A 55,738-nucleotide genomic window follows, 5' to 3' on the forward strand; every position below is an offset into this window, starting at 1 on the left:
CAGAGGATTCCGCCCCGGCCGCGCCACCCACCTCCGCCCCCGCCTTCCGTCACCCCCGACTCTTGGCCGGAATGACGTTCGAGCACCTGCCTGAGTAGGAGCACTCAGGTCATCACAGCGCTCGACGTGGCGATCGCCGCCCTTCATCCAGGGCGAAGGTGCACCAGACCTGCTTCTCGTCGAATCCCGTGCGGTGCCAACCCCATCGGTGCGACAGCGCCGCGACCAAGTGCAGCCCCCTGCCGCGCTCACTGAACGGATCGTCATCGCCGGTCAGTTCGGGTACCAGCTCCGGAGCGTGGTCGATGACCATCACGCGCAGCACAGGCGGTGCGTACTCTCGGCACGCCGCCAAGATCAGTTCCAATCCCGTGAGCCCACCCCCGTGTCGTACGGCATTGGTGCACAGCTCCCCGACGGCGAGCTCTACCGAGTCGGCCAACTTCGGGAGTTTCCAGTGCTGTTGGACCCATACGCGGGCGCGGTGCCGGGCTTCCGCAACGGGGCGGTGAGGGTCGAGAGCGGAGCCATCCCAGCCGACACGGGTGGGAGTCGCGTCGAAGGGAGCGGGCAGGGCCAGTGCATCCATCGTTCACCTCGCGAGGGAGTGGAGGGGGTCCGGCATCAGACGCTAACCGCAAAACTAAAACGCGTGCTACTCGCTTCACTCAAACGGGTATTCTCTGCGATCCCGATGGACACCCAACTCCAGAGATCGGCAAACTGTGCGCGCGAACGAGGAGTTGACCCATGGCACCACGGCAGACCCCCACCATCCGTCAGCGTCGATTCGGCGCTGAGCTCCGCAGGCTGCGCGACGCAATCGGCATGTCCGCACCGGTCGCGGCCGAGCGGCTCGGAGCGGACCGCACGATGATCTCCAACATCGAGTCGGGCAGATTCGGCATCAGCGAGGAACGGCTCCGCCGACTGGCGAGCATCTACGAGTGTGACGACTCCGAACTGATCGACGCCCTGGCCGCGATGACCGGCGGTCGGTCGAGGGGCTGGTGGAACGAGTACCGGGGCAAGATCCCGCCGGACTTCCTTGACGTGGCAGAACTGGAGCACCACGCCACAAGCTTGCGCACCCTCCAGACAGCGCACATTCCCGGTCTCTTCCAGACCGAGGACCACGCCCGGGCTCTCTTCGACCTCTTCGTACCGGCCTTGCCCCGCCTGGAAGTTGAGCTGAGGATCGCGCACCGTCTGGCCCGCCACACCGTGGTCGCGAAGGAGCCTGGCCTTCCGTACGTCGGCCTGGTTCACGAAGCGGCCCTTCGCATGCGTATCGGGGGCCGCAAAGTAGCCAAAGCTCAGCTGGACCGTCTTCTGGAGGAGAGCGAGCGCCCCAACGTCCGTCTGCTCGTCATCCCCTTCACCGCGGAAGGGTTCCCCATGGCCGGCGACACGATGATGTACGTCTCCGCCGCCAGCCCTCACCTGGACACGGTCGAGGTGGACTCTCCGCTTGGTGCTGTCTTCTTCGACGCGCCGGCCCAACTGGCCAACTTCCGCAGGCGACTGGACTTGGTCGAACAGGTGGCGTTGAATCCGAACGAGTCGAGGGATCTGATCCTCGGAATCGCCGGAGAACTGTAAGAGGTGCCACCCTTGCCCGAGTTGAAATGGCTCAAGTCCTCGCACTCGGAGGCGTCAGGCAACGCCTGCGTCGAGGTCGCCGAGAACGGCCCCCTCATCGCCGTACGAGACTCCAAGCATCCGGAGTTGCCGTATGCCACGGTGGGGTGTGAGGCGTGGGGTCGGTTCACTGTTGCGCTGGTCGACGGGCAGCTGCGCTGAGCCCTAGCGAGGCGGAAACTCACTGCCGAAACAACGCGCCGGGGTGGGCAGCTCGCGATACGGCACAGGGTGGGCACCTCCCGTGCATGCCCACCCTGTTTCCGCAAACCGTGCGCCCCTACTGGAAGTAGCTCGCGCCCTTCAGGTCGCCGCCCCGGTAGTCACCGCCGGCCGTCTGGACCCGCTGCGAGATGTTGACCAGGGCCTGGTGGATGCCCCGCGCGTGCGTGTCCCACTCCTTGGACTTCTTCTGGAACTCCTGGTACGCCTCGCCGCCCCAGCCCGAGGACACGTTGAGTACGGCCTGCTTCAGGGCCTCGAGGTCTTCCTCGAGCTTCTTGGCCTGGTTGCCCAGTTCGGTGGCAAGCGCGTCCATGGTGCCGTACGTAACGGCAAGTTCGTCGTAGTGGACTCCGGACATGTTTCCCTCGCTTCTGTGAAGATTTCAGCCGGACTGCGCAGCCCGGACAACGGTGCGGCTCAATGCCGCCGATGGCTCCTCAGTAGCTGTTGAGCGCCGAGGTCTTTCCGCCGAGATCGTCTACCGAGATCTTCCGGAGGTCGGCCTCGATCTGGGCTTCGAGGTTGCGCTTGTCGGTCTTGTTCAGGTTGATGCCCTCGAGGAAGTCGTCGAGCATCTTGCCGATCGCGACCATGTGCTGGTTGATTTCCGTCTGCTTCACGTTGAACGCCTGGGCGCCCTGTCCCCTCCAGGCCTTCTCGATCATGTCGATCGTGCCCTGCAGCTTCGCGAGGGATGCCCTGATGTTGTCGTATCGATCGACGACCTCGGTCTGAAGCCTCTGTACGTCGCTGTCATTAAGAACGCGGTCCGCCATTTCGGCACTCCCTTTCCTGAGAGCTGTGGTTCATTTCTGCGCGCGTCACCGAATGGTGGTGCGCTGGTCGTCGCACTTCCGCGCAGTTGTGGTTGGCCTGCGTCGGAACCGTTGTGTGCGACGGGTTCAATCCCGCGTGATTCGTCACGCGCCGCGCCGTGAACGAACCACGGTGAAGGCACCGCCTCCGATCACCACCAGAGCCCCGGCGGCTCCAAGGGCTACCCACAAGACGGTGTTGTCGGACGTCTCTGAGCTTGTTCTTGCAGCAGAAGTCCCGCCGCCTGAGGGGTTCTTCGGTGCTTTTGACGGGGCTGACGTGGAAGGTGATGGAGAGGGCGATTCCGAGGGGGACATTACCTCGAGGCTAATGCTGTTCTCGAAGCTGAGGGGGTCCTTGTTGGCCGGGCCTGGATCGATACTGCTGTTTTCCAGCACCTTGCGGGGACGGGCCAGGCCGTAGCCGAGGTACTTACTCGGTGTGTTCTTTGGCCAGTCACGGCTCGCTGTGTCAAGCAAACTGCGGAGAACCTGGTTGGCTGTCCAGTCGGGGTGAGCGGACCAGATGAGGGCGGCGGAGGCCGAGGCGATGGCGGTGGCCATACTTGTGCCCCCACCGCCGTCACAGTACGAGCGGAACGTCGCGTCGCACCATGTGGGCAGATTTAGGCCGGGAGCCGCTAGATCAACATCGTGGCCGTGCTCCGAGAACTTTCCGACCTTCCCCTTCTCGTCTGCGGCAGCAATCCCGACGACATAAGGATAGGCGGCCGGATAATCTATGAGATTTTTGGATTCAGCATCGTTGCCAGTGCTGGCGAACATCAACTTGCCCTTGGATTGGGCATACTTGATGGCCTCCAGCTCGTCCTGGTCGAAGGCATTTCTACCGATGGACATGCTGATGATCTGAGCATCGCTGTCAGCGGCCGCTTTGACCGCATCCTCAAACGAAGGGGTCTTCTTTCTGTCGGTAGGGTTCTTCACGCCCTTGATGAGTACCCGATAGGGGACGATCTTCGCGCCGGGTGCCAGACCCTGCAAGCCGCCTCCTGCGCCAGTACCGGCAATCAACTCCGCCATAGTGGTGCCGTGGCCGTCGTAGTCCTTAGTGGCGTTATGCGAGACCGCCCGTGGCACCTCCCCCTCCAGTACCTGGCCCTTCAGTGAGGAGGTGTCGGGATTCACGCCGGTGTCCAACACGGCGACCTTGACACCTTTGCCCGTGCTGGTCTTCCACATACCTTCGGCGTCCATCGCGTCCAAATGCCACTGTCGTGACTGGACGTCGGCGGCAACCACGCTCGGAGCCAGCCCGGACGACGCAATGGTGAAAGCGCCGAGTGCGGCGCACACGATGGACACCCGTCTTCCGGCACGTCCTGCGAAAGGCGCAGTCAATCTGCCACGGGGGCTGGTCCCTGTCATGCCTCTGTAGATCCTCGCTCGTGTTCAGTCAGTCGCTGGCGGCACGTTGCGTCGCTGGGTCTCAGGCTGACGTTGGTCCTGGCGGTCCTCGCGGTTGGTATTGCGTCGACTCGCCCTCGAGCCTTGTGGGACTCCAGCACTGACTCCGGCGGACCCGCCGTTCCTGCCTTCCCGCACTCGCCCCTTGGGTGTACCAACGACCCCGTCAGGATTGCTGGCAGCGGGGCGGGCAGGCTGCACCGGACGAGCCCCAGGAGCGGCCTGCGGCGCCCCGATGACCCCTCGCTGCTCGATCTTGCCGGCAGGTGGACGGGAACCGTTACTGCCCTCGGCGCCGACGACCGTCCCTCGAGGAACCCTGGAACTGGTTGATCCCGGAGCAGCACCACTGATCGGCCTTCCCCCGACGACACCATTGCCGCGCGCCGCCCCCGTCGGGCCCATGCCATCAGCACGGCCGCTCGCCGTTCCCCCTACGGGGCGAGGTGTTCCGCCGGAAATGCCTCGGCCCACGGGAGAGTTGCCAGTCGCCGTGCCACCGGCGCGAACCCCCGGCTGTCCTGTAGCCGCGGCACGTCCCATCGGACCCGTAACGCCGCTCCCCCCGGCGGTGCCGCCGGGAGCGCCTGTGCGTCCCTGTGCCGAAACCGGACCCGTGGTGCCGCGCCCGCCAACAGTGCCGCCGGGAGTACCTGCACGTCCCTGTGCCGAAACCGGACCCGTGGTGCCGCGCCCACCGACGGTGCCGCCGGGAGCGCCCGCACGTCCCTGCGCCGAGATCGGGGGCCTGTTTCCGGTCGTTCCGCCGAAGCCCGAGGTGCGGCCGCTCTGCCCGCCGCGGGCAAGAGGAACCGGTCCCGAAGCGAACGGAAGAGGCGCCCCTCCGCTGGAACTGCCTGAACTGGTAACCGACTGCGGCGAATTGGGCGTTGGCCTCGCGGCTTCCTGAGGGGGCTGCAGAGTGCCTACGCTGTCGATCTCCGTACCGACAGCCCCATCCGGGGAAATAGACGAGCCGTCCACATGCTTGAGTGGTGGGGAGGTGTCTCCCGAACGGGATTGGCCTGCCGCCGTGCCCGATGAGTCTTGCCCCGCCACCGCTGACTCGCGAAGAGCCCCAAGCCCCCCGGCGCCTTGCACTTCAGCACCTGGAGTGGGGGGCGTGATCCTTTTGTCCTGGGTCGGCTTAGGCACCCCCACATCCGGCATAGCCTCAAAAACAGGAGGCTCCTGCTGTGCCAGCATCGTCTCCGACACCTCGTAGAAGGACGACAGCCGATTCATCTGGTTGATCGCCTCTTGGCGGTCCTTCTCGGCCTTGACCGCCGCCGCGTACTCCTCGTTGCTTTCAACTCGATTGGGCGTCGGAATGTCCGCGACCGCCTTGGGGTCCTGCCGGGTGTCGCGGGGCGGCATGGCGTTGCGTACGGAGGCGAGGCCCGTGGCTGATGCCGTCATCTGGGTCCCGGCGGCCTCTGCGAAGTCGGCGAGTTTGCGGGCGTGGATGACGAGTTTGGCGCCCCACTTACGGAAGGCCTCGCCGGACTCGCCCTCCCAGTCGACCCGGCTGATGTGGCCCTCGAGCTCGCCAGCGGCGTCCTCGATGGCGGTCTGCGCGTTCAAGAGAGCAGTGGCCGCGGTCTCCAAGTCCTCCGGTTTCGCGGACTCGACCATGTCGATCATGGCGTTCAGGTCGTGGCCCTCGAAGTTCGTTGTGCCAAAGACGCGGGAGAACTTTCCGCCGAAGGGGAGGAACCGGGCCACCCCCGCCACACCGTGCGCTATGTCGATGCCGCTAACCTGCTGAGCGGCTTGCTCTCTCTCCGCCTGGTGCGGGTTCTGGTGCTCCTGCTGGTCGCTCATTAGTACCCGTCCCCTGCCTGGTCGTCATCAGAAAGTTGTGACCCGGCCTGGCCATCCTTCGCAGCCTCCGCCTCAGCTTTCTCCGCGGCCTTCTTCTCCCGCGCCGCTTCCCACTGCTGGCGGCGGATTTCCTCCCCGATCTCGTAGAACCGCCGCCGTTGCTCCTCTTCGAGGTTGCTGAAGTTGCCGTCCGCGCCCATGACGGCGATCTGCATCGCCTCGATCTGAAGCCCCAGGTGCTTGGAGAGTGTGGTGAGGCGTTCGTGGACGCGCTCGTACTGGCTGTGGAGGCCCTTCGCCTCGGCGAAGCCGCCCGCACCGCTGAACGATGCCTCCGAGAGAGCGTGCGCCGCGATCTTCTGAGGGCTGGCAGGCGAGCCCTCGAAGGTGGAAAGCACCGTATCCACACGCTTCTTGAAGGTTCCGAGCGCTTCCAGGCCGATCTTGAGGCCCTCCGCAGGCAGCATGCCTTCCCTCCCCGTTCCCCGTTCGTAAGCCGACGAGCGCCGCGCAGGCCGTGGCCTGATCGACTCACCCGACAACCACTGTAGTCATTGTGTAAATCGAGCCCAACTGAGCTTTGTGTTAGATCAGTTACGAAGTTGTCGAGACAGCGTCAATCAGCCACGCCCTGAACTACCGTGAAACGCCTGAATATTGGGCACAGCGACCTGACTCGGCCCTCTCACGTCCCATGACAGTTTTCCCTCCAAGGAGTTGGCTGCCTGGCGCGCCGCAACCTTTGCGATGCCAACGCGCGCCCGTCGTAGCTCCCCGTGCGGTGCCCGCCGAGTCCCCAACTCGCTGGGTTACTCCCGCACATGGGGCGAGCCTCTGCGTCCCTTACCACGCGGTGCGCACCGTAGGTCGACTCCACGGGACTCTTCGACAAGCTGACCTGAATCCAGCGCCCTGTTGACGGCGCCGTGCCAGGCGCACCCGAAGGGGATTCACCCAGCAGCAAGGTCACTTCGCGTCGCCATGCGTTGAGGATCCGTAGTCCGCCCGCGGCCCGCCGAGTCGATCCGCGACGAGCGCGAGCCAGCCGCTCGGCGCGTACGGCGCCGGCGGGTCGACCTCCATGCCCAACTCGGCGACGGCCAGGGCGTAATCGGACTCGCCCAGTTCGAGGGCGAGCAGCTCGTGCAGTTCGCCGACGAGGCGGGCCACGAGCTGTGGGGCGGTAGAGGCCCGGTAGTCGTCGACGGCCACGTCGTGGTCGTCGAACTCGTCGGGCATGTCCTGGGAGAACCAGCCGCCGAGGAACTGACCGAGTTCGGGGAAGCGGGCGTGCCACTCCCAGTGGGTGTCGTGGGCCTCACGGAGGGCTTCAGCCTATTTCAGGATTCGTCACTTCGGCATGAAGGTGACCACGGCGAAGGGTGGGTCCAGGCTGGCGTCGTATCCCAGGCGGGTCTGCACGCCGCATGCATCGGTCACCGGCGTCGCTTGGCCGTTGACCACCACGGAGGTACGACCAGTCACCTGGGGGCGGGGGCCAGCGGATTGCTCGGGTCCGCACTCACTGAGAGGACCTCGAAGACCGGCGACGGTGGTGCGGGCGGCGGGCCGGTTGCCAGCCAGGCGTCGATCTCGCTGCTCTTCTGCCGGATGTGGTCAACCGGCCACGCCGCGAGGTCAGCAGGCCCCCTCACGGCTCGTCACCGCGAAGTCGTACGACGGGACGGTCACCGTCCCCTGGCCTCCCGCGATACCCGGCGGCTCATAGTCCCCGTCCTTCGACCGGGTACGTGTGACATCCAGGCAAAAGGCCGTGCCCGCGCCGGAAGCCGTGACCCTGTATCGCGCCTCGGAGGCCGTGTTCGAGGCGGCGGGCGTCGCGTACACGTCGTACTGCGGGGCGTCGCCGCCGCCGTGCTCGACGACCTCGTCTTCGATGGTCGTCGCGTATTCGTCGATCCATCTGGTGTCGGTGTCCTCGGCGTAGATGTCGCCGAAGCCGGAACTGCCGTCCAAGGCGTTCGTGGCCCCCTGCACCGCGCTGGTCAGCTCGCTGTCGTCCCACGACGTGTCGTCGGAGACGCCGAAGCCCTGCACACTCAGGTAGATGCCGGTGCCGGCCATGGCTACGAGCGCGACGCGGGCGACGACGAAGAAGGCGTCGGGCAGTTCCTCGGCCGACGGGTTGATGCCGGCGCGCCACGCCCGTATGCGGTCCGCCTTGATGCAGGCCATGGCCAGCAGCACAGCGGACAGGACGAGGGTCAGCACGTTCATTTTGGTCAGCGCGTCCATGATCCCCCCTCCAGTCGTCGCCCCTGCCTGCGCCGCGCATCCCGGATCGCCACCGCCGTGCCGCCGAGACCCGCGACAAGGACCACCGCACCCACAGCCACGTACGTAGCAAGCCGAGCGTTCCGTTCCGCGGCGGTTTCGCCGACCTGGAACTTGGCCGCAGTAGGGGCTTCCGGATTGCCCAGGCCTTGCTGGGGGTTGGGGGACTCCAGCGGCTCGTCGTCCTCCGTCAGGGCCCGGACCGGGTCCACCACTCCCCAGCCGACCAGGCGGTCGTGGCCCGCGATCGTGCGCTCCGCCGTCTGTTCGATCTGGGCGACGATCTGCTGGGCCGTCCACGTCGGGTGCTTCGCCTTGATCAGGGCTGCGACGCCGGCGACGTACGGGGCCGAGAAGCTCGTACCGTTGTCGGAGCAGTGGCCGCCCTCGGGGACCGTGGAGATCATGTCGACGCCGGGGGCCGCCACGCCGACGAACTCGCCGGCCTGGGAGAAGGAGGCGCGCTCGTTGTTGCGGTCCGAGGACGCGACCGCTAGGACGCCCTTGTAGGACGCGGGGTACGTCTCCTTGACGTTGCCGCCGAGGCCGTCGTTGCCCGCCGAGGCCACGACGACGATGTCCTGGGCCAGGGCCTCGTTGATCGCCAGTTCCAGGTCGGACGTCGGCTTCACCGCGTTCGATGTGTCCTGGGAGATGTTGATGACGCCGGCCCCGGCCTGGATGGCGTAGCGGATCGCCTGCGTCAGGGTGTCGGCGGTGCCGTGGCCCTCCGCGTCGTTCTGCTGGATCGGGATGATCTTCGCCTCGGGGGCCAGGCCCACGAAGCCGGTGCCCGCGGCGGGGCGGGCCGCGATGATGCCGGCGACCTTGGTGCCGTGGCCGACGGTGTCCGTGGTGCCGTTCTCCTTGCCCCGCTCGATCTCGTTGCCGTCGTCATCCTTGAGGTTCTTCGGCAGGAGGTTGCGGCCGCTCTTCGCGTCGACCGCGTCGCGCAGCTGGGGATTCGTGATGTCGACGCCGGTGTCGATCACCGCCACCCGTACGCCCTTGCCCTTGGACTGGCTCCACAGCTCGTCGAGGAGGACGCGCTGCAGGGACCAGGGACGGCCCGGGTACTTGCCGTTGGGGAACTGGCACTGGTCCGAGTACGGGAGGTCGGCCGCCGCCGCGGGGGGTGCGAGGACAACGGGAGCGGTCGTGAGCAGGGCCGCGGCCACCGCGGTCGTCATGCGGAGGGGGGAGGGCATGTGTCGCACGTCCGCGCCCCCTCAGGACCCCTGCGGCTGGCGTGCCGCCGTCGTCGACAGGCGTGGGCCCGTGGGCAGGAACTCCGACCAGGCGGCGGGGATCGGCGCGGGGGCCACCTCCTTGTAGCCCAGCCGGGTCTGGGCCTGTTCGGCCTCCTGCTGGGCCTGTTCGCGGTCCTTGGCCGTCGTACCGATGCCCGCGTCGTCCGTGCCGCTGTCGGCGTTGGACTGAAGGACGTAGCGCAGGCCCGTGTCGGTGACGAGGAAGACGGGACCGGCCTTGGTCTCCTCGCCCTGGAACTGGCGGTAGAGCTGGCCGGAACCAGGCGTGACGTACGCGCTGGAGGAGCCTGTGGGCAGCTTGGCCGGGAAGTTCGTGCCCGCCCAGGTGCTCAGGGTCGTGGCGCCCGAGCCGGCCTTCACGTCACGCAGGACGTTACAGACGGTGCTGCGGCTACCGGCTGCTCCGGAGGCCTCGTTGACGGGTTGGGGGTCCTCGGTCGGCCAGGTGTACTCCGTGCCGAACGGTTCGCCCGGGACGATCGCGCCGGGGCCCATCTCCTTGGCCTGACCGGCCTGTCCGAGGGAGGCCAGGTCCTCGCTGAACAGCAGGAGCTGGGCGACGAAGGCCGAGATGGGGGCGACCCGGCCGGGCAGCACCAGGTAGTACTGGTCCGTGTTGTTGTCGGGCGCCTTGAGTACCATGCCGACCCTGTTGGTCGTCTCGTCCAGCTGACCGGGGGCGTCGGCCGCGGCGCCCACCTGGTCGGTGATCTCGGGGAAGGAGATCCGGTCGCCCCGGTGCAGGGTCTCCAGCCACTCCTTGGACACCTTCTGCGGCTGCCGGCCGGAGCCGACGACGGCGCGCAGCAGCAGTTCGTCGCTCTTGCCGATGGGGTACGACCGTCCGCTCGCGTCCACTACATAGCGGTTGCCGTCCGGGCCTGTGACGTAAAGGAGTTGACCTCCCGTCAGCTTCTCTCCCTTGCCCTCGGTCGCCTTCATGTCGCGGGAGGCGAGGACCAGGGCCGCCTTCTGGATCTCGCCGCCCGCGCTGGGGCGTTCGCAGACCGCCCAGCGCTTCTCGCTGCCCGCCTCGGACGCCGGGGGAAGGCGGTCGGGCCCGTAGGGGATGCCGATGGTGACGCCGTGCGGGATCTTGCCGTTGTCGAGGACGGACTCCTCGACGGTCACCACATCGCCCTGGCCCTCGTCGAGGAGCAGCTTGGCGGACGCCATGTTGAGGACCGGGTGCAGTTGGACCTCCCCGTCGGTCTTCAGGACGACGTAGCGCGTGGTCGAGTCGCTGGCGACGATCACCTTGGCGTTGGGGTCGTTCCAGCCCTTGGGCGCGGTGGGCTTGAACATGCCCCACGCCCCGAAGACGGCGATGACGATCACGCCCACGATGAGGCCGGGAACGATCGCGCGCAGCGGGCGGGGCGCCCCCTCCTCCGAGCCGTCGGGCGACGGCTGCAGGAAGGCCGCGAGCATGCGGCGCTTCGCGAAGGTGTAGGCATTGAGCTGGTCGCGCCGAGATGCCATCTGTGCCTGTCTCTCCCCGTGTTCACATGGGCCGCGCTCGCCGGGGTGACCTGGTCCCCCGCCTCCGATGTCAGAGCGGCCCCCTACTATGCCTGGTATCCGCGGGGACTTGTGGAGCGGGTAGGGTACTCGGGCCCTCAAGGGCCTTGTGCAGTGCTGAAATCCAGCGAGTTGTGAGGGAAAACGGGGGGATGGAGTGATGGCATCCGGAACGCGCGTCCGGTCTCGTGACCGATCGCGGACACGGGGCTCCTCGGCGCCCCGGCAGACACCGGCGCAGCGGCCGGCCTCACCGAGCGCGCTTCACTTCAGAGTGCGTTCGGGGCAGGTCGGGACATCTCAGTTGCAACGCTTCGTCCTGTTTGAGATCGCGGCCGCCATCCTGGTTGTCGGATGGGTGATCGACCCAGTGGCCCTGGTGCCTGCGGCTGTCGTCGCCGTCTGCCTGGTGCTGCTCTCCTTTTTCCGTCGGCGCGGCCGCTCCCTGCCCGAATGGCTGGCCACGGCACGGGCGTTGAAAGCGCGGCAGCGCCGGGCCGCGAGTACGCCGATACCGGAGGGCACGGAGCCGGGGCTCGCGCCGGCCGTGGAGTGCGACCCGAGTCTGCGGACGTACACGTACGCCGGCCGTGACCGCCGGCCTGTCGGAATCATCGGGGACGGCACGTTCGTCACCGCGGTCCTGCAGGTGGAGGCCGACGCCACCGCGCTGCGGGCCGAGCGGAGCAGGCAGCCGCTGCCGATCTCCCTGGTGTACGACGCCCTGGAGGTGGACGGGATTCGGCTGGAGTCGGCGCAGGTCGTGCTGCACACCCAGGCCGCGCCCGCGATTCATCTGCCCCAGCAGTCCGTGGCCGTCGCCAACTACGCGCCCCTGCAGGAGCAGACGGGTGCGCCGGCCGTGCGGATCACGTGGATCGCGTTGAAGCTCGACCCGGAGCTGTGCCCGGAGGCCGTGGCCGCGCGCGGGGGCGGTCTCGTCGGGGCGCAGAAGTGCGTCGTGCGTGCCGCCGATCACCTCGCGAGCCGGCTGACCGGGGCCCGGTTCCGGGCGACTCTCCTCGACGAGGAGGAGCTGACCTCCGCCATCGCCACCTCGGCCTGCGCCAACCCGCTGGTGACGGCGGAGGCCGGGCGGGCGGAGACGCGGGAGCGGCGGACCGAGGAGTCTGGCCGGAGCTGGCGCTGCGACAACCGCAGACACACCACGTACTGGATCCGCCGGTGGCCCACGCTGGGCGGCGAGAGAGCGCCGTCGATGCCGCAGCTCCTCGCTCTCGTGACGGCCGTCCCCGCGCTCGCCACCACCTTCAGCCTCACGCTCACGCGCGGGGAGCGGCAGGAGGTCTCCGTGGCCGGGCACCTGCGGGTGACCGGGCGCAGCGACGACGAACTCGTCGCCGCCCGGCGCGCGTTGCAGGGCGCGGCCCGGCACACGGGCACGGGGCTCGCCCGCCTCGACCGGGAACAAGTCCCCGGCATGCTCGCCACTCTGCCCCTCGGAGGTGCCCGGTGACGTCGATGACCACACGTGTGGGACAGGCGGCCACCGGTCGCGGCGAGCCACAGCCCTCCGTCCCCGAGCGGGCGCGCGAACTGCTGCGCAGCGGCCTCGGGTTGATCGGTCCGCGGCACGCTCGGCACTCCGTGTCCGTCGACCAACTGGACGCCCTCGCCCTCCCCATCGGAGACGACGGTGTCGTCATCGGCGTGGACGCGGAGGGGCGGCCCGCGGTGTTGGGGCTCAATCGGCCGACTCCGTACGACATCGTCCTCATCGGTGGGCTGTGGACCGTGCAGGTCCTCGCGCTCAGGGCGGCGGCGACGGGAGCACGGGTGGCCGTGGAGACGGGGCGTCCGCAGGCCTGGATACAGATGGTGCATGCCATGGGCGGCGGGCAGAACGGGCTGGCCGTGTATGACGTCGGACGAGTGCCGCCACAGGGCACCTCGGCCGGTACGCCCGTGCTGGTGGTGCGGGACTGCGGTATGCGGCCTCCGCGCGGCCGGGTCGTCTCCGGGCCCTGGCAGTCGGTGCTGACCCTGCTGCCGTACCTCAGCCCGGTGGCTCCACGGCTCGTACGGCAGGCGCGGCTCGTCGGTGTGCAGCGAATCTCGCCGGACGAGGCGACGGAGCTGGGCCGCACGATGGCGCTGCCGCGGCCCGAGGTGGAGGCCTTGCCCGGCCTCTCCGACGGCCTCACCCTGTGGTGCAGCGATCGCGACCGGCAGTACGTGATGACACAGCCGACGGACGCCGAGACCGGATTGTTGGGTATGCCACGAAGGATGGACTGAGGGTTCGGATTTGCGCGCCTTTGACTTGACTCGGGCGCTTTGAACGCGGGTCGCGGCTGATTCGATGTTCGCCTTTTGCGCGGTTGTTCGCCATTTCATCGAGCGCGTATGTCACTTCTGGGGCGGAGTGTGACGTAGTGGGTAGGTGCCGAGGGTGGGCGGGCCTGCCGTGGGGGTTGTTGTGGTGATTAGGCTGGGTGGGGTGCGGCAGGAGAACCCGTGGGCGGGTCGGCCGCGTCACAGGGGGAGAGCCGGGCGGATCAGACGGCCTCGGACGACAAGAACGGTCGCCCCAGTACGGCATGACGGTGCTCGACCACACCAGGAGGAATTGTGAACAGCGATCGGGACGGGATCCGCGGGGGCTGGGCCACACCCGGCGATGACCAGTCCGACGCGGAGTCCGCCGTCGAGACGACGGGCGAGTTCACCATCGATTACGCGCCGCCTGCCTGGTATACGCAGAATGCGTCGGGTAGTTCGGAGGAGGCATCTTCTTCTCCGGTTTCCCCCTCTTCACCCGCTTCGCCTGCTTATCCCGCTTATCCCGTTTCTCCGGTCGCGGAGGAGGCGGGTACGGCTGAGGGGACGGCGGCTGCCGACGCTTCGGCGGCTGTGCAGGGGTCTTCTGCTCCCGAGGCCTCGTCGGCTGTTGGTGGTCCGGGTGCTGTGCCCAAGTTGCCTGTGGACGGTGGGTTCGAGCCGGGGTGGCGTACGTCCGATGCGTCGGCCGGGACGCCTGCCGCTGACGCCGGTACTCCTACCGCTCTGCCCAACCTGCCTGTAGGAGGCAGTTTCCAGGCTCCTTGGGTTACGCCCGTGCCTCCGGCTCCCGTTGCCGATGCTCCTGACGAGGAGGGGGACGCGGGGAACGGGGATCTGGAGAGTGGCGCCACGATGCGGATCTCCGCTGTCGCTCTTAAGAGGGAGATTCAGGAGCGGGCTGCGGAGGCCGAGGACGGGGAGAGCGGCGACGACGGTTCGGGGGTTGTCGAGGAGTCGGCGGTTGTCGAGGAGTCGGCTGGCGGTGACTCCGTCGATTCGGCTGAGGAGAGCGCTGGGCTTGAGGGGGGCGACTCCGCCGGCTCCGATGGCTCCGATGAAGTCGAGGATGTCGTTGGCGCCGGCTCGGACGTTGTGGACGACTCGGATGTTGCTGAGGTGGTGTCGTTCGGGAGTGGGTCGGATGACGGTGGCATCGAGGGCGTAGACGAAGAGGAAGAGGTTGAAGGGGGCGACGCGGGGGCGTCCTCGGAGGGTGTGGCCGAGGGGTCCGACGAGGCGGAGGGCGAAGGCGACGTTGCGGAAGAGTCCGCGGACGTTGTCGGTCTCCCCCGGGTTGATGTCGTTTCCGAGGGTTCCGGTGAGGATGCCGAGGACTCGGACGACGAGGTCAACGACGCTGTTCCTACGGGGGACTTGGAGCCTCAGGACGCCGAGCCTGAGGATGCCCGGCCGGGTGACGATGCCGAGCCGGAGGACGCTCAGCCGGGCCGGGGTGAGCCTGCGGACGCGGAACCTCAGGATGCGGGGCCCCAGGACGCCGAGCCTCAGGACGTAGTGCCGGGGCTTGGTTCGGGGGCCGGCGATGCCGTGCAGGACGCGCCTCCGGCGTGGGCTCCGCCGCCGTTGCCGCAGGGCGGGCTTCCGCCGTTGCCGCCCGCGTATCAGCCTGCCGCGCCTGCTACGGCGGCACAGTGGCCCGCATCCGCGGAGAGCGACAGCCAGGGCGACGGCGGACAGACAGGGGGTCCGGCGCAGCCGTCGGTGCCGCCGCAGGGGCAGCAGCCGTTCCAGCCGCAGGCACCGCAGCCTGCGCCTCCGGCTTGGCCTGCTGGTCCGGGTACGCCTGCCGTGCCGGGCCAGCGTGCGGATGCGGCGTCGGCACCCGCTCCGGCCGCCGACTCCGCGCCTTCGGCGCCTGCCGCTGGTGGTTCCGGGGCTGGTTCGGTTCCTGGGCAGGCGGGGGGTCAGGGCTTCCCGCAGTTCGGTACTCCGCCTGGTACGGCACCGAGTCCGCAGGGCAGCCCCGGCTCCCCGCAAGCCGGGAGCCCGACCGCGCCTCCGGCCGCCCAAGGTGGTTACGGATTCCCGCAGTCGGGCGTCACGACGACGGCTCCGCAGGACAGCCCTGCCCAGCCCCAGCCCCAGGGCGGCTACGGGTTCCCGCGGCCGGGCAACAACCCCGCTCCTCAGGCGCCGAACATTCCGGCACAGGGTGCGCCCAACACGCCTGGGCAGGCGGCTGGTTACGGGTTCCCGCAGCCCGGCACGCCCGGAGGCGCCGCCCCCTCCGCCGCGCCCCAAGCACCCGGTCAGCAGGCCGGTTATGGATTCCCCCAGCCGGGGAGCCCTGCGCCGGAGACACCCAACAAGCCTGGCCAGCCCGTCGGCGGGTTCCCGCAGCCCGGCACGCCCGCAGGTGCTGCCGCCACTCCCGCTGCCCCCAACTCGCCTGCTCAGCAAGGCGGTTACGGATTCCCGCAGCCGCCCGCTCCTGGACAGCAGGCGCAGGGTGCCGGTCAGCCCCCGGCTCCGGCATCGGGGCAGCCCGCAGCTCAGCCGCCCGCCGCCGCGCCACCGCAGGCGCAGCCGCCACAGGCGTCCAGCCCGCAGGCCGGGTACGGATTCCCCCAGCCGGGGAACACCGCTCCGGGCGCGCCCAACAGGCCCGGGCAGCCCGCCGGTTACGGATTCCCGCAGCCCGGCACACCCACCCCCACCAACCCGGCTGCGCCCAACTCGCCCGCTCAGCAGGGGGGTTACGGGTTCCCCCAGGCGCAGGGTGCCGGCCAGCTCCCGGCTCCGGCGCCGGGGCAGGCCGCTGCTCAACCGCCCGCCGCCGCACAGCCGCAGGCGCCCCAAGCTCAGCCCCACCCCGGCCAGCCGTACCCACCGCAGGGCGGCCAACCGCACGTCCCGCACCAGCCGAACCCCCAGGCAGGCACGGACCAGCACCACCCCGGCGCACCGCACCCGCAGGGCGGCCAGCAGCCGCCCATGCCCCAGCCTGGCCAGCCAGGTCAGCCGGGCGGGCAGCCACCCGTCGACCCCCGCGCCGGTGCCGCCTGGCCGCAGGCCGTGCGACACGATCAGCGGCAGCCCACGAATCCGGGGGCACCGCTCGGGTACACGGCGGCCGTGGAGCTGTCGTCGGACCGGCTGCTCAACAACAAGAAGCAGAAGGCGAAGAGCGGGCGCACGGCGGCCGCGTCCTCACGCTTCAAGCTCGGGGGCAAGAAGGAGGAGGCCGAGCGGCAGCGGAAGCTCGAGCTCATCCGGACGCCGGTGCTGTCCTGCTACCGCATCGCCGTCATCAGCCTCAAGGGTGGCGTCGGCAAGACGACCACGACCACCGCGCTGGGCTCCACGCTCGCCAGCGAACGGCAGGACAAGATCCTCGCGATCGACGCCAACCCGGACGCCGGTACGCTCGGCCGCCGCGTTCGCCGCGAGACCGGGGCCACCATCCGTGACCTCGTCCAGGCGATCCCGTACCTCAACTCGTACATGGACATCCGCCGGTTCACCTCGCAGGCGTCCTCGGGGCTCGAGATCATCGCCAACGACGTCGACCCGGCGGTCTCCACGACGTTCAACGACGAGGACTACCGGCGCGCGATCGACGTGCTCGGCCAGCAGTACCCGATCATCCTGACCGACTCCGGTACGGGTCTTCTCTACAGCGCCATGCGCGGCGTACTCGACCTCGCCGACCAGCTCATCATCATCTCGACGCCCTCCGTGGACGGTGCGAGCAGCGCCAGTACGACGCTGGACTGGCTGTCCGCCCACGGGTACGCCGACCTGGTGTCGCGGTCCATCACCGTCATCTCCGGAGTGCGTGAGACCGGCAAGATGATCAAGGTGGACGACATCGTCAGCCACTTCGAGACACGGTGCCGTGGCGTGATCGTCGTGCCGTTCGACGAGCATCTGGCGGCCGGTGCCGAGGTCGACCTCGACATGATGCGGCCGAAGGTGCGCGAGGCGTACTTCAACCTCTCGGCGTTGGTCGCCGAGGACATCGCGCGGCACCAGCAGTCGCAGGGCCTGTGGACGTCGGACGGCAACCCGCCGCCGGTCGCCGCGCCGCCCCTGCCGGGCCAGCCCGTTCCCGGCCAGGTCCCGGGGCAGGGCCAGCCGGGCCAGGCGTACCCCCAGCATCCGGGTCAGCCGGGCGGCCAGCCGTACCCGCAACAGCCCGGCGCGCAGCCCCAGCCCGGCCACCATCCGGGTGCCCAACCCCAGCCCGGCCACCAGTCCGGCCCTCACCCCGGCGCCCAGCCCCAGCCTGGCGCCCAGCCCGGCGGCTACCCCCAGCCACCCGCGCAACCGGGCCACCCCGGCGCACCCCAGGGTTGGCAGCCCCACCCGGGCGGACCGACACCGCCCCAGCCCGGCGGTTACGGATTCCCGCAGCCCGGCCAGGCCGCACAACCCCAGCCGCAGCCCCAGCCAGGACAACCGCCTCAGCCGCACCCCGGCGGCCCGGCACCCGCACAACCTCAGCCCGGCCATCCCGCGCACCCCCAACCGGGCGCCCCGTTCCAGCCCCCCGCCCCGGGCCAGCAGTTCCAGCCGGGTCAGCCGTTCCACCCGAACCAGCCACCCCAGGGAGACCAAGGCCAGCACCAGGGCCAGGGACAGAACCAAGGCCAGGGCCAAACCCCACCACCCCCACCCCCGCAGTAACCCAACCGGCCGAATCCCACCCCCCGGTTCCACCCGAAGAGCCCGCCCCGTTCCCCAACGGCGCGGGCTCTTCGCGTACGCCCGTATCCGCCCGCGTACGTCCGGACACCGCCCCCACGCACGACCCCCGAAACACCCTCACACCAGCCCCGATCCCCACCCCATCCTCCACCGCCAGGCCGCTACCAGGCCCCCTTCACCGGTCTGAACCAATGGTCATCAAATCCGCGTCAACTCGTTATTTCCGCAGGCCACATGGGGTGTATCAGCCGTTGACGCACACCGATCGCCACTGATAGACACGCACACCAAACTCCCGGTGATGACGCGAGGTCAGCAGCCATGGACGCATACGACCAGTACGGCCAGTACGACAGAACCAAGCGCACCCCTCTCCGCCCCCTCCGCCTCCTCCTGGCCGCAGCCACCGCCGCCCTCACCCTCACAGCCGCCCTCACCACTCCCCTCAACCCGGCACCCCACCAGGCCCGTGCAGCGGAGGACGGCAAGGACGTCCTCACCGTCGCCGTGGCGCAGAGCGTCGACTCGCTGAGCCCGTTCCTGGCGACGCGGCTGGTCAGTACGAGCATGTTCCGGCTCATGTACGAGTACCTGACCAACTACGACCCGAAGGACAACCGCGCGATCCCGGGCCTGGCCACCAAGTGGGAGCCGTCCGCCGACAAGCTCACCTGGACGTACACGATCCGGGACAACTCCAAGTGGTCGGACGGCAAGCAGGCCACGGCCGAGGACGCGGCGTGGACGTTCAACAAGATGATGACCGACGAGGGCGCGGCCACCGCGAACGGCAGCTTCGTCGCGAACTTCCGCAAGGTCACCGCCCCGAGTCCCACCAAGCTCGTCATCGAACTGAAGAAGCCGCAGGCCACGATGGCCGCGCTGGACGTGCCGATCGTGCCGAAGCATGTGTGGGAGAACGTCGGCGACTTCTCGAAGTTCAACAACGACAAGACGTACCCCATCGTCGGCAACGGGCCGTTCGTCGTCACCGACTACGCCGCCGACAGCTTCGTACGGCTGAAGGCCAACACGTCCTTCTGGCGTGGGGCTCCGAAGTTCGACGAGCTGGTCTTCCGTTACTACAAGGACCAGGACGCCGCTGTCGCCGCCCTGCGCAAGGGCGAGGTCTCCTTCGTCGCGGGTGCCCCTGCCCTGACACCGGCGCAGGCCGCGTCCCTCAAGGGCGAGGAGAACATCAAGGTCAACGATGCGCCCGGCCGCCGTTTCTACGCGCTCGCGACCAACCCGGGCGCGCGGGCCAAGAACGGCGAGAAGTTCGGCGACGGCCATGAGTCGCTGCTCGATCAACAGGTCCGTCAGGCGCTGTTCATGGCCGTGGACCGCAAGACCATCATCGACAAGGTCTTCCAGGGGCACGCGGTCGAGGGCGAGGGCTATATCCCGCCGCGCTTCTCGACGTACCGCTGGAAGCCGACGGCCAGTCAGAAGCTGTCGTACGCCCCGGACAAGGCGAACCAGCTCCTCGACCAGGCGGGCTACAAGAAGAACGGCGACGGCAAGCGCGTGGGCAAGGACGGCAAGCCGATCAACTACCGCATCCTGTGTCACGCGACGGACCCCCAGGACAAGGCCGTCGGCAAGTACCTCCAGGAGTGGTGGGGCGAGCTCGGCATCGGCGTCACCCTCGACTGCCTGGACAACGTGACCGATCCATGGCTCGCCGGCGAGTACGACCTCGCCTTCGACGGCTGGTCCGTCAACCCCGACCCGGACTTCGTCCTGTCCATCCACACCTGCGCCGCGCTCCCGGCGACCCCCAAGGACACCGGTGCGACGGACAACTTCATCTGTGACAAGCAGTACGACGAGCTGTACGAGAAGCAGCTCGCCGAGTACAACCCCGCCAAACGGGCGGACCTCGTCAAGCAGATGGAGTCGCGGCTGTACGACACCGGGTACATGAACGTCATGGCGTACCCGAACGCGGTCGAGGCCTATCGCACCGACCAGATCGAGTCGATCATGACGATGCCTCAGGACGCGGGGAACATCTACGGCCAGGACGGCTACTGGAGCTGGTGGTCGGCGACTCCGGCCGCCGACGGCGAGGCTGCCTCCGAGGAGTCGAGCTCCGCGGGCGTCATCATCGGCATCGTCGCGGGTGCCGTGGTCCTGGCGGGCGTCGGGGCGTTCTTCGCGATGCGCCGTCGTGCCACTGCCGAAGACCGCGAATAGCCCCCACCCAGTGAGCCGAGTGAGAGTCCATGACCGTATGACCGCCGAAGCGACACCCTCGCTGGTCGAGAAGACCGACGGCCCCGCCGAGGCCGGGCCGTCGGTCCGCGGACCACGGGCGCGCACGACCGCCGCGTATCTGCGGTATGTGGCGGGCAAGGTGGGCGGCGCGGCCGTCTCGCTGCTCGCCGTACTCGTCACCAGTTTCTTCCTCTTCCGGCTGATCCCCGGCGACCCGGTGAAGTACATGACGGGCGGGCGCCAGGTGTCGGCCGAGCAACTGGACACCTACCGGCGGGAGTTCGGCCTTGATCTGCCGCTGTGGCAGCAGTTCACGGAGTACTGCGGCAAGGCGCTCACCGGCGATCTCGGCACCTCGTACCAGTTCAACGCACCCGTCATCGACAAGATCACCGAGGCGCTGCCGAACACCCTGCTGCTCACGGGCACGGCGTTCGTCCTCTACACGGCGCTCGGCGTCTTCCTCGGCACACGGGCCGCCTGGCGCCACGGCGGGCTCGGCGACCGGCTCAACACCGGTCTGGCGCTGACCCTTTACTCGATTCCGTCGTTCTGGCTGGGGCTGCTGCTCATCATCGTCTTCTCGGTGGGCATGGGCCCGATTCCGGGTCTCTTCCCGACCGGCGGTATGGAGTCGGGCGGCGAGGAGGGTTTCGCGTACGTCCTCGACGTCGCCCATCACCTGATCCTGCCGGTGATCACGCTGGTCGCGGTGGAGTACGGGCAGACCCTGCTCGTCACGCGGTCCGCGCTGCTGGACGAGATGGGCAGCGACTATCTGACGACCGCGCGGGCCAAGGGACTTCGGGACGATCTCGTACGCCGTCGCCATGCCGTGCCGAACGCGATGCTGCCGACCGTGACGCTGATCTTCGTCAATCTCGGGCGGACCGTAGCGGGTGTGATCCTCGTCGAGACCGTCTTCTCCTGGCCGGGCCTCGGCGGGCTCTTCTACCAGGCGCTGAGCGTGCCCGATCTTCCGCTGGTGCAGGGGCTGTTCTTCATCTTCGCGGCGGCGGTGATCGTGATGAACACGCTGGCCGATCTGATCTATCCGCTGCTCGACCCCCGGGTGGGCCGATGACGACCGAAGCAACTACCCCTGCCACCAAGAGTCCGCGCGCCCTCGCCCGGCAGCGCCGCCGTCACTCGGCGGCCCGCTTCTGGAAGCAGTACCGCACGCACCGTGCCGGCCTCTTCGGGCTGGCCGCCCTGGTGCTCTTCGCGCTGATCGCACTGACCGCGCCGCTGACCATCGGCTCCGATGTGCAGAGCGTGACGGATGCGCCCGGCGGGCCGCTGGAGAGCCCGAGCACCGAATTCCCGCTGGGCACGGACCAGTTCGGGCGCAGTCTGCTCGGTCTGGTGGTCTGGGGCTCGCGGGTCTCGCTGCTCGTGGGGCTGCTCGCGGCGGTGCTTTCGGTGGCGATCGGGGCGCTGATCGGGATCACCGCCGGGCACTTCCGGGGCTGGTACGCGACCGTGTTGATGCGGATCACGGACTGGTTCCTGGTCATGCCGACGCTGGTGCTCGCGATCGCCCTCGCCACTGTGATGTCCCGCTCGCTCAGCACGATCATCCTGGCGATCGGCGTCACGACCTGGCCGACCACGGCCCGGCTGGTGCGCGCCCAGACCCTGGCCGTGGAGTCGCGGCCGTACATCGAACGGGCCAAGGCGCTCGGCGGCGGCCACTGGCACATCATGTCCCGCCACGTCCTGCCGAACGTCATGCCGCTGGTGCTGGCCCAGACCACGCTGATCATCTCCTCCGCGATCCTCGCCGAGGCGACGCTGGCGTTCCTCGGGCTCGGCGATCCGACGGTGGTCTCCTGGGGCGGGCTGCTCCAGGACGCGCGGGAGGCGGGCGCGGTCAGTTCCGGGAAGTGGTGGTACCTCGTCCCGCCGGGTATCGCGATCGCCGTCGTCGCCCTCGCGTTCACGCTGTGTGGGCGCGCGGTCGAGTCCGTTCTCAACCCCAGGCTGGGGGTGGCCCGTTGAGGCTGCTGGAGGTACGCGACCTCGAAGTGACGTACGCGGGTGGGGCCGCCGCCGTGCGCGGGGTGAACCTCACCGTGGACGCGGGCCAGAAGCTCGGCCTCGCGGGTGAGTCGGGCTGCGGCAAGTCGACGCTGGCGCTCGCGCTGCTGCGGCTGCTGCCGTCCGGGACGCGGGTGTCCGGGGAGATTCTCCTGGACGGCGAGGACGTGCTGGGCATGAAGTGGGGGCGGGTACGGGCGGTCCGGTGGGCCGGTGCCTCGATCGTGTTCCAGGGCGCGATGCACTCGCTCAACGCCGTGCACCGCGTCGGCGACCAGATCGCCGAGCCCATCCTGCTGCACAGGAAGGCGACGCCCGCGGGGGCCCGCAAGAAGGCCGGCGAACTCCTGGAGCATGTGGGCCTTCCGGCGGCACGCGCGTCCGCGTACCCGCACGAGCTGTCGGGGGGCCAGCGCCAACGCGTCATGATCGCCATGGCCCTGGCCTGCGACCCCCGCCTGATCATCGCCGACGAGCCGACCACTGCCCTCGACGTGATGATCCAGGCGCAGATCCTCCGCCTCATCGAACAGCTCGTCGCCGAACAGGACCTGGGCCTCATCATGATCAGCCATGACCTCGCGGTCCTGTCCGACACCTGCGACCGGCTCGCGGTGATGTACGCGGGCCGGGTGGTCGAGGAGGGCCCGGCGCAGTCGGTCTACGAGAACGCCCACCACCCGTACGCCCGGGCTCTGTCGGCAGCGTTCCCCCGCATCGGCGACCCCGCCTCACGTTTCGCCCCCCGCGGCTTGCCGGGCGACCCCCCGGATCCGGCCGCCCTGCCCTCCGGCTGCACGTTCCATCCACGCTGCCCGGAGGCCCTGGACGCGTGCACGACGGAGGACCAGCCGCTGAGGGATGCGGAGCGGGGATGGCGGGCGGCTTGCGTGCACGTGGGGGACGCAAGGCTCGCCGGAAACCTCCGCGAAGTGAGGAGCCGCAAGCCATGAAGACCACCACTCCCCCACCCTCCGTGCCCTCCGCGTCGCCCCTCCTCAGCGCCGAAGGCCTGCACGTCACCTTCCCCGGTCGTCACGGCGCAGCCCGGGCCCGTGCTGTCGACGGGGTCGATCTCGACATCCGACCCGGTGAAATCGTCGCGCTGGTCGGGGAGTCGGGGTGTGGGAAGACGACGCTGGCGCGCTCGCTGCTCGGGCTCGTTGCGCCGACCGCGGGCCGGGTCACGTTCGCGGGCAGGCCCCTCGAGTACTCCTCACGGACCCTCAAGGCATACCGCAAGCGCGTCCAGTTGGTGCTTCAGGATCCGAGCGGCTCGCTCAATCCGCGGCACACGGTGTACGACGCGGTGGCGGAGGGCCTGCGTATCCACGGGTACGCGGGTGACGAGCGGGCGGCGGTCGCCGAGGCCCTCTCCCGGGCCGGGCTGCGTCCTCCCGAGCGCTTCTTCCTCCGCTACCCGCACGAACTCTCCGGCGGCCAGCGGCAGCGCGTCGTCATCGCGGGCGCGCTCGTCCTGGAGCCCGAACTCATCGTCGCCGACGAGCCGGTGGCCTCCCTCGACGCCTCCGTACGCGGCGAGATCCTGGCCCTCCTGCTGCGCCTGCGCACCGAACTCGGCCTGTCCGCCCTCGTGGTGACGCACGACCTGGGCCTCGCGTGGAACATCGCCGACCGGGTCGCGGTGATGTACCTGGGCCGGATCGTGGAGACGGGACCGGTGGAGCAGGTCCTGACGGCACCCCAACACCCGTACACCCAAGCCCTGTTGTCCGTCCTGCCGGAGGCACCCGGCGATCCGGTCGTCCTCACCGGCGAACCCCCGGACCCCTCCCGCATCCCCTCCGGCTGCCGCTTCCACGCCCGCTGCCAGATCCTGGCGAGCGGCGAGGCCGACCGCGCCTCAGTCGCGGACGCCTGCCGCGGACAGGACCTGCCGGTACTGGCCGGAGACGGCCGGACCCAGGTGGCCTGCCACTGGGCACGGGCCGTCCGGACGGAGGCAGTGGAGCAAGTGCCGCAGTAGTCGGTTGCGTCGATACGTCGACGGGGGCGTCCGGTGCCCTCACCGGCACCGGACGCCCCCGGACACGTACAGCCGCCTACTCCCCCTCGTACGCCTCCACCAGCTCCCTGCAGCGCTTCACGTCCTGAGCCATCGTCTCCAGCAGCCCCTCAATGGAGTCGAACTTGGCCTGCCCGCGGACGAAGGCCAGGAAGTCGACCGCGACATGCAGGCCGTACAGGTCGAGTCCGACGCGATCGATGGCGTACGCCTCGACGGTCCGCTCCGTGCCCTCGAACTGCGGGTTCGTGCCGACGGAGATCGCGGCGGGCATGGCCTCGCCCTGCGCGTGCAGCCAGCCGGCGTAGACGCCGTCGGCGGGGATCGCGGTGTGCGGGAGTGTCTCGACGTTGGCGGTCGGGAAGCCCAGCTCACGGCCGCGCTGGGCGCCGCGTACGACGACGCCCTCGACGCGGTGCGGGCGGCCGAGGATCTCGCGCGCGCCCTCGACGTCGCCCTCGGCGACGAGCCGCCGGGTCAGCGTGGAGGAGAAGGGCTCGCCGCCGCCCGCCGCGCCGGTCACGTACAGGTCGACGACCTCGACCTCGAAGTCGTACGTCTTCCCCTGCTCGGTCAGGAACGCCACGTTCCCGGCGGCCTTGTGGCCGAAGCGGAAGTTCGGCCCCTCGACGACGGCCTTGGCGTGCAGCTTGTCGACGAGGACCTTGACGACGAAGTCGGCGGGCGAGAGCTTCGAGAACTCGGTGGTGAAGGGCAGGATGAGCACGGCGTCGACACCCAAGTCCGCCATCAGCTCGGCGCGGCGGTGGTGCGGGGCGAGCAGCGGCGGGTGGCTGCCGGGGCGCACGACCTCGCTCGGGTGCGGGTCGAACGTCACGACCACGGACGGAACGCCCAGCTCACGCGCCCGCTCCACCGCATGCCGGATGATCAGCTGGTGCCCCCGGTGCACGCCGTCGTACGAGCCGATGGTGACGACGCTGCGCCCCCAGTCCTGGGGGATGTCCTCCAAACCACGCCAGCGCTGCACTGTGACCGCTCCTCGTAGAACCCGTGTCCGTATTGGCTGCGTACCGATCGCCTCATACGCAGGTCTCTCATACGCAGGTCCCAGGGTGCCATGCCGCACCCCCTCGCCCCGCATCGGCATGGGCCCTGTGACGGGCCGCACGCCGCCGATTCAGCACCGGTCAGCCGAAGACGGCCAGGCTCTTCGCCTTGCCCTTCTGCTCCTCCACCAGCGCGAGAACCCGCCCCTCGGGATCGAACACCCCGACGGCGCCGGCCCCCGCGTACACCTCGGGCATCTCGAGCCGCACCCCGTTCGTCAGCAGCCGCGCCCTCTTCGCGTCCACGTCCCAGCGCGGGAACGCGGCCGCGGCCGCGGCCGCCAGCGGCATCACGGTCAGCTCCTCCTGGAGCTGGTCGAGCGTGCGCGCGGAGTCGATCTTGTAGGGGCCGACGCGGGTGCGGCGCAGCGCCGTCAGATGGCCGCCGACACCCAGGCCGGCACCGAGGTCGCGGGCCAGCGCACGGATGTACGTCCCCGAGGAGCAGACCACCGAGACGACCAGGTCCAGTACGGGCGTACCGTCCTCGGCGACGGCGTCCCGGACGTCGTACACGGAGAAGGAGGAGACCGTGACCGGCCGGGCCGGGATCTCGAAGTCCTCGCCCTCGCGGGCCCGCTTGTACGAGCGCACCCCGTCGATCTTGATGGCGCTGACCTTGGACGGCACCTGCATGATGTCGCCGGTGAGCTTGGCGATCCCGGCGTCGATGGCGTCCCGGGTGATCCCCGAGGCGTCCGCGGAGGCCGTGATGTCACCTTCGGCGTCATCGGTGACGGACGTCTGCCCGAGCCGGATCGTGCCCAGGTACTCCTTCTCGGTCAGCGCGAGATGGCCGAGGAGCTTGGTCGCCTTTTCCACGCCGAGGACGAGGACGCCCGTCGCCATGGGGTCGAGGGTGCCCGCGTGTCCGACGCGGCGGGTCTTCGCGATCCCGCGCATCTTGGCGACCACGTCGTGCGAAGTGAAGCCCGACGGCTTGTCGACGATGACCAGGCCGTCGGGCGTGCGGTTCTTCTGGGTCATGCCGGGGCGTCGCCGTCCGTCTCTGCCGTCTCGTCCTCTTCGCCCGGCTTCTTGTACGGGTCCGCGTCACCCGCGAAGCTGGCGCCGGCCGAGACCTCGCGCACCTTCGCGTCCGAGGCCCGTGCCTTGTCGAGCAGGTCCTCGATGGTCTTGGCGGTGTCCGGCAGGGCGTCCGCCACGAAGCTCAGGGTCGGGGTGAACTTCACGCCCGCCGCAGCCCCGACGGCCGAGCGGAGCACGCCCTTGGCGCTCTCCAGGCCGGCTGCCGCCGCCGCCCTCTCCTCGTCGTCCCCGTACACCGTGTAGAAGACGGTCGCCTCCCGCAGATCCCCGGTGACCCGGGTGTCCGTGATGGTGACGTGGGAACCGAGCCGCGGGTCCTTGATCCCGCGCTGCAGCTTCTGGGCCACCACCTCTCGGATGAGGTCCGCCAGCCTCTTAGCCCGCGCGTTGTCGGCCACTGGTCCGTCTCCCTCTTTCTTGCCTGTTGCGCGTATCCGCGCGTGCCGCGTGTGTCCGCGTGCACAGTCCATCGTCGTGCACGGTCAGTCGTCGTCACCGTGCAGCCGCCGTCGTACGGACAGCAGCTCCACCTCCGGCCGGCCGGCGACCATGCGTTCGCACCGGTCCAGTACGTCCGTCAGATGCCCCGTGTCTCCCGAAACCACCGCCAGCCCGATCTCGGCCCGCCGGTAGAGGTCCTGATCGCCCACTTCCGCCACGCTCACCGCGAACTTGCGCTGGAGCTCCGCCACGATCGGCCGGACGACGGAACGCTTCTCCTTCAGCGACCGTACGTCGCCGAGGAGCAGATCGAAGGACAGAGTCCCCACGTACATGTGTGTATCCGGATGTCCCGCCGGTACGGGGTAGATGACCCGCCAAGCTCTTGGCAGGGACGTCGAGAACGGTACAACGGGGGGCCGGGGTGGCTCGACGGGGTTTTCGCCCCCGCCGCCCTTACCCGTCCCATCCTGGGGCCAGACCCCGGAACCCCGCTGGAGGCTGCGCCCCAGACCCCACCAGGGGCTGCGCCCCTGGAACCCCTTCGGGGCTTCGCCCCGGACCCCGTTTCGGGGGCCAGCCCCCGGACCCCCGGTCCTCAAACGCCGGACGGGCTGATTTCAGCCCGTCCGGGGGCACCTCCCAGCGGTAGCTGGGGGAGTTTGAGGACGAGGCCGCCAGGCCGATACGGGGGTCTGGGGGCGGAGCCCCCAGGAAACGGGAAGGTTGGCCGGCGGAACCCCGCCGGCCAACCTCAGGCACCCGTGTTACCCGCGGGGCTTCTCCCGCATCTCGTACGTCGCGATGACGTCGTCCACCTTGATGTCGTTGAAGTTGCCGAGGTTGATACCGCCCTCGAACCCTTCGCGAATCTCGGTGACGTCGTCCTTGAAGCGACGCAGACCGGAGATGGTGAGGTTCTCCGCGATGACCTTGCCATCGCGCAGCAACCGCGCCTTGGTGTTGCGCTTGACCTCGCCGGAGCGGACCAGCACACCGGCGATGTTGCCCAGCTTGGACGAGCGGAAGACCTCGCGGATCTCCGCCGTGCCGAGCTCGACCTCTTCGAACTCCGGCTTGAGCATGCCCTTGAGGGCCGCCTCGATCTCCTCGATGGCCTGGTAGATCACCGAGTAGTAGCGGACGTCGACGCCCTCGCGCTCCGCCATCTGCGAGGCACGGCCGGCCGCGCGGACGTTGAAGCCGATGACGATGGCGTCGGAGCCGGTCGCCAGGTCGATGTCCGACTCGGTGACCGCACCCACACCACGGTGCAGGATGCGGATGTCGACCTCTTCGCCGACGTCGAGCTGGAGCAGCGAGGACTCGAGAGCCTCCACCGAACCGGACGCGTCGCCCTTGATGATGAGGTTGAGTTCCTGCACCAGACCGGCCTTGAGGGCCTCGTCCAGGTTCTCCAGGGAGAACCGGACACCCCTGCGGGCGAAGTTGGCGTTCCGCTCACGAGCGGCACGCTTCTCTGCGATCTGACGGGCCGTACGGTCTTCGTCGACGACGAGGAAGTTGTCGCCGGCGCCCGGGACGTTGGTGAGACCGAGGACGAGGACCGGGGTCGAGGGACCCGCCTCTTCCACGTTCTCGCCCTTGTCGTCGAGCATCGCGCGGACACGGCCGTACGCGTCGCCGACCACCATGGTGTCGCCGACCCGCAGGGTGCCTCGCTGGACCAGGACGGTCGCGACGGCGCCGCGGCCACGGTCGAGGTGGGACTCGATCGCGATGCCCTGCGCGTCCTGCTCCGGGTTGGCCCGCAGGTCGAGCGAGGCGTCCGCGGTGAGGACCACGGCCTCCAGCAGGCTCTCGATGTTGAGGCCCTGCTTGGCGGAGATGTCGACGAACATCGTGTCGCCGCCGTACTCCTCGGCCACCAGACCGAACTCGGTGAGCTGACCGCGCACCTTGGTCGGGTCGGCGCCCTCGACGTCGATCTTGTTGACCGCGACCACGATCGGCACACCGGCCGCCTTGGCGTGGTTCAACGCCTCGATCGTCTGGGGCATCACACCGTCGTTGGCCGCCACCACGAGGATCGCGATGTCGGTCGACTTGGCACCACGGGCACGCATGGCGGTGAACGCCTCGTGACCCGGGGTGTCGATGAAGGTGATCCTGCGCTCTTCTTCGTTGACCTGGGTGGCGACCTGGTACGCACCGATGTGCTGCGTGATACCGCCGGCCTCGCCCGCGACGACGTTCGTCTTGCGGATGGTGTCAAGGAGGCGGGTCTTACCGTGGTCGACGTGACCCATGACGGTCACGACCGGCGGACGCGGCGCGAGGAACTCCTCGCCGCCCTCGTCCTCGCCGAACTCGATGTCGAAGGACTCGAGCAGCTCGCGGTCCTCCTCCTCCGGGCTGACGATCTCGACGACGTAGTTCATCTCGCCGGCGAGCAGCTGGAGGGTCTCGTCGGAGACGGACTGCGTGGCAGTGACCATCTCGCCGAGGTTCATCATCACGGCGACGAGCGACGCCGGATTGGCGTTGATCTTCTCCGCGAAGTCGGTGAGGGACGCACCGCGCGACAGGCGGACGGTCTGTCCGTTGCCGCGAGGCAGCATCACGCCGCCGACCGACGGGGCCTGCATGGCCTCGTACTCCTGGCGCCTCTGCCGCTTCGACTTGCGACCACGACGCGCCGGACCGCCGGGACGACCGAAGGCGCCCTGCGTGCCACCACGGCCACCGGGACCACCCGGACGACCGCCGAAGCCGGGACGGCCACCGCCGCCACCGGGACCACCCGGACGACCGGCGAAACCGCCGCCGCCGCCACCGGGACCACCCGGACGACCGGCGAAACCGCCACCGCCGCCGCCACCGGGACGACCGGCGAAACCGCCGCCGCCACCAGGACGACCGCCGCCACCGCCACCGGGACGACCGCCGCCACCAGGACCGCGGCCACCGGGGCCACCGCCGCCGGGACGCGGGCTACCGGCAGCCGGACGCTGCGGCATCATGCCGGGGTTCGGACGGTTGCCGCCGGGGCCGCCACCGGGACGCGGAGCGCCACCGGGACCACCCTGCGGACGAGGCATGCCGCCCGGAGTCGGACGGTTGCCGCCGGGGCCGCCACCGGGACGCGGAGCGCCACCGGGACCACCCTGCGGACGGGGACCACGGTCCTGGCCCGCGCCCTGGGGACGCGGAGCGCCCGAGGCACCAGGGCCACCGGGACGCGGTGCACCGCCCGGACGGGGCGCCTGCGGGCGCGCCATACCGGTGGAGCCACCAGAGGTGAACGGGTTGTTGCCCGGACGCGGGCCGGCCGGACGGCCGCCCGGACGCGAGCCCTGACCACCCGGACGCGGAGCGCCCTGACGGTCACCGCGGTCGCCACGGCCCTGGCCACCCTGGGCCGGACCGCCCGGACGGGCACCCGGCTTGGGGGCACCGGGACGGGCGCCACCCGGACGCGGACCCGAGGGAGCCGCGGGACCCGAGGGAGCCGCGGGACCCGAGGATGCCGCGGGTGCCGTGGGAGCCGACGGAGGTGCCGTGAACTCGGGCGCGGCCGGAGCCGGAGACGCCGGAGCGGGCTTCGGCGCGGGCGGCTTGGGACCCGGCGTCGGACGCGGACCCGGAGTGACCGGTCCGCCGGCCGGAACCGTGGGCTTCTCCGCGGCCGGCGGCTTCGGAGCCGGCGGGCGCGGGGCAGCCGGACGTGCGGCCTGCGCCGGAGAGGGGGTGGCCGGCTTGGCGGGCGCGGCCTTGCGCGGGGCGGGCTTGCCGCCGCCGTTGCCCTGCTGGAGGGCGTCAGTCAGTTTGCGTACTACGGGCGCCTCGATCGTCGAGGACGCTGAACGGACAAATTCACCGAGTTCTTGGAGCTTGGCCATGACGACCTTGCTCTCAACCCCGAACTCCTTGGCGAGTTCGTATACCCGGACCTTAGCCACTTCGCTCCTTTTAGGTCCGGGTTGCGTCCGGACCGTCGCTACTTCATGGGCGTACTCATCGCGTACTCATCGAGTGCTCATCGCAATCTCGACCTGCTTTCGACTCGCGAGGTACCAGGGCCGCAACGGGGTTCCGTGCGACACGTCTTACGGTGTTGCCTTCTCGGCAACGGTCTTCTCGACAGCTTGGCGCAATGCCTCCGTGTCGAGCGGTCCCTGGGCACGCAGCGCCCGGGGGAACGCCCGGCGGCGGACCGCCAGATCGAGACAGACCAGGGCGGGGTGTACATAGGCACCCCGGCCGGGCAGCGTACCGCGATGATCGGGGACACACTCGCCCTCGATCGCCACGATGCGCAGCAGATCGTCCTTGGCCGCTCGCTCCCGGCACCCCACACACGTGCGCTCAGGGCATGCTCGGGCGGGCGTCCGGCCAGACACAATCAAGTCTACCTCCCCGCACCGACCTCACCCCTTTGGGGCAAGAATCGAACGGTTGCCGCGTATAAAACTGTCGTGATCTCAGCGACCGGGAGGCGTGATCTATTCCCCTCGCTGGTCCCCGGCCTGCTCACCGGTCTGTTCCGTGTCCGGACGGATGTCGATCCGCCAGCCGGTCAGCCGGGCGGCGAGCCGGGCGTTCTGCCCCTCCTTGCCGATGGCCAGGGACAGTTGGTAGTCGGGCACCGTCACGCGCGCGGAGCGGGCGGCGAGGTCGACGACCTCGACCTTGGAGACCCGTGCCGGGGAGAGCGCGTTGGCGACCATGTCGGCCGGGTCGTCGGACCAGTCGACGATGTCGATCTTCTCACCGTTCAGTTCGGCCATGACATTTCGCACACGACCGCCCATGGGCCCGATGCAGGCACCCTTGGCGTTCAGGCCCGAACGGGTGGACCGGACAGCGATCTTCGTACGGTGTCCCGCCTCCCGGGCGATGGCGGCGATCTCGACGGACCCGTCGGCGATCTCCGGCACTTCGAGGGCGAAGAGCTTCTTCACCAGATTGGGGTGCGTCCGGGAAAGCGTCACGGAGAGCCCACGGACACCCTTCGCCACCCGGACGACGTACGACCTCAGCCGCATCCCGTGCTGGTACGTCTCGCCGGGAACCTGCTCCTGCACCGGCAGGATGGCCTCCAGCTTGCCGATGTCCACGAGTACGTTCTTCGGGTCGCGGCCCTGCTGGACGACGCCGGTGACGATGTCGCCCTCGCGGCCCACGTACTCGCCGAGCGTCGCGTCGTCCTCGGCATCGCGCAGGCGCTGCAGGATGACCTGCTTGGCGGTGGTGGCGGCGATGCGGCCGAAACCGGTCGGGGTGTCGTCGAACTCGCGGGGCTCCTGGCCCTCTTCGAGGTCCTCGGGGTCCTCCTTCGCCCACACGGTCACATGGCCGGTCTCGCGGTTGAGCTCCACGCGCGCGTGGCGACGGCTTCCCTCGGTGCGGTGATACGCGATGAGGAGGGCCGATTCGATCGCTTCGACCAGCAGGTCGAAGGAGATCTCCTTCTCCCGTACCAAGCCCCGCAGGGCACTCATGTCGATGTCCACGGCTACGCCTCCTCTTCCTTCTTGTCCTTGCGGCTGAACTCGACCTGGACGCGCGCCTTGGCGATGTCCTCGAAGGCGAGCCTTCTGGCAGTGGCCTTGCGCCCCTTCACACCGGGCACTTCGAGGTCCACGCCCTCGTCGTCCACCTCGAGGATCCGGGCGAGAAGCTCGCCACCCTCGGTCAGCTGGAACTTCACCAGCCGGCTGGTGGCGCGTACGTAGTGACGGTGTTCCCTGAGCTCGCGCTCCGCACCGGGGGTTCCCACTTCGAGGGTGTACTCGCCCTTGCCCATCGCGTCCGTCTCATCGAGCTTCGCCGAGAGCACGCGGCTCACATCGGCGATCTGGTCGAGGTCGGCACCTTCGTCGGAATCGACGACGACGCGCAGCACACGCTTACGTCCGACCGAGTCCACTTCGATCTCCTCGAGATCGAGTCCCTGAGAGCTGACGAGCGGTTCCAGCAGTCCTCGCAGCCTCTCGCTCTGGGTGGTGCTCATCCGGGTGACTCCTCGGCCGCGTGTGCTGTTGTGGGTAGGTCGCGTGTCAGGTCAAAGGGTATCGGGTCCAGGAGGGTGTTGCGTTCCACCGGCATCACCGCGGGTTACCTTGATCCGGGGCAGGCGCACCCGGAGCTCCGGTCGCCGCCCTTCCTTTCGTACGAGCCTGCCGAGGACGTCTGCCTTGTCGTTCACCCTGCCGTCGCGCTCGCCCTCGGGGCCGCGCCGAAGGAGCCTGCTCGCCTCAGCCGCCGGTGCGGGCGCCGCGCTGCTCACGGGCTGCTCCGCCTCCGACTCCTCCTCCGAGACCACCCAGGAGAGCTCTTCCGCCGCCGATCGGGCACGCGCGCGTGCGGCACGCGACAGCGAGGGGCTCGCGGCGCGGTACGAGGCCGTGCTCGCCGCACATCCGGCGCTGGCGGCGCGGTTGTCGCCGCTGAGGGCGGAGGTCGTACGGCATGCGGAGGCGTTCGGGGGCGGGAGGCGGGCGTCTGCCACCCCCAGTGCCTCGGCTCCTTCGTCTCCGACTGCTTCCGAGAGTGCTGCGGCCTCCAGTGTTCCGGTCCGCGAGGAGGACGCCCTCGCCGAACTGGCCTCGGCCGAGCGGGCGTTGGCGGACCGGCGTACGAAGGCGCTCGAGGAGCTGCCGGGAGAGCCGGCGCGGCTGCTGGCCTCGGTGGCGGCGGCCGGTGCGGTGCACGTGTACTTGTTGACGGAGGGCAGGAAGTGAGTGGGGCCCAGAGTTCCGGGGATGCGGAGGCTTCGGCCGAGTTGAAGGCCGTGCAGGCCGCGCTGCGTGCCGAGCATGCCGCGGTGTACGGGTACGGGGTCGTGGGCGGAAAGGCGGGCGAGGAGCGGCGGGCTGAGGCGCAGGCGGCGTACGACGCGCATCGGGCCCGGCGCGACGCGCTCGCGCGGGCTGTGCGGGACCTGGACGGGAAGCCCGAGCCGGCGGCTGCCGCGTACGCGCTGCCGTTCCCGGTGACCGACGCGGACGCGGCTGTGCGGCTCGCCGTCGAGTTGGAGGAGCGGGTGGCCGGTGTGTACTCGGATGTCGTACGGGCCGCCGGGGGTGCGCGGCGGCGCGATGCCGCTCAGGCCTTGCGGGAGGCGGCAGTGCGGGCGGCGCGCTGGCGTGGCGGGAGCGTAGCCTTCCCTGGTCTCGCCGAGCGAGCCGCCCCGGCCGCGGCGCCGACGACACCCCGCACGTAACAGTCGTTCACGTCGAGCACGTCGGAAGGGAACACTCGCGTATGGCTTTCGAACCGCCGCAGCGGCTCGTCAGGGCGCTCGGCGAGACGGCACCGGCCGGTGACGACTGGCTGGAGAAGCTGCCCGAGGCGGCTCAACAGGCCGTCGCAGTACGCGAGTTGACCGTGGAGCGGGTGCAGGTGCCCGGCGGGCGCAGCAGTCTTGTGGTGCTGGTGCGGCTGCCGGACGGGACCCCCGCCGTCCTCAAGCTCGCGCCGCCGCGAGCGCGGCCGGAGAGCGAGCGGGCCGCGCTGGCGCACTGGGACGGGCGGGGCGCGGTACGGCTCCTTGAGTCGCCCGGCCCCTCCAGTCCCTCTGGGACCGGGGGTGTGCTGCTTCTGGAGCGGTTGCATCCCGATGTGTCCGTGCGGTCGTTGCCCGAGGCGAAGTCGATGCTGGAGGCGGCCGGGACGTTGCGGCGGCTGTGGGTCGAGCCGCCTGCCGGGCACGGCTTCGAGACCGTGGCCGAGCGGACGGGGCGGCAGGCGGAGGCGATGCGGGCCGACGCCGACGCGGAGGCGCTGCCGCTGGTCGACGCGGCGCTGGGGGCCCGCGACGAGCTGCTCGCGGCTCCGCCGGAGGCGCGGCTGCTGCACGGCACGTTCCGCCAGAGCAAGGTGCTCGCCGGCGAACGCAGTCCCTGGCTGGCCGTGGGGCCCGATCCCGTCGTCGGCGAGTGCGCCTTCGACCTGGCCCGCCTGGTCCGCGATCGCGTCGAGGACCTGATCGCCTCGCCGTCCGGCCCGGCGACGACCCGCCGCCGGGTCAAGCGCCTGGCCGAGTCTTTGGACGTGGACCAGGAGCGGTTGCGGGGGTGGACGCTGTTCCGGGCGGTCGAGTCGGGGGTGCGGGCTCGGCGGGTGGGGCGGGGCCAGGACGCGGAGCTGTTGCTCGAGTTCGCGGGGTGGTTGTAGAGGGTGGTGGATGGCCGTGGGGTGTTTTCGCCCCCCGCACTTAGCGCTAGGGCAGGAGCTGCTCGGTCCAGATGCATTTGCCGTTGGAGAGGTGGCGGGTTCCCCAGCGTTGTGAGAGTGCGGCAATCAACTGCAGGCCGCGGTTGCCTTCGTCGGTCTCAAGTGCGCGGCGAATGTGAGGGGTGGTCAGGCTGCCGTCGGTAACCTCGCAGATGAGCGAGCGGCTGCGGATGAGGCGCAGTTGGACGGGGCCTCTCGCATGACGGATGACATTGCCGACGAGCTCGCTGGCTATCAGCTCTGTGGTCCAGACGAGGTCGTCCAGATGCCACTCGGTGAGCTGATGTCGTACGTGGTCGCGGGCTTGGCCTGCGGCGATCGGATCCTCGGGAAGCTCCCAGAACGCCACGTTCCCAGCGGCGAGAGCGTGGGTGCGGGCCACGAGCACCGCAGTATCGTCGCTGGTCTGCTCCTTGGCAGGGACGAGAGCAGAAATGAGCGCGGTGCACAGCTGGTCGAGGCGCCGGGCGTCGGCATCCCGGTCGGCTGTCGTGGCGCCGAGATCGCGCTCATTGGGCATCTGGGCGTTGGTGAGCGCCTTGGCCAAGTGGGCCATGCCGCTGTCGATGTCGCGGGACGCGGACTCGACCAGGCCGTCGGTGTAGAGCACGATCAGGCTTCCTTCGGGCACCGTCAGCTCCACAGTCTCGAAGGGTGGCGTGGCCGCGCCGAGCGGCGGGTTTTGAGGCAGCTGCGGGAAGTGGACGGTGCCGTCGCGCTCGAGGAGGGCAGGTGGAGGGTGCCCGGCGCGGACGATGGTACAAACCTGGTTGGCGGGGTCGTAGACCGCGTACAGGCAGGTGGCGTAGAAGTCATCGCCAAGGTCGCTGACCAGGTCATTCAGGTGGGAGAACAGCTCGTCGGGGGGTAGTTCCAGTCCCACCAGTGTGTGTACTGCGGTGCGCAGGCGCCCCATGGTGGCGGCTTCGGACAGTCCGTGGCCCATGACGTCTCCGATGACGAGCGCGACTCGCTCGGCAGACAGTGGGATGACGTCGTACCAGTCGCCGCCGACCTCCAGACCCTCGGTGGCCGGCACGTAGTGGGCCGCGGCGGTGACGGCGGGGAGGGAGGGCAGGACCAGCGGGAGCAGGCCGCGCTGCAACTCCTGGGAGCGGGTGTGCTCTGCGTCGTACAGGCGGGCCCGTTCCAGGGCTTGGGCGACCAGCCCGCCGAGCGCGGTCAGCAGGGCCCGGTCCTCCTCGCTGAACCGGCGCGGTCGTGAGAAGGAGATGACCAGGCAACCGACGGGACGGCCGGAGACGATCAGAGGCAGGAACGCCCAGGCATTCTTCCCTCCCGAGAACGCGAGGTCGGCGACCTCCGGGTAGCGGTCGCGGAACTCCCGCCTGGAGAGGAGGTACTGCGGGGCGCCGTGGTGGACGGCGTCACTGACTGGGGTGTGGTCGGACAGGCTCATCCTGTCGGGAAAGTTGTCCAGGAATTCCTGGGAGTACCCGGCGCTTCCCGCCACCCGGAGGCTCTCGCCGTCCACGAGCTGCACAAACAGGCCGGTGGCACCGACGAGGGGCAGGACACGCTCTGCCACGGTATCGACGACGTCGCTCACAGCGACCGCCTCGGCCAGCGCCGCGTTGAGGCGCCCGATGTACGTGGTGCGCTGGGCGGCGGCGCGCTGTGCTGCCGCACGCTGCTCGTCCGCCAGCCGCTTCTCGGTCACGTCGGTGAGGTACACCGTCACACCGTCCGGCGAAGGCACCAGACGCAGGTGGTACCAACGCCGGTTCGTCGGCCGCTGGACGTCGAAGCCGGTCGGAGCGCCCGCGGCGGCGGCCTGTCGGCAGCGGTCCTCCAGACCGGGGACTTCGATACCGGGAACGTCCCACAGGACGCGGCCGAACAGCTGCTGCGAGGGGCCGAGGAGGCGCTCGGCGTGGAGGTTGACGAACTCGATCCGCCAGTCGGCATCCACCGTGAGGAAACCGTCGCTCATGTGCAGCAGGGAATGGGCGACCGAATCCAGCGCCGCCCGCTTCTGGGTCGTGTCCCACACGGTGCCCATGAAGTGAGCCGGCTCGCCGTCCTCTCCGAGGACGACCTGGGCGCGGGCCTCTATCCAGACGACACTGCCGTCCGGCCGGCACAGCCGGTACTCCGCCGCGTACTCGCCGCGCTGCCGGATGGCCTGCTCCACCGCGGCAACGACGCGCGGCAGGTCGTCCGGGTGGACGAGCCCCACAACGGTGTCGACCCGCCCGTCGAAGGTCTCCGGGTCGATGCCGAGTATGGCCATCGTTGTCTCGTCGTAGACCACGTCGCCGGTGCGGAGGTTCTGGTCCCAGGTACCGACGCGGACCGCCTCGCGTGCCTGCTGGAGCCGGGGCCCGGCCAGGTGTTCCGCGTTCCACCAGGCAGGGTTGAGGCTGCCGGTGGTGGGAGCGGGATGTGCCAGACGCTCGCACACCCACCGTGCGAGCGCCTCGAGGAAGTCCCGCTGCGTGACCGAGGGAACCCCGGACACGGTCACGACCGAGAGCACTCCGAGCGAGCTGCCCTCCGCGGCGAGCAGCGGTACGGCCGCGATCCCGGTACCGACAGGAAGGGCGCGGGCCTGCGTGTCCGTCGTGGGCAGCCACACGAGCGTGCCGTCCCGCAGGGCCCGGATCGGTGCGGTCTCGTCCTGCCAGCCGAGGGTCTCCCAGTGCTGGGCGAATTCCCGGGGCAGTCCGCCCGTCGCTGCCAGGTGCAACGGCCGGCTGTCACCGGGTATGCGCAGGTGCACCATGCCACCCAACCCACCGAGGTCAGCCACCGCGTGATGCAGCGCGAGCTGCAGCGCCTCTGCCTGGGTCTGCCCCTCGCCCGTATTCCTGAGTACGCGCATCCGGGCGGCTTCCGGCGCCTCCGCCGCTGTCGGCGGAGCCTGACCGAGCTGTTCGTTTCGGGCCATATGGATCACATTCACCGTCCCGCCAGACGGGGAGAATTTACACTACTACCCACTTAACAAGTCGAATGACGCATTTGCCCGTATCATCTCACCCGCGATGGTCAGGGAGACCGCAGCCCGGCCGGCCACGCATCCCGTGCACGTACTCCGCCACGCCGGAAGAGACGCGGGCTCCAACGCAGGTCTGGCTGGGAACGGGTACGGCCACCGCGTGATCACCGCACTGAGAGTATTGACCCCCGTTACGCCGTCAGGCGAGCGATCGCCTCGGCCACCGTCAGCTCCTCGCGTTCCCCGGTGCGGCGGTCCTTGAGCTCAAGGACGCCCTCGGCCGAGCGGCGGCCGGCCACCAGGATCTGGGGGACGCCGATCAGTTCGGAGTCCGTGAACTTGACGCCCGGTGAGACGCCGGCGCGGTCGTCCACCAGGACGCGTACGCCCGCCGCGCCCAGCTTCTCCGAGACGTCGAGGGCCAGTTCGGTCTGCAGGGCCTTGCCGGCGGCGACGACGTGCACGTCGGCCGGGGCGACCTCGCGAGGCCAGCACAGGCCCTGCGAGTCCGCCGACTGCTCGGCCAGCGCGGCCACCGCACGCGAGACACCGATGCCGTACGAGCCCATCGTCACGCGAACCGGCTTGCCGTTCTGGCCGAGGACATCGAGCTGGAAGGTGTCGGCGTACTTGCGGCCCAGCTGGAAGATGTGACCGATCTCGATGGCGCGGCCCATCTTGAGGCCGGTGCCGCAGACGGGGCAGGGGTCGCCCTCCTCGACAACGACCACGTCGAGGTAGTCGTCGACCTCGAAGTCCCGGCCGCAGACCACGTTGCGTGCGTGCTTGTCGGGCTTGTTGGCACCCGTGATCCAGGCCGTACCGGGCGCCACCCGCGGATCGGCGATGTAGCGGACCTTGTCCAGACCCTGCGGGCCGACGTAGCCGCGTACGAGATCCTCACGGCCCACGAAGTCCTCGGCCGTCACCAACTCCACCATCGCCGGGGCCAGATGCTCGCCCAGCTTGCCGAGGTCGACCTCGCGGTCGCCGGGGACGCCGACGGCGACGATCTCGCCGTCGACCTTGACGAGGAGGTTCTTGAGGGTGGCGGAGGCCGGCACGCCCAGGTGCTCGGCGAGGGTCTCGATGGTCGGGGTGTCGGGGGTGTCCAGCTCCTCGACCGGGCCGTGCTCGACGCCCTCGACCGGCGTGAGCGCGAAGGTGACCGCCTCCGTGTTGGCCGCGTAGTCGCAGGCCGGGCAGTCCACGAAGGTGTCCTCACCGGCCGCGGCAGGCGCCAGGAACTCCTCCGAGGCCGAGCCGCCCATCGCGCCGGAGACGGCCGAGACGATGCGGTAGTCCAGGCCCAGGCGCGCGAAGATCTTCTGGTACGCCTCGCGGTGCAGCCCGTACGACTCCACCAGGCCTTCGTCCGTGGTGTCGAAGGAGTACGAGTCCTTCATCTGGAACTCTCGGCCGCGCAGCACACCGGAGCGGGGACGGGCCTCGTCCCGGTACTTGGTCTGGATCTGGTAGAGGATCACCGGCAGATCCTTGTAGGACGAGCACTGGTCCTTGACGATCTGGGTGAAGATCTCCTCGTGCGTGGGGCCCAGCAGATAGTCGGCGCCCTTGCGGTCCTTGACGCGGAAGAGGAGATCGCCGTACTCGTCCCAGCGACCCGAGGCGTCGTAGGGCTCGCGCGGCAGCAGGGCGGGCAGCAGAACCTCCTGGCCGCCGATGGCGTCCATCTCCTCGCGCACCACACGCGCTACGTTCTCGAGGACCTTCTTGCCCAGCGGCAGCCAGGTCCAGATACCGGCTGACGTGCGGCGCACGTAACCGGCGCGGACGAGCAGCTTGTGGCTGAGCGTCTCGGCGTCCGCCGGGTCGTCGCGCAGTGTCTTGACCATCAACCGGGACATGCGCTGGACCTGGGCCATGATTCTTAACTCCTGCTGATGGGGGTCCCCCCGCTCGAGCGCAGTCGAGAGTGGGGGAGGGTGATGGCTAGGAGGTTAGCCGGGCGGTACCGGGCGGTGGAAATCGGTTGGCGCCCCGGCACCTACCGCCTGCGGCGGAGGGGAAGGTGGGCGCCCATCACCGCGTACGGCTTCGGGGCGCTGGGGAACAGGACGTTGCGGGCCAGGTCCTCGTAGCCGAGTGAGTGGTAGAGGCCACGGGCCGGGCTGTCCTTGTCGATGGCCGAGAGGATCGAGCGGGGCTGGGTGGCGGCGTCCGTGATGGTGGTGATCAGGGCGCGACCGATGCCACGGTTCTGGTAGTGCGGGTGGACGTGCAGCTCGGTGATCACGAAGGAGTCGTCGAGCCAGGCGTCGTGGCCCTGGCTGCGCAGATAGGGCTCGACGACGGTGGACCACCAGTGCGCACGGTCGTTGGGCATGCCGTAGACGAAGCCGACGAGTCGGCCGCCGGGGGTGGTGGCGCCGAGTGCGCGGGCGCCGGGGTAGGTGAGATGCCGCAGCACAATCTGCCGCCGTACGGCGATCTCGTCCGCGCCGAGCCCGAAGGCAACGGCCTGCACAGCGAGCGCCTCGTCGATCCGCGCGGCCAGATCCAGCGGGCCGATGACGACGTCGTCGGGCGTACGGGGGCCCTGACCGGGGATGCGAAGCATGCCCGGAGACTACCTGTGCGCTCCGCTGGGTTGCGCCGGGGACTGGGGTTGTTTGTTGACTGCGGGTTCGTCGTGGCTGGTCGCGCCCGCGCGGCGGAGCCGCAAATGTCACAGCCCCGCGCCCCTGAAGGGGCTGCGCCCCTTACAGGGCGCGGCCCATCAGAACAGCACGCTCATGAACGCGCCGATCTCCTTGAAGCCGACCCTGCGGTACGTCGCCCGCGCCGCCGTGTTGAAGTCGTTGACGTACAGGCTGACGACCGGGGCCACGTCCGCGAGGGCGTAGCGCAGGACGGCTGCCATGCCAGGGGCCGCGATGCCCTGGCCGCGGTACTCGGGGGCCACCCAGACGCCCTGTATCTGGCAGGCCTGCGGGGTCGCGGCGCCGATCTCCGCCTTGAAGATCACCCGGCCGTCCGGGCCGAGGCGGGCGAACGAGCGCCCGGAGCCGACGAGTTCGGCGACCCGGGCCTGGTAGAGGAGCCCGCCGTCACCAGCGAGCGGCGAGACGCCGACCTCCTCGGTGAACATCGCCACGCAGGCGGGCAGGATCGTTTCCATCTCGTCCTTGCGGATGCGGCGGACGTACGGATCCGGGGCTATGTCGGAGGGCACCCGGTTGGTGACCATCAGGGGCTGTTGGGGGCGGACCTCGCGGGCGGGGCCCCAGTTCGGCTCGAGGAGCCGCCACAGCTGGGCGGTGGCCTCGGCCGGGCCGACTATGGAGGAGCAGCGGCGGCCCGCACGACGGGCCCGGTCCGCGAAGGCGCGTACGGCGCGAGGGGTGGCACAGATCGGGACCAGGTTGGCGCCCGCGTAACAGAGGGACGTCAGCATGCCGTCCTCGTACCAGCCCCACATCTCGCCGCCGAGCCGCCACGGGTCGAGGCCCGCGATCTGCACCCGGGAGGTCACGAAGGCGTTCACGACCGGCTCGCGGTCGAGGACGGCGAGCGCGGCGTCCAGGTCACTCGGTTCGAGGACCCTGGTGGTGGTCTGCGTCAACACGTGCGGGGGCCTCACCCTGGGATCTGCTGATTCCCCGCACTGTACCTGGCGAATATTGGCGACGCCGCCCGATGTCGGAGCCCTCCGGGCGGCGCTGGGGACGCGGGGGTCAGCCGTGGCTCCGGGGGGCCGGCATGACCCACCTGGGTTCAGGGGCTGGGACGGAGCCCCGGTAGACGGCACTCGGTAGGGACGGCGGGGGCGAATCAAACCCACGCCCAGCCGCCCTCACCCCGTCAGCCGGCCACCGAAACCGAAGGCTCGCCGGAGGCGATTCCAGCTGCCTCCATCTGCTCGGCGATCTTCATCGCCTCCTCGATCAGGGTCTCCACGATCTTCGACTCGGGCACCGTCTTGATGACCTCGCCCTTAACGAAGATCTGTCCCTTGCCGTTTCCGGAGGCGACGCCGAGGTCGGCCTCGCGGGCCTCACCCGGCCCGTTCACGACGCAGCCCATGACCGCGACGCGCAGCGGGACCTCCATGCCGTCCAGACCGGCGGTGACCTCTTCAGCCAGCTTGTACACATCAACTTGGGCACGCCCGCAGGATGGGCAGGAGACGATCTCCAAGCGCCGCTGCTTGAGGTTCAGCGACTCCAGGATCTGCATGCCGACCTTGATCTCCTCGGCCGGCGGCGCCGAGAGCGAGACGCGGATCGTGTCGCCGATGCCCTCAGAGAGCAGCGCGCCGAAGGCGACAGCCGACTTGATGGTCCCCTGGAAGGCGGGACCGGCCTCCGTGACTCCGAGGTGCAGCGGGTAGTCGCAGGCGGCGGCCAGCTGGCGGTACGCGTTGACCATGACCACCGGGTCGTTGTGCTTCACCGAGATCTTGATGTCCCGGAAGTCGTGCTCCTCGAAGAGCGAAGCCTCCCAGAGCGCCGACTCGACGAGCGCCTCGGGCGTGGCCTTGCCGTACTTCTGGAGGAGCCTGCGGTCCAGCGAGCCCGCGTTGACGCCGATCCGGATCGGCGTGCCGGTGTCCTTGGCGGCCCGCGCGATCTCCTTGACCTGGTCGTCGAACTGCTTGATGTTGCCCGGGTTCACGCGCACCGCCGCACAGCCGGCGTTGATCGCGGCGAACACGTACTTCGGCTGGAAGTGGATGTCGGCGATGACCGGGATCTGCGACTTGCGGGCGATGGTGGCGAGCGCGTCCGCATCGTCCTGCGTGGGGCAGGCGACGCGGACGATCTGGCAGCCGGACGCGGTCAGCTCGGCGATCTGCTGGAGCGTGGCGCCGATGTCCGACGTACGCGTCGTCGTCATCGACTGCACCGACACGGGTGCGTCTCCGCCCACGGCCACGGTTCCGACCTGGATCTGCCGGCTCTTCCGGCGCTCGGCGAGCTTGGTCGGAACGTCCGGCATGCCGAGTGAAATCGCAGTCATCTGCTGTGCAACCCCAAATTATGGATCAAGGTCCGGTCCCGGATCAGCCGGCTCCAGGCTTCGAGATTACGGCACGGACACGGGTCGGAGTACACGGCATCCTGGAGGTCCACCCGAGGGCACCCACTGGCAGGGCGCCGGGCACAGCGCGCAATCCGGGCGGACATGCTCTCCGGTTGCTCCTCTTGCCCGGCCGACCGCAGAGCGTTCAGCAGACCCTTTCGGCGTCCAGGCCTGTGCGGATCGCCAGGGGTGGGGCACCACGCTCGAAGACGGGCGTCCCCTCCCCCTTCTCGTTGAGCAACCTCATGATGTCCACCCACACGCCGCTCTCAAGCCAAGCCCGCTGCCTCGTACGTACCTTCACCCACTCACCGAATCTCTCCGGCAGGTCCGACCAAAGGATGCCGGTGCGCAGGCGGTGCAGCATTCCCGTGAAGGCTGTCCGCAGGTCGAGAGGTGACCGAAAGTGGTGACCGGAATACCGAGAGCGGAGCAGTTGCTCAATGCGTTCCCACTGACCGTCGGTGGGGTCTGGCGGGACCGGAGTGCCCGTGCGCTGATGCCACTGCATCGTGGAGCACCTGGTCCCCTCTCGGTAGCGGAACGCAGGGTCCGTGATCTCGACTCTCACATCGGTCAGCTCGACCATACGGCGCTGTTCACGTGGAGAGAGGGCCCGGATATCCGGGGTGGCGGATGCCAAGACAGCTCGCAGCCGGGCGTCCCGGTTCTCAAGTTCCTCAAGCTCGTGCAGCCAGTCCCGCGCCTGCGCCACGATCCGGCCGAACGCTTCCAGGTCCGAGTCGCGTTGACGAACCGCAGCCGCGACGACATGGTCTCGCGTGGCTCGATTCCGCAGATCTTCGAGGTCCTCTCTACACCGCGCCATGAGCCGGTCCAGCGACCTCACTCGTTCGATGTGCCCGATCAGCATCGTCGACGCCTCAGAGGAAGCCGGCAGAGCCGGCCTGTCCTTCGGTGACATCGAGGCCAGCAAAGCATTGACCCGCCTCGCCACTTGGTCCTCCACGAACTCGGCCGGAAGGAAGACACATCCGCAGGAGACGGCTCCCTGCATTCCCGAGCATCGGTACGTACGAAGCCCGTCCTTGCCGCGGGAGAAACCGACGTAAGGCAGTCCGCATGGCCCGTGGATACGCCCGGTGAGCGGGTACTCCGCGTTGGGATTCTGGCGCGTTCTGCTCAGCCCGGCCAACGTGTCCTGGAAGGACTTGATCCGATCAGCCGTGAGGATCGGAGGCAGCAGGATCACCACACTGTCGCCGTACAGCGGGCGGCCGTCCTCGCCGAGACGAGTGCAGTGGCCGCCCCACTGCCGATCAGGACGACGAAAGACCGCCTCTTCAAGAAATGTCGCGCTCTTCAACCGGCGGCTGAGATTCGCAGGCGACCAACGCTTGCCGCTCCGGGTGAGGATGCCTCGATCGTTCAGCTCCTCCGTGAGCTTCTTGAGGTTGTATCCCCCGTCGATCACAAGGTCAGCGATGAGCCTCACGACACTCGCCTCATCCGGATCCACTTCGAGCATCGATCCGAAAGATCCCTTGCCGCTGAGTCGATAGCCGTACGGGGCCGGGCCGCCCGGCCATCCCCCGTCGACCGCCTTCATCTGCCGGCCCGCCTGGGTACGGGCGACAATACGCCGGTAGTCCGCCTCCACGTCCTGCGCCAGGCGGTCGACCGTGAGCCACTGCTCGACGCCCGGCTCACCGAGAGGTTCGGTGCAGCACTCCACTCGGGCACCGGCGTCCTCGACCTGCCAGATGCAACGCCAGATGGCAGCCTCTGTCCGCCCCAGACGGTCGAGGCGATGAACCAAGACGAGGTTCACCCGCCCTGCGGTGATGTCCCCGAGCAGTACATCGAATCCAGGACGCGAGTGGGTCGAGCCCGATTCGCCGATGTCCTGCCGACATCCCGCAAGACGCCACGTCGGCCGCTGTTCCACGAATGCATGGATTGCCTGCTCCTGAGCGGGAATCCCGTACCTACGCCTCTGTTCGGCGGTCGAGACCCGCACGTAGGCGGCGACATCAACTGTCTCCGAGTCCCCATCCTTGTCCTCTGCGCGCGGCACTGTACCTTGCTGCATGTCAGTCCTCTCGAGACTGGCCAGACCCCAGGGTGTTTGCGCACCGCTGGGGTCACCCATGAACAGAAGGAACGTACGAAAATCGCGGCTTTGACGCATGAACAAGCCCCGCCATTCACTCGTCCGAGTTATCGAGTGAATGGCGGGGCACTGACATTGACGGGGAGCGGGCCGCCGTTTGGGTCAGCTGATGCGCACCGGGTTGACGACGTCCGCGACCAGGACGAGCAGGGTGAAGCAGATAAAAATACCGGCCACCACATAAGCCACCGGCATCAGCTTCGCCACATCGAACGGCCCCGGGTCGGGCCTCCTGAACACCTTCGCCACATTCCGCCGCAGCGATTCCCACAGGGCGCCGGCGATGTGCCCGCCGTCGAGTGGCAGCAGCGGGAGCATGTTGAACAGGAAGAGGGAGAGGTTGAAGCCCGCGACGAGGAACAGCATCATCGCGATCTGGTTCTCCGGGGGGATGTCGAGGGTGAAGACCTCGCCGCCTACGCGGGCCGCGCCGACCACGCCCATCGGGGAGTCGTCCTCGCGCGGGCCGTCGCCGAACGCCGCGTCCCACAGGGCGGGGACCTTGGACGGGAGGGCGATCAGCGATTCGACGCCGTTCTCCATCATGTCGCCCATGCGGTCCACGGACTGGCCGAAGGACTGCTGGACGATGCCGGAGGCGGGGGTGAAGCCGAGGAAGCCGGCGTACACGTACTCGCCCTCGACATAGCCGCCGCTGCCGTCGCTCTTGCTGACCTGGTTGCGGATCAGGTGGGTCTGCAGGTCGACCCGCTCGCCCTTGCGCTCGACGGTGATCGTGACGTCCTTGCCGGGGTTGGCGCGGATGTCGTTCTGGAGGGTGGACCAGTCCTCGACGCGTGTGCCGTTGAACGCGATGATCTTGTCGCCCGCTTCGAGGCCGGCGGCCTTGGCGGGTGCGGCCTGGTCGCCCTTCGCGCACTTGGTGCGGTTCTCGCTCTGCTGGATGACGCAGTCGGAGACCTTGCCGACCGTGGTGGTCTGGGTCTGGACGCCGAAGGTCATCATCACGCCGAGGAAGATCGCGACGGCCAGGATCAGGTTCATGAAGGGGCCGGCGAACATCACGATCACGCGCTTCCAAGGCTTGCGCGTGTAGAAGAGGCGGTTTTCGTCGCCGGGCTGCAGCTCCTCGAAGGACTGCGCGCGGGCGTCCTCGATCATGCCGCGCCACGGCGAGGTGGAGCGGGCCTCGAGCCTGCCGTCCGGGCCGGGCGGGAACATGCCGATCATGCGGATATAGCCGCCGAGGGGAATCGCCTTGACGCCGTACTCGGTGTCACCCTTCTTCCGCGACCAGATGGTCGGGCCGAAACCGACCATGTACTGCGGTACGCGGACGCCGAAGAGCTTGGCCGTGGAGAGATGCCCCAGCTCGTGCCAGGCGATCGAGAAGAGCAGGCCGATCACGAAGACGACTATGCCGAGGATCGTCATCAGGGTCGTCATGCACGGACCTCCGCCGTCGTCGTCTGCACTGTCTGGTCCCCCTGGTTCGTCAGTTCGCGGGCCCGGGCGCGTGCCCAGGTCTCCGCTTCGAGGACGTCCGCGACGGTGAGTGAGGTTCCCGTACGGGGCGTGCCGTGCTCCCCGACCACCTTCGTCACGGTGTCCATGATCCCGTTGAAGGGCAGGGCGCCGTTCAGGAACGCGTCCACGCACTCTTCGTTCGCCGCATTGAACACGGCCGGGGCCGTGCCCGCGAGTTCCCCCACATGCCGGGCGAGGCCCACCGACGGAAACGCGTCGTTGTCGAGCGGGAAGAACTCCCAGCTCGACGCCTTCGACCAGTCGAAGGCGGGCGCGGCGTCAGGGACGCGCTCGGGCCAGCCGAGCCCGATGGCGATCGGCCCGCGCATATCGGGGGGCGTCGCCTGGGCGATCGTCGATCCGTCCGTGAACTCCACCATCGAGTGGACATACGACTGGGGGTGCACGACCACCTCAATCCGCTCGAAGGGAATGTCGTAGAGGAGGTGCGCCTCGATGACTTCGAGCCCCTTGTTGACGAGGGTCGCGGAGTTGATGGTGATGACGGGACCCATGGCCCAGGTGGGGTGCGCGAGGGCGTCGGCCGGGGTGACGTCCGCGAGTTCCTCCTCCGTACGTCCTCGGAACGGGCCTCCGGAGGCGGTGACGACGAGCTTGCGTACATCCGCTCTGGTGCCCGAGGCGAGCGCCTGGAACAGGGCCGCGTGCTCGGAGTCGACCGGGATGATCTGCCCCGGCTTGGCGAGCGCCTTGACCAGCGGGCCGCCGACGATGAGCGACTCCTTGTTGGCGAGCGCGAGGGTGCGGCCCGCTTCGAGCGCGGCGAGGGTGGGCGCGAGGCCGATCGACCCGGTGATGCCGTTGAGCACGGTGTGACACTCGGACGCGGCGAGCTGCGTGGCCGCGTCCGCTCCGGCGAGGATCTCGGGCAGCGGCTCGCCGCTCCCGTACCGCTCGCGCAGGGCCTCCCTCAGCGCCGGTACGACGTCCTCCCGGGCGACCGCGACGGTACGCACCCGAAGCCGCCACGCCTGCTCCGCCAGCAGCGCCACCCTCCCGCCCGCCGCGGAGAGCCCGCTCACCCGAAACCTGTCGGGGTTGCGTTCCACAAGGTCGATGGCCTGCGTACCGATCGACCCGGTGGCTCCCAGGATCACCACGTCCCGGGGCCCGTCTGAGGCCACGGGATCGAAGACGAGATGCGGATCAGCGAGGGGCGCTGGACTGTCGCTCATCCCTCCATTGTGGCCGCACCGAGTCACTGACCGGACAGGGTGTCCCCTTCGTGGGCCTCTTACCTCCATGTGTCACAAGACAAAGTCATATCGCCGCTTGTGAAGCTCACGTGAAGAAAGCGTGATATCCCTTCTCTCCTGACACTGGACGACACCCAGGGGGGGATCTCCATGCGAATACGCGCTGCCCTGCCCGCGCTCATCGGCGCCGTGGCTCTGACCGGCACGTTTCTCAGCACTCCGGCGCAGGCCGCCGGACGCGTCTACATCTACCAGGTCTACTACGACAGCCCGGGCTCGGACAGAGGCTCGAACACGAGCCTGAACGCCGAGTGGGTGCGGATCAAGAACTCGACGTCGTCGACGGTCACGCTGAAGAACTGGAAGATCAAGGACAAGACCGGCTACACGTACACCTTCGGCAACGTGACGATCGGCCCCGGCAAGACCAAGAAGGTGCACACGGGCAAGGGCACCAACACCGCGTACGACAAGTACTGGGGCCGCTCCTGGTACGTCTGGAACAACACCGGCGACACCGCCTATCTCTACAAGCCCAGCGGGGCCAAGGCCGACGACTGCACATGGGGGTCGAGCGGCGACTACCGGTACTGCTGAACCGCGCTGGACCGCCGCTGCCGTCGGCGTGAGCCGTTACTTGCGCCGGCGGCGGTTCTTCGACCTGTTGGACTTGGTCGACTTCTTGGTGGGGCGCCGGGCCGGGGCAGGCTTCGTACCGGTGATCGCTTCCTTCGAAGGCGAACCCGCGGCCGAAGCAGCAGCCTTCGAAGGTGCCGGTGCCGCGTCGGACCGGCTGAAGTCCCCCTCGACCACACCTTCCGCCGTGTCCAGCGTGGGTGCGCTGAAGTGGAGATCTTCGTCCCGCCGGCCGGGTTCCAGGGTCTCCTGGCCGTCGCGGGCCTTGCCCGAGGCGTCGAGGTTGAAGACGTAGCCGACGGACTCCTCCTTGATGGCCTCCGTCATCGCGGCGTACATGTCGTAGCCTTCGCGCTCGTACTCGATGATCGGCTCGCGGCCCAGCGTCCAGCGCAGGCCGATGCCGTCGCGGAGGTAGTCCATCTCGTAGAGGTGCTCGCGCCACTTGCGGTCGAGGACCGAGAGGACGACGAGGCGTTCCAGGTCGCGGAGGGCGTCGGAGCCGAGTTCGGCCTCGCGCTCCTCGTAGCGGGCGTGGATGTCCTCGGTGATCGTCTCGATCAGGTCGTCGGCGGTGAGGTTCGCGCGCCCGCCGGCCCCGTCCTCCATGTCCTCGATGGTGACCTTGATCGGGTAGAGCTGTTTGAAGGCGCCCCACAGCCGCTCCAGGTTCCACTCCTCGGGGAAGCCCTCGGCGGTCTCCTCGGTGATGTACGCGCGGATGGTGTCGTCCATGAAGTGGATGATCTGCTCGCGCAGGTTCTCGCCGGCGAGGACTCGGCGGCGTTCGTCGTAGATCAGCGTGCGCTGCCGGTTGAGCACCTCGTCGAACTTCAGGACGTCCTTGCGGGACTCGAAGTACTGCTGCTCGAGCTGGGACTGGGCGGAGGCGATGGCGCGCGTGACCATCTTGTTCTCGATGGGGACGTCGTCGGGGACGTTCGCCATGGCCATCACGCGGTCGACGACCTGGGCCCGGAACAGCCGCATCAGGTCGTCTTCCAGGGCGAGGTAGAAGCGGGAGGCGCCGGGGTCGCCCTGCCGGCCGGCCCGTCCACGCAGCTGGTTGTCGATACGCCGGGATTCGTGGCGTTCGGTGCCGAGGACGTAGAGCCCGCCGAGATCGATCACCTCGTCGTGCTCGGCTGCGACGGACGCCGTCATCCGGTCGAGCGCGGCGCGGTACTCCTCCGGGTTGTCCTCCGGAGTGAGCCCCCGCCCGGCCAGTTCCGCGCGCGCCATCGCCTCGGGGTTGCCGCCGAGCATGATGTCGGTGCCGCGGCCCGCCATGTTCGTGGCCACGGTGACCGCGCCCTTGCGGCCGGCCTGGGCGACGATCTGTGCCTCGCGCTGGTGGTTCTTGGCGTTGAGCACCTCGTGCCGGATGCCCCGCCTCTTCAGCTGCGCGGACAGCAGCTCGGACTTCTCGACGGACGTGGTGCCCACCAGGATCGGCTGGCCCTTCGCGTGCCGCTCGGCGATGTCGTCGACGATCGCCCCGAATTTCGCGCCCTCGGTGCGGTAGATCTGGTCGGCGTCGTCCGCGCGGATCATCGGCCGGTTCGTGGGGATCGGCACCACGTGCAGCTTGTAGATCTGGTGGAACTCGGCGGCCTCGGTCATCGCCGTACCGGTCATCCCGGCGAGCTTGTCGTACAGCCGGAAGAAGTTCTGCAGGGTGATCGTCGCGAGGGTCTGGTTCTCGTCCTTGACGGTCACACCCTCCTTGGCCTCGATCGCCTGGTGCAGGCCCTCGTTGTAGCGACGGCCTGCGAGGATGCGGCCGGTGTGCTCGTCGACGATGAGGACCTCGCCGTCGATGACCACGTAGTCCTTGTCCTTCCTGAAGTGCTCCTTGGCCTTGAGGGCGTTGTTCAGGTGACCGATGAGGGGCGTGTGGTCGGACTCGTAGAGGCTCTCGATACCGAGCTGGTCCTGGAGGTACTCGACCCCGCTGTCCAGGATCGCCACCGTGCGCTTCTTCGGGTCGTACTCGTAGTCGTGCGTGGCCCGCAGCCCCACGAGGCGTTCCTTGTCCATCGGAGAGGTGAAGTGCTCGTCCTGGATGGAGACGCCCCTCATCCGCGTGACCATCTTGGCGAACGCCTCGTACCAGTGCGTCGGCTGGTCGGCCGGACCGGAGATGATCAGCGGCGTACGGGCCTCGTCGATGAGGATCGAGTCGGCCTCGTCGACGATCGCGAAGTGGTGGCCGCGCTGCACGAGTTCGTTCTGCGACCAGGCCATGTTGTCGCGCAGGTAGTCGAAGCCGAACTCGGTGTTGGTGCCGTAGGTGATGTCGCAGGCGTACTGCTCGCGCCGCTCGGCCGGTGTCGACTGCGACTTGATGACGCCGACGGTCATGCCCAGGAAGCGGTAGGCCCGGCCCATCCACTCGGCGTCGCGCTGGGCGAGGTAGTCGTTCACCGTGACGAGGTGGACGCCCTTGCCGGTCAGGGCGTTCAGATAGACGGGCAGGGTCGCGACGAGGGTCTTGCCCTCGCCGGTGTGCATTTCGGCGATATTGCCGAAGTGGAGTGCCGCGCCGCCCATGATCTGTACGTCGAAATGACGCATTCCGAGTGTGCGCCGGGAGGCCTCGCGCATCGCGGCGAAGGCTTCGGGCAGCAGATCGTCGAGGCTTTCGCCGTCGGCGAGGCGTTTTTTGAACTCCGGGGTGAGATCCCGTAGTTCGTCGTCGGTCATCCCCTCGAATTCCTCTTCCAGAGAATTGACCTGTTCGGCGATGCGCTGCAGCCTGCGCAGCATGCGTCCCTCGCCGGCCCGCATGATCCGGCCGGTGATGCGCTCGAGAGTGGCCACTGGAATTCCCCCTCGGCCCGGTGGGGGCGTCGACGTCCCCGAGGTCGATTCTGTGTCGCTCGCCTTAGGCGCGGCAAGCAACAGAATGACCACGGGGACGCCAGTGCATTCCTGGGGAAAAGGTCAGCGAATGGGGCGGTGGACGTTGTCCCGTTTCGCCGGCCCGGGCGTCGCGTCCGCGATCCAGACGCCGTCACCGGAGGGGTCGATGACGCCCTCCTCCAGCCAGGTGTACGTACCGCCGAGGACGCCCTTGACCACCTTGCGGTCGAGGTCGTCGGTGTTGGTCCACAGCCGGTCGAAGAGTTCCTCGACACGGATACGGGCCTGACGGCAGAAGGCATCGGCCAGCTGGTAGGCCTCGCGGCCGTGGTCCCCGGTGGAGCGCAGGAGTTCGGCGCGTACGCAGGCCGCGCTCATCGCGAACAGTTCGGCGCCGATGTCGACGATCCGGCCGAGGAAGCTCTGCTTGGTCTCCATCCGGCCCTGCCAGCGCGACATGGCGTAGAAGGTGGACCGGGCGAGCTTGCGGGCGGACCGCTCCACGTAACGGAGGTGGCCGGAGAGGTCGAGGTGGCCTGCCGGGTGGAAGTCGGCGTACGAGCGCGGGAGTTGACCGGGTCCCGCGACCAGCTTCGGCAGCCACTTGGCGTAGAACACACCGGCGTTCGCGCCCGCCTTCGCCTTGTCCTGGAGGGACTTCTCCGGGTCGATGAGGTCGCCCGCGACCTTCAGATGGGCGTCGACGGCCTCGCGTGCGATCAGCAGGTGCATGATCTCGGTCGAGCCCTCGAAGATGCGGTTGATGCGCAGGTCGCGCAGGATCTGCTCGGCCGGGACGGCGCGTTCGCCGCGGGCCGCGAGGGACTCGGCGGTCTCGAAGCCGCGTCCGCCGCGGATCTGGACCAGCTCGTCCGCCATCAGCCAGGCCATCTCGGAGCCGTACAGCTTCGCCAGAGCCGCCTCGATACGGATGTCGTTGCGGTCCTCGTCGGCCATCTGCGAGGACAGGTCGAGTACGGCCTCCAGGGCGAAGGTCGTCGCCGCGATGAAGGAGATCTTCGAGCCCACGGCCTCGTGGAAGGCCACCGGCTTGCCCCACTGCTCACGCGCGGCGGACCATTCGCGGGCGATCTTCAGACACCACTTGCCCGCGCCCACGCACATGGCGGGCAGGGACAGCCGCCCGGTGTTCAGCGTCGTCAGCGCGATCTTGAGGCCCGCGCCCTCCGGGCCGATGCGGTTGGCCGCCGGGACGCGGACCTGGTGGAAGCGCGTGACGCCGTTCTCCAGGCCGCGCAGGCCCATGAAGGCGTTGCGGTTCTCGACGGTGACGCCCTCCGAGGCGGACTCCACGACAAAGGCGGTGATGCCGCCCTTGTGGCCCTCGGACTTCGGCACCCGCGCCATGACGACGAGGAGGTCCGCGACGACGCCGTTGGTCGTCCAGAGCTTCACGCCGTCGAGGATGTACGAGTCGCCGTCCGGGACCGCGGTGGTGGCGAGCCGTGCCGGGTCGGAGCCCACGTCCGGCTCGGTCAGCAGGAAGGCCGAGATGTCGGTACGGGCGCAGCGCGGCAGGAAGGTGTCCTTCTGCTCCTGCGTACCGAAGAGCTTCAGCGGCTGCGGTACGCCGATCGACTGATGCGCGGAGAGCAGCGCGCCGACCGCCGGGTTCGCGGAGCCCACCAGAGCGAGCGCCTTGTTGTAGTACACCTGGGTGAGGCCGAGGCCGCCGTACTTGGTGTCGATCTTCATGCCGAGGGCGCCGAGCTCCTTGAGCCCGTTGATCGTCTCGTCCGGGATCTGCGCTTCGCGCTCGATCCGCGCACCGTCGATCTTCGTCTCGCAGAAGTCACGCAGCTTGGCGAGGAACTCCTCGCCGCGCTGCGCGTCCTCGTCGGCGGGCATGGGGTGCGGATGGATCAGATCGAGCCGGAAGCGGCCGAGGAACAGCTCCTTGGCGAAGCTGGGCTTGCGCCAGTCCTGCTCACGTGCGGCCTCCGCCACCTGGCGCGCCTCGCGCTCGGTGACGGCGGGCTTCTTGGTTGGTGCGGACATGAGGGGCTTCACCTCGCCGCGAGTCGGGATCTTCGGAACAGTTGGTTACTGGCCGGTGCTACTCGATCGTATGTACCCGATTCCGGGCAACCTCACCAGTCCTCGCGCACCGTTCCACCGGATGAGCCCCTCCGTACGAGCTCCGGTTTCAGCCGACGTCCACCGAGAACGCCTTGGTGTCGAGGCGGCCCGAGCCGCGGAAGACCTCGGTACCGGCCTCGATGCCGGAGACGTACTTGTCGTTGCTCAGCAGCTTGCGCCGTACGAGTGCCTGGGTGAAGTCGTCGAGATTGAGGGTGGCCTTGGTCGTGTTGGCGACCCGGACGAAGGAGTGCACCTTCCAGCCGATGTCGCCCTCGTAGATGTCCCACATGGCGCCGCCGAGGCTGACCCGGCCCACCTTCGAGCCGAGCGGTCCGGCGCCGCCCTGACGGTTGAGCCACACCATGATCTCGTCGGTCGGCTGGTCCTGCCAGTCGGCGGTGTTCTTGCTGTGCAGCCACAGGTCGTACGCCACGTTCATGGTGCCGGGACTGGAACTGACCGAGAACTCCCAGCTCGTGTTGACGCGCTTGCGGTCGCCGACTCTGATGGGCAGCTCGGTGGACGCCTTGTCCACCTTCCAGCCCCAGTGCCAGCCGAGCACGGTGCTGGAGTAGGACTTCACGGCGTTTTCCTTGCCGGGCTTGCTGGTCCAGCTGTAGTCCGTGCCCCACGAAATGGTGTTCCCGGAACGGGAGTTGTCCCAGACGCACTGGTTGCCGGTGCCGTCGTCCTGGCCCCAGAGGTTGTTGTTGACGTAGTACTTGCCCATCGTGATCGTGTCGAAGGCCGCACACTTCTTGGCCTCCTCACCGGCCATCGCAACGGTGACGGACGCACCGGCCGCGAGAGCGGTGACGGCAGCGGCGGCGATCTTCGCCCTGCGGGAGAGGCGGGGGCGTCTGTGCTGCATGGGAGGTCCTTCCGGGGACGATCACTTACGTCCCCTTAGTCACCGCCGCGCTCCGAAAGGTTGCCGCGCAAGCTCAGCCTCGCCGGACAACGCTCAACTCAGCGGGAAGGCTCTGAGGGACGTCCCGCGCAGGACGTACAACCGCTCGTCGTCGGCCAGCAGTTGCAGGGAACCGTTCGCGCGCTCCACCGACTTGAGGGTCCAAGCGGTTCTGTGGGTGCGGCGGTCGATCGCGACGGCGTCCGTGCCGAGTTCGTACGGGGTCGGGAAGACGAGGTCTCCGGCGAGCAGGGGCGGGCGCGCAGGGGGTGATTCGAGGAGCACCGTGGACTGCCACCGCCAGCGCTGCTTTCGCCGGTCGCGCTCGACGGCCCACAACTCCCGTCCCATCAGCGTGAGATAGAGCGTCGCGCCGTCGATCGCGGCCTCGCCCCACAGCACGCGCCCGGCGAATTCCTCTCCTGTCTCCTCGGGGTCGAAGCTCCAGCGCGTGCGGCCGGTGCGCAGGTCGAGGCAGAGTGCGCCCCGGCCGGAGACGACGACCGTGTCGTCGGAGACGGCCACGGCCCGCTCGGTCGCGCCGGTGTGGTCCAGGACCTCCACGGCCTCCAGGCTCAGCGCCCGCCGCCACACCTGCTCGCCGTCGGCGGCGCGGTAGGCGGTGACCGCGTCGTTGTCGAGCAGGACGAACAGATCGCGCGCGGCGCCCGCGGCGGCCGTCTTCGCCCTGGCCCGGGTGAGCTCCTTGCGCCAGAGCACGCGCCGCGCCTCGATGTCGTAGGCGACCACGAGGCGGTCGGTGTCCTCGAGTTCGTCCTTGTAGGTAGAGCCGGGCGCGTGGCCCACGACGTAGACGATGCTGCCGTGGGCCGCGCACACCGGCTGCTGGATCAGGGCGAGGTTCAGACCGAGCGGCTCGGTCTGCCAGATGCGGCCGTCCGAGGGCTGCACGACCGCCAGCCGCCTGCTGTCGTCCCGGGTGGCGAGCACGACGGCCCCGGCGCAGCGCGTGAGGTAGGAGCCCATCTCGTCGCCCGCGGTCCAGAGCGGGGTGCCGCGCCTGGCGTCGACACCGTGCAGTCGGCCCGCGTCGCCGGGGACGACCAGGAGGCCGTCGGTGAGGACGGCGCGTTTGCCGAGTTTCTCGAAGTTGCCGCCGTGCTCCCACACGGGGTTGGGGGCGCCGTCGGGCGCCCGGGTGGTCGCCGGTGTGGGGGCGGCCTTGGCCGCTGGGGTGGTGCCGTCGTCTCGCGAGGTGAGCCACCAGGCCGTGCCCGCGACACCGGCCACGGCCGCCGCGGCGCCCCCGCCGATCAGGGCCCGGCGGGTGGCCCGGACCGGGTGCGGAGGCCGCTCGGCGGTGGCGCGGGGC

At 69.1% G+C, this 55,738-nt stretch carries 44 protein-coding genes and 2 pseudogenes; 16 read left to right on the top strand and 30 right to left on the bottom strand.

What is annotated here, in order from left to right:
* Positions 1 to 112: 112 nt before the first annotated feature.
* A complete protein-coding gene (locus ACYVO6_RS20335; RefSeq protein WP_461063043.1) occupies positions 113 to 589 on the bottom strand; it encodes an ATP-binding protein in 477 nt (158 codons plus the stop codon).
* Positions 590 to 750: 161 nt separating this feature from the next.
* Here ACYVO6_RS20335 and ACYVO6_RS20340 point away from each other — a divergent pair, with 161 nt between their 5' ends.
* Complete coding sequence (locus ACYVO6_RS20340; RefSeq protein ID WP_461063045.1) at positions 751 to 1,602, top strand: helix-turn-helix domain-containing protein; 852 nt, start codon at positions 751 to 753, stop codon at positions 1,600 to 1,602.
* Between the two features lie 12 nt (positions 1,603 to 1,614).
* Positions 1,615 to 1,803, top strand: a complete 189-nt coding sequence (locus ACYVO6_RS20345; RefSeq protein ID WP_461063047.1) for a DUF397 domain-containing protein — start codon at positions 1,615 to 1,617, stop codon at positions 1,801 to 1,803.
* Positions 1,804 to 1,921: 118 nt separating this feature from the next.
* On the opposite strand, the gene ACYVO6_RS20350 is transcribed toward ACYVO6_RS20345, so the two are convergent.
* The 3 genes from ACYVO6_RS20350 to ACYVO6_RS20360 form a co-directional block, all read right to left on the bottom strand.
* A complete protein-coding gene (locus tag ACYVO6_RS20350; RefSeq protein ID WP_386350033.1) occupies positions 1,922 to 2,224 on the bottom strand; it encodes a WXG100 family type VII secretion target in 303 nt (100 codons plus the stop codon).
* Between the two features lie 79 nt (positions 2,225 to 2,303).
* Positions 2,304 to 2,642, bottom strand: coding sequence for a WXG100 family type VII secretion target (locus tag ACYVO6_RS20355; protein WP_461063049.1), 339 nt, complete (start codon positions 2,640 to 2,642; stop codon positions 2,304 to 2,306).
* Between the two features lie 144 nt (positions 2,643 to 2,786).
* Entirely contained in the window at positions 2,787 to 3,998 is a 1,212-nt protein-coding gene (locus ACYVO6_RS20360) for a S8 family serine peptidase (RefSeq protein ID WP_461063116.1), read from the bottom strand.
* A 1,572-nt stretch (positions 3,999 to 5,570) separates the two neighbouring features.
* On the opposite strand from ACYVO6_RS20360, the gene ACYVO6_RS20365 reads away from it, so the two are divergent.
* A complete protein-coding gene (locus tag ACYVO6_RS20365) occupies positions 5,571 to 5,936 on the top strand; it encodes a hypothetical protein (RefSeq protein WP_461063051.1) in 366 nt (121 codons plus the stop codon).
* On the opposite strand, the gene ACYVO6_RS20370 is transcribed toward ACYVO6_RS20365, so the two are convergent.
* The 6 genes and pseudogenes from ACYVO6_RS20370 to eccB form a co-directional block, all read right to left on the bottom strand.
* Entirely contained in the window at positions 5,933 to 6,400 is a 468-nt protein-coding gene (locus ACYVO6_RS20370) for a hypothetical protein (protein WP_461063053.1), read from the bottom strand. The two genes, ACYVO6_RS20365 and ACYVO6_RS20370, sit on opposite strands and share 4 nt — an antisense overlap.
* 499 nt (positions 6,401 to 6,899) lie before the next feature.
* Positions 6,900 to 7,241, bottom strand: a pseudogene (locus tag ACYVO6_RS20375) (contact-dependent growth inhibition system immunity protein); the annotation flags it as partial.
* A 42-nt stretch (positions 7,242 to 7,283) separates the two neighbouring features.
* Positions 7,284 to 7,418, bottom strand: coding sequence for a hypothetical protein (locus ACYVO6_RS20380; protein WP_461063055.1), 135 nt, complete (start codon positions 7,416 to 7,418; stop codon positions 7,284 to 7,286).
* Positions 7,419 to 7,571: 153 nt separating this feature from the next.
* On the bottom strand, positions 7,572 to 8,189 hold the full coding sequence (locus tag ACYVO6_RS20385; protein WP_461063057.1) for a hypothetical protein: 618 nt from the start codon (positions 8,187 to 8,189) through the stop codon (positions 7,572 to 7,574).
* On the bottom strand, positions 8,177 to 9,436 hold the full coding sequence (gene mycP / locus ACYVO6_RS20390) for a type VII secretion-associated serine protease mycosin (RefSeq protein ID WP_461063059.1): 1,260 nt from the start codon (positions 9,434 to 9,436) through the stop codon (positions 8,177 to 8,179). Before mycP ends, ACYVO6_RS20385 begins: the two co-directional genes overlap by 13 nt.
* 21 nt (positions 9,437 to 9,457) lie before the next feature.
* The gene (gene eccB / locus ACYVO6_RS20395; protein ID WP_461063061.1) at positions 9,458 to 10,981 is read right to left on the bottom strand and encodes a type VII secretion protein EccB; all 1,524 of its coding nucleotides are present in this window, start codon (positions 10,979 to 10,981) and stop codon (positions 9,458 to 9,460) included.
* 199 nt (positions 10,982 to 11,180) lie between these two features.
* Here eccB and eccE point away from each other — a divergent pair, with 199 nt between their 5' ends.
* The 9 genes and pseudogenes from eccE (at position 11,181) to ACYVO6_RS20440 (ending at position 24,242) form a co-directional block, all read left to right on the top strand.
* A complete protein-coding gene (gene eccE, locus ACYVO6_RS20400; protein WP_461063063.1) occupies positions 11,181 to 12,497 on the top strand; it encodes a type VII secretion protein EccE in 1,317 nt (438 codons plus the stop codon).
* Positions 12,498 to 12,502: 5 nt separating this feature from the next.
* Positions 12,503 to 13,279 (top strand): hypothetical protein, encoded by a 777-nt coding sequence (locus ACYVO6_RS20405; RefSeq protein WP_461063065.1) that lies wholly within the window; start codon positions 12,503 to 12,505, stop codon positions 13,277 to 13,279.
* Positions 13,280 to 13,612: 333 nt separating this feature from the next.
* Positions 13,613 to 13,693 (top strand): annotated as a pseudogene (locus ACYVO6_RS20410) (SCO5717 family growth-regulating ATPase); the annotation flags it as partial.
* A 1,146-nt stretch (positions 13,694 to 14,839) separates the two neighbouring features.
* Positions 14,840 to 17,974, top strand: a complete 3,135-nt coding sequence (locus ACYVO6_RS20415; RefSeq protein WP_461063118.1) for a nucleotide-binding protein — start codon at positions 14,840 to 14,842, stop codon at positions 17,972 to 17,974.
* A gap of 342 nt (positions 17,975 to 18,316) precedes the next feature.
* Positions 18,317 to 20,194, top strand: coding sequence for an ABC transporter substrate-binding protein (locus tag ACYVO6_RS20420; RefSeq protein ID WP_461063067.1), 1,878 nt, complete (start codon positions 18,317 to 18,319; stop codon positions 20,192 to 20,194).
* A gap of 37 nt (positions 20,195 to 20,231) precedes the next feature.
* Entirely contained in the window at positions 20,232 to 21,299 is a 1,068-nt protein-coding gene (locus ACYVO6_RS20425; protein WP_461063069.1) for an ABC transporter permease, read from the top strand.
* Entirely contained in the window at positions 21,296 to 22,216 is a 921-nt protein-coding gene (locus tag ACYVO6_RS20430; RefSeq protein ID WP_461063071.1) for an ABC transporter permease, read from the top strand. Before ACYVO6_RS20425 ends, ACYVO6_RS20430 begins: the two co-directional genes overlap by 4 nt.
* The gene (locus ACYVO6_RS20435; RefSeq protein ID WP_461063073.1) at positions 22,213 to 23,208 is read left to right on the top strand and encodes an ABC transporter ATP-binding protein; all 996 of its coding nucleotides are present in this window, start codon (positions 22,213 to 22,215) and stop codon (positions 23,206 to 23,208) included. Before ACYVO6_RS20430 ends, ACYVO6_RS20435 begins: the two co-directional genes overlap by 4 nt.
* Positions 23,205 to 24,242, top strand: a complete 1,038-nt coding sequence (locus ACYVO6_RS20440) for an ABC transporter ATP-binding protein (RefSeq protein ID WP_461063075.1) — start codon at positions 23,205 to 23,207, stop codon at positions 24,240 to 24,242. The genes ACYVO6_RS20435 and ACYVO6_RS20440 overlap by 4 nt, the downstream gene beginning before the upstream one ends.
* A 76-nt stretch (positions 24,243 to 24,318) precedes the next feature.
* Here ACYVO6_RS20440 and ACYVO6_RS20445 read toward each other — a convergent pair whose 3' ends face one another.
* The 8 genes from ACYVO6_RS20445 to rimP form a co-directional block, all read right to left on the bottom strand.
* The gene (locus tag ACYVO6_RS20445; protein WP_352368006.1) at positions 24,319 to 25,272 is read right to left on the bottom strand and encodes a bifunctional riboflavin kinase/FAD synthetase; all 954 of its coding nucleotides are present in this window, start codon (positions 25,270 to 25,272) and stop codon (positions 24,319 to 24,321) included.
* A 160-nt stretch (positions 25,273 to 25,432) separates the two neighbouring features.
* Positions 25,433 to 26,338 carry a tRNA pseudouridine(55) synthase TruB gene (gene truB / locus ACYVO6_RS20450; protein ID WP_461063077.1) on the bottom strand — a complete coding sequence of 302 codons (906 nt, stop codon included), beginning with the start codon at positions 26,336 to 26,338 and terminating at the stop codon, positions 25,433 to 25,435.
* The gene (gene rbfA, locus ACYVO6_RS20455; protein ID WP_461063079.1) at positions 26,335 to 26,799 is read right to left on the bottom strand and encodes a 30S ribosome-binding factor RbfA; all 465 of its coding nucleotides are present in this window, start codon (positions 26,797 to 26,799) and stop codon (positions 26,335 to 26,337) included. Before rbfA ends, truB begins: the two co-directional genes overlap by 4 nt.
* A gap of 84 nt (positions 26,800 to 26,883) precedes the next feature.
* Positions 26,884 to 27,177: a DUF503 domain-containing protein gene (locus ACYVO6_RS20460; RefSeq protein ID WP_033326870.1), complete on the bottom strand. Its 294-nt coding sequence runs from the start codon at positions 27,175 to 27,177 to the stop codon at positions 26,884 to 26,886.
* Positions 27,178 to 27,609: 432 nt separating this feature from the next.
* Positions 27,610 to 30,765: a translation initiation factor IF-2 gene (gene infB / locus ACYVO6_RS20465; protein ID WP_461063082.1), complete on the bottom strand. Its 3,156-nt coding sequence runs from the start codon at positions 30,763 to 30,765 to the stop codon at positions 27,610 to 27,612.
* A 147-nt stretch (positions 30,766 to 30,912) separates the two neighbouring features.
* Positions 30,913 to 31,206, bottom strand: coding sequence for a YlxR family protein (locus tag ACYVO6_RS20470; RefSeq protein WP_461063120.1), 294 nt, complete (start codon positions 31,204 to 31,206; stop codon positions 30,913 to 30,915).
* A gap of 102 nt (positions 31,207 to 31,308) precedes the next feature.
* Positions 31,309 to 32,319, bottom strand: coding sequence for a transcription termination factor NusA (gene nusA / locus ACYVO6_RS20475; RefSeq protein ID WP_033326875.1), 1,011 nt, complete (start codon positions 32,317 to 32,319; stop codon positions 31,309 to 31,311).
* A 2-nt stretch (positions 32,320 to 32,321) separates the two neighbouring features.
* A complete protein-coding gene (gene rimP / locus ACYVO6_RS20480) occupies positions 32,322 to 32,819 on the bottom strand; it encodes a ribosome maturation factor RimP (protein ID WP_461063084.1) in 498 nt (165 codons plus the stop codon).
* A gap of 184 nt (positions 32,820 to 33,003) precedes the next feature.
* On the opposite strand from rimP, the gene ACYVO6_RS20485 reads away from it, so the two are divergent.
* Genes ACYVO6_RS20485 through ACYVO6_RS20495 form a run of 3 tightly spaced genes read left to right on the top strand, consistent with a single transcriptional unit; the run spans position 33,004 to position 34,984 of the window.
* The gene (locus tag ACYVO6_RS20485) at positions 33,004 to 33,549 is read left to right on the top strand and encodes a hypothetical protein (protein WP_461063086.1); all 546 of its coding nucleotides are present in this window, start codon (positions 33,004 to 33,006) and stop codon (positions 33,547 to 33,549) included.
* Positions 33,546 to 34,031 carry a ferritin-like domain-containing protein gene (locus tag ACYVO6_RS20490; RefSeq protein WP_461063088.1) on the top strand — a complete coding sequence of 162 codons (486 nt, stop codon included), beginning with the start codon at positions 33,546 to 33,548 and terminating at the stop codon, positions 34,029 to 34,031. Before ACYVO6_RS20485 ends, ACYVO6_RS20490 begins: the two co-directional genes overlap by 4 nt.
* A 41-nt stretch (positions 34,032 to 34,072) precedes the next feature.
* A complete protein-coding gene (locus tag ACYVO6_RS20495) occupies positions 34,073 to 34,984 on the top strand; it encodes an aminoglycoside phosphotransferase family protein (protein ID WP_461063090.1) in 912 nt (303 codons plus the stop codon).
* Between the two features lie 46 nt (positions 34,985 to 35,030).
* On the opposite strand, the gene ACYVO6_RS20500 is transcribed toward ACYVO6_RS20495, so the two are convergent.
* The 8 genes from ACYVO6_RS20500 to dxr form a co-directional block, all read right to left on the bottom strand.
* Positions 35,031 to 37,955, bottom strand: coding sequence for a SpoIIE family protein phosphatase (locus ACYVO6_RS20500; RefSeq protein WP_461063092.1), 2,925 nt, complete (start codon positions 37,953 to 37,955; stop codon positions 35,031 to 35,033).
* Positions 37,956 to 38,197: 242 nt separating this feature from the next.
* Positions 38,198 to 39,892: a proline--tRNA ligase gene (locus ACYVO6_RS20505; protein ID WP_461063094.1), complete on the bottom strand. Its 1,695-nt coding sequence runs from the start codon at positions 39,890 to 39,892 to the stop codon at positions 38,198 to 38,200.
* A 122-nt stretch (positions 39,893 to 40,014) separates the two neighbouring features.
* Complete coding sequence (locus tag ACYVO6_RS20510) at positions 40,015 to 40,587, bottom strand: GNAT family N-acetyltransferase (RefSeq protein ID WP_461063096.1); 573 nt, start codon at positions 40,585 to 40,587, stop codon at positions 40,015 to 40,017.
* A 159-nt stretch (positions 40,588 to 40,746) separates the two neighbouring features.
* Positions 40,747 to 41,595 (bottom strand): GNAT family N-acetyltransferase, encoded by an 849-nt coding sequence (locus ACYVO6_RS20515; protein ID WP_461063098.1) that lies wholly within the window; start codon positions 41,593 to 41,595, stop codon positions 40,747 to 40,749.
* Between the two features lie 236 nt (positions 41,596 to 41,831).
* Positions 41,832 to 42,989 carry a flavodoxin-dependent (E)-4-hydroxy-3-methylbut-2-enyl-diphosphate synthase gene (ispG, locus tag ACYVO6_RS20520; protein ID WP_461063100.1) on the bottom strand — a complete coding sequence of 386 codons (1,158 nt, stop codon included), beginning with the start codon at positions 42,987 to 42,989 and terminating at the stop codon, positions 41,832 to 41,834.
* A 208-nt stretch (positions 42,990 to 43,197) separates the two neighbouring features.
* Entirely contained in the window at positions 43,198 to 45,090 is a 1,893-nt protein-coding gene (locus ACYVO6_RS20525) for a recombinase family protein (protein WP_461063102.1), read from the bottom strand.
* Between the two features lie 198 nt (positions 45,091 to 45,288).
* Positions 45,289 to 46,593, bottom strand: coding sequence for a M50 family metallopeptidase (locus ACYVO6_RS20530; protein WP_461063104.1), 1,305 nt, complete (start codon positions 46,591 to 46,593; stop codon positions 45,289 to 45,291).
* The gene (dxr, locus tag ACYVO6_RS20535; RefSeq protein WP_461063106.1) at positions 46,590 to 47,870 is read right to left on the bottom strand and encodes a 1-deoxy-D-xylulose-5-phosphate reductoisomerase; all 1,281 of its coding nucleotides are present in this window, start codon (positions 47,868 to 47,870) and stop codon (positions 46,590 to 46,592) included. Before dxr ends, ACYVO6_RS20530 begins: the two co-directional genes overlap by 4 nt.
* 171 nt (positions 47,871 to 48,041) lie before the next feature.
* Between dxr and ACYVO6_RS20540 the strand changes: the two genes are divergently transcribed.
* Positions 48,042 to 48,488, top strand: a complete 447-nt coding sequence (locus tag ACYVO6_RS20540; RefSeq protein WP_461063108.1) for a lamin tail domain-containing protein — start codon at positions 48,042 to 48,044, stop codon at positions 48,486 to 48,488.
* A gap of 36 nt (positions 48,489 to 48,524) precedes the next feature.
* Here the strand turns inward: ACYVO6_RS20540 and secA are convergent, their stop codons facing one another.
* From secA to ACYVO6_RS20560, 4 genes are all read right to left on the bottom strand, one after another.
* Positions 48,525 to 51,317 carry a preprotein translocase subunit SecA gene (secA, locus tag ACYVO6_RS20545; RefSeq protein ID WP_461063122.1) on the bottom strand — a complete coding sequence of 931 codons (2,793 nt, stop codon included), beginning with the start codon at positions 51,315 to 51,317 and terminating at the stop codon, positions 48,525 to 48,527.
* A gap of 156 nt (positions 51,318 to 51,473) precedes the next feature.
* Entirely contained in the window at positions 51,474 to 53,411 is a 1,938-nt protein-coding gene (locus ACYVO6_RS20550) for an acyl-CoA dehydrogenase family protein (RefSeq protein ID WP_461063110.1), read from the bottom strand.
* 148 nt (positions 53,412 to 53,559) lie between these two features.
* The gene (locus ACYVO6_RS20555) at positions 53,560 to 54,366 is read right to left on the bottom strand and encodes a GH12 family glycosyl hydrolase domain-containing protein (protein ID WP_461063112.1); all 807 of its coding nucleotides are present in this window, start codon (positions 54,364 to 54,366) and stop codon (positions 53,560 to 53,562) included.
* Between the two features lie 93 nt (positions 54,367 to 54,459).
* The coding region (locus ACYVO6_RS20560; protein ID WP_461063114.1) for an outer membrane protein assembly factor BamB family protein at positions 54,460 to 55,738 on the bottom strand (1,279 nt) is incomplete at its 5' end.

The organism is Streptomyces pseudoechinosporeus (assembly GCF_054783935.1).

Bases quoted from the DNA above. Each gene is read 5' to 3' on its own strand.
- ACYVO6_RS20530 (WP_461063104.1), bottom strand. From the start codon at position 46,593: ATGACGACCCTGATGACGATCCTCGGCATAGTCGTCTTCGTGATCGGC.
- ACYVO6_RS20340 (WP_461063045.1), top strand. From the start codon at position 751: ATGGCACCACGGCAGACCCCCACCATCCGTCAGCGTCGATTCGGCGCT.
- ACYVO6_RS20385 (WP_461063057.1), bottom strand. From the start codon at position 8,189: ATGGACGCGCTGACCAAAATGAACGTGCTGACCCTCGTCCTGTCCGCT.
- ACYVO6_RS20405 (WP_461063065.1), top strand. From the start codon at position 12,503: ATGACCACACGTGTGGGACAGGCGGCCACCGGTCGCGGCGAGCCACAG.
- ACYVO6_RS20495 (WP_461063090.1), top strand. From the start codon at position 34,073: ATGGCTTTCGAACCGCCGCAGCGGCTCGTCAGGGCGCTCGGCGAGACG.
- secA (WP_461063122.1), bottom strand. From the start codon at position 51,317: ATGCGGGCCGGCGAGGGACGCATGCTGCGCAGGCTGCAGCGCATCGCC.
- ACYVO6_RS20350 (WP_386350033.1), bottom strand. From the start codon at position 2,224: ATGTCCGGAGTCCACTACGACGAACTTGCCGTTACGTACGGCACCATG.
- eccE (WP_461063063.1), top strand. From the start codon at position 11,181: ATGGCATCCGGAACGCGCGTCCGGTCTCGTGACCGATCGCGGACACGG.
- rimP (WP_461063084.1), bottom strand. From the start codon at position 32,819: ATGAGCACCACCCAGAGCGAGAGGCTGCGAGGACTGCTGGAACCGCTC.
- truB (WP_461063077.1), bottom strand. From the start codon at position 26,338: ATGACCCAGAAGAACCGCACGCCCGACGGCCTGGTCATCGTCGACAAG.
- ACYVO6_RS20555 (WP_461063112.1), bottom strand. From the start codon at position 54,366: ATGCAGCACAGACGCCCCCGCCTCTCCCGCAGGGCGAAGATCGCCGCC.
- ACYVO6_RS20460 (WP_033326870.1), bottom strand. From the start codon at position 27,177: ATGTACGTGGGGACTCTGTCCTTCGATCTGCTCCTCGGCGACGTACGG.
- ispG (WP_461063100.1), bottom strand. From the start codon at position 42,989: ATGACTGCGATTTCACTCGGCATGCCGGACGTTCCGACCAAGCTCGCC.
- mycP (WP_461063059.1), bottom strand. From the start codon at position 9,436: ATGCCCTCCCCCCTCCGCATGACGACCGCGGTGGCCGCGGCCCTGCTC.
- eccB (WP_461063061.1), bottom strand. From the start codon at position 10,981: ATGGCATCTCGGCGCGACCAGCTCAATGCCTACACCTTCGCGAAGCGC.
- ACYVO6_RS20425 (WP_461063069.1), top strand. From the start codon at position 20,232: ATGACCGCCGAAGCGACACCCTCGCTGGTCGAGAAGACCGACGGCCCC.
- ACYVO6_RS20500 (WP_461063092.1), bottom strand. From the start codon at position 37,955: ATGGCCCGAAACGAACAGCTCGGTCAGGCTCCGCCGACAGCGGCGGAG.
- dxr (WP_461063106.1), bottom strand. From the start codon at position 47,870: ATGAGCGACAGTCCAGCGCCCCTCGCTGATCCGCATCTCGTCTTCGAT.
- ACYVO6_RS20505 (WP_461063094.1), bottom strand. From the start codon at position 39,892: ATGGCCCAGGTCCAGCGCATGTCCCGGTTGATGGTCAAGACACTGCGC.
- ACYVO6_RS20550 (WP_461063110.1), bottom strand. From the start codon at position 53,411: ATGTCCGCACCAACCAAGAAGCCCGCCGTCACCGAGCGCGAGGCGCGC.
- ACYVO6_RS20430 (WP_461063071.1), top strand. From the start codon at position 21,296: ATGACGACCGAAGCAACTACCCCTGCCACCAAGAGTCCGCGCGCCCTC.
- ACYVO6_RS20355 (WP_461063049.1), bottom strand. From the start codon at position 2,642: ATGGCGGACCGCGTTCTTAATGACAGCGACGTACAGAGGCTTCAGACC.
- ACYVO6_RS20440 (WP_461063075.1), top strand. From the start codon at position 23,205: ATGAAGACCACCACTCCCCCACCCTCCGTGCCCTCCGCGTCGCCCCTC.
- ACYVO6_RS20335 (WP_461063043.1), bottom strand. From the start codon at position 589: ATGGATGCACTGGCCCTGCCCGCTCCCTTCGACGCGACTCCCACCCGT.
- ACYVO6_RS20540 (WP_461063108.1), top strand. From the start codon at position 48,042: ATGCGAATACGCGCTGCCCTGCCCGCGCTCATCGGCGCCGTGGCTCTG.
- ACYVO6_RS20370 (WP_461063053.1), bottom strand. From the start codon at position 6,400: ATGCTGCCTGCGGAGGGCCTCAAGATCGGCCTGGAAGCGCTCGGAACC.
- ACYVO6_RS20510 (WP_461063096.1), bottom strand. From the start codon at position 40,587: ATGCTTCGCATCCCCGGTCAGGGCCCCCGTACGCCCGACGACGTCGTC.
- ACYVO6_RS20420 (WP_461063067.1), top strand. From the start codon at position 18,317: ATGGACGCATACGACCAGTACGGCCAGTACGACAGAACCAAGCGCACC.